The organism is Lysinimonas soli, from assembly GCF_042655435.1.
GTDB classification, from domain to species: Bacteria; Actinomycetota; Actinomycetes; order Actinomycetales; family Microbacteriaceae; genus Lysinimonas; species Lysinimonas soli.
This window is the reverse complement of record NZ_JBHSMG010000002.1, coordinates 111,637-166,501: the sequence shown is the minus strand read 5'-3', so window position 1 is coordinate 166,501 and position 54,865 is coordinate 111,637. Positions and strand designations below refer to the sequence as shown.

Genomic DNA, 54,865 nt, shown 5'->3' with positions numbered 1-54,865 from the left:
ACGAGAGGCGCATGGCGTTGCGTCCGTTCCCGTCGGCGAAGAAGGCCGTGCCAGGCGTGTAGGCCACGAGCTCCTTCACGGCACGCGGCAGCATCGCCTTGGAGTCCATGTTGTTCGGAAGGGTCAGCCAGATGTAGAAACCGCCATTGGGAACCGTCCAGCTCAGAGTCGGAAGCTGCTCGTTCAGGGCGCCGAGCATGGCATCCCGCCGCTCGCGGTAGACGTCCCGGAAGGTGTTGATCTGGCCCTTCCAGTCGGCGGTCGACAGATACTCCGAGATGACGGTCTGCGCGAACGAGCTCGGCGACAGCACGGCCGCTTCGTTCGCCAAGATGAGTTTTTCTCTAATGGCGTGCGGCGCGACGGCCCATCCGACGCGCAAGCCGGGCGCGAGTGTCTTCGAGAAGGTGCCGAGGTAGATCACGCCGTCCTCGTCGACCGACCGCATCGCCTGCGGCGGTGCCTGATCGAAGTAGAGCAGTCCGTACGGGTTGTCCTCGACCACGAGGATGTCGTTCTCGCGCGCGATCTCGAGCACCTCCATGCGGCGCTCCCAGCTGAGGGTGACGCCCATCGGATTCTGGAACGACGGGATCGTGTAGAGGAACTTGATCGTGCGCCCCTGCTCGCGCAACCGGGCGATGGTGTCGCGCAGCGACTGGGGGACGAGGCCCAGTTCGTCCATCTCGACGTGGGCGACGTCGGCCTGGAACGAGCGGAACACCACGAGCGCCGTGACGTAGCTCGGCCCCTCGGCGATCACGACGTCGCCGGGGTCGAGGAACAGCTTCGACACCAGCTCGAGCGCGTGCTGCGACCCGGTCGTGACGACGACGTCGTCGACGCCGGCGTGAATGCCCTCGAGAGCCATCACCTCGAGGATCTGCTCGCGCAGACGCGGGGAGCCTTGGCCCGATCCGTACTGCAGCGCGACGGCGCCGTGGTCGCGCACCGTGCGCTCGACCGCGGTCAGCACCAACTCCTGCGGAAGGGCGGAGACGAACGGCATGCCGCCGGCGAGCGAGACCACCTCGGGCCTGCTGGCGACGGCGAAGAGAGCTCGAACCTCGGACGCGCTGAGTCCCGCGGTGCGCTCGGCGTAATGCGAGTACCACGGGTCGAGATTGTTGCCCTGTGCCTTGTCCATGCCGGTCCGTTTCGTCGGAATGCAGTCAAGGGTATCCGCAGAAAACCGAAGGCCCCCTCCCCGGCGGGGGGAGAGGGCCAGCAATCTCGGATTGGATCAGGCCAGGAACTCGGCCAGGTCGGCCTCGAGGGCCGGCTTCGGCTTCGCGCCGATCACGGTCTTGACGACCTCGCCGCCGCGGTACACCTTCATCGCGGGGATCGAGGTGATGCCGTACTTCATCGCCGTCTCGGGGTTGTCGTCGACGTTGAGCTTCACGATCGAGAGCTTGTCGGAGTGCTCGGCCGCGATCTGGTCGAGGATGGGCCCCACCGCACGACAGGGACCGCACCATTCAGCCCAGAAGTCGACCATGATCGTCTTCTCGGAATTGAGCACCTCGCTCTGGAACGTGGCGTCGGTCACATCCTTCGCAGTGGACATCTAGTTCCTTCTTTCATCGAACCCGGGTGGTGGGGAATCTGTGAGGGGCAACCGCGGTCGCGGCTGGGTCATTCCCGGGATGCCGGGTGGCATCCTCAGGCGACGACGGCCGCGGCCGTCTCGGACTCCTGGGCGAGTGCCAGCAGTTCGTGCGGCAGCTCGGCGAGGTACCTCTCGGCGTCGAGAGCCGCCACGGTGCCGGAGCCGGCCGCCGTGATGGCCTGCTTGTACGTCGGGTCGACCACGTCACCCGCGGCGAACACCCCGCGGATGCTGGTACGCGAGCTGCGGCCGTCGACCGCGATGGTGCCCTCGGGCGCCAGGTCGAGCTGCCCGTGCACCAGATGAGTGCGCGGGTCGGAGCCGATCGCCACGAACATGCCGCTGACGTCGAGCGTCGTCTCGGCACCCGTCTCGGTGTCGAGCAGGCCGATTCCGGCCACCTTCTCGTCGCCGTAGACGTGCGCGACCTCTTTGTTCCAGAGGATCTCGATCTTCGGATCGGCGAACGCGCGATCCTGCATGACGGCCGAGGCGCGCAGGTGGTCTCGACGGTGCACGAGGTAGACGGTGTCGGCGAACCGGGTGAGGAAGGTCGCCTCTTCGAGCGCGGAGTCGCCGCCGCCGATCACGGCGACCTTCTTCTTCTTGAAGAAGGCCCCGTCGCAGGTGGCGCACCACGAGACGCCGTAGCCCGAGAGCCGAGTCTCGTCGTCGAGACCGAGCTTGCGATAGGCGGACCCGGTGGCGTAGATGATCGAGAGCGCCTCGTGCACCTCGCCATTGCCCAGATGCACTCGCTTGACGTCACCGTCGAGTTCGAGCTTCACGACGTCGTCGTAGACCAGCTCGGCACCGAAGCGCTCGGCCTGTCGCTGCATCTTGTCCATGAGATCGGGGCCCATGATCCCCTCGGGGAAGCCGGGGAAGTTGTCGACCTCCGTGGTCTTCATCAACTCGCCGCCGAACTCGACCGAACTCGCGATGACGAGGGGACGCAGGTTCGCGCGCGCGGCGTAGATGGCGGCCGTGTACCCCGCCGGGCCGGACCCTACGATGATCACTTGACGCATGTCGTCAGCACTCCTTCATATGGCTCGACAGGCAGTACAACACAGTGTAGGTGGCGCTCATTCCCGGTCAGGAGCGGCGCCGGAGCATCCGTAGGGCGGGCGTGACGAGCTCGCCCAGTTCGGGGATTCTGGTGAGTCCGAGCACCCCCAGGTACACCACCGCGGTCACGCCGCCGACGATGACGACCGACAGGAACTCCTGTGGTCTGCCCGCCAGCGCGAACCCGCTTGCGCCGAGTCCGATGGGCGCGAGCCCGCCCAGGGCGAACAGCACGGCGAGTCCGGCGGCCAGCGCCGGGACCGCGGCGAGCAGGTAGACGGCGATGCGGCGGAGCACGCGACGGCCGTCGAGTGCGCCGAGGCGACGCCGGAGCAGATACGCCGCAAGCAGGGCCTGCACGGTTCCGGCGATCGTGGTCACGATCGCGATTCCGGCCGCGACGGCGTCGGGCGGCAGCAAGAGAGTCAGCAGGGCACCGGCGACGAAGAGTCCCGACTGCACGAGTTGCACGAAGAACGGGGTGCGGGTGTCGCCGAGCGCGTAGAAAGTGCGCTGCACGAGGAAGAGCGCACTGAACGGCACGAGTCCCACGAGGAAGGCGAGCAGAACGACACCGATCGGGAGGACCTCGCGCCCATTTCGAGCGAAGAACGCCGCGAAGGGCAGCGCCGCGGCGACCAGGGCGACCGCGGATCCCGTCACCAGCAGCAGAATCGTGCGCAGCGAGGACGAGAGGTCGGACCGCACCGCGCCGAGGTCGCCGTCGCGGGCGTGGCCGCTCATCCGGGTGAAATACGGGGTCGCGATCGAGACGGCGATGATCGAGTGCGGCAACATGAAGACCAGCCAGGCGGTGCGCAGCACCGCAACCGAGGCGTCGGCGGCTCCCGCGTTCAGAGCCACGTTGCCCTGCACGACGCCGGCCATCTGCGTGATGAGGATCATGCCGAACGTCCATCCGGCGGCGCGCCCCGTGGCGCCCAGGCCGACGCCGCGCCAATGGAAATCAGGATGGAAGCCGAGCCCGGTGCGCCGCCAGAACACCAGCAGGATGAGGGCCTGCGCCGCCACCCCGAGGGTCGCCGACCCGGCGAGCAGCGAGATCCGGGCCGCGTCCCAGCTCGCGGGGTCGTCGGTGGCGGAGTTGACCCCGAACAGCACGGTGAAGACGACGAGTCCGGCGATCGCGACCACGTTGTTCAGCACCGGCGCCCAGGTGAAGGGGCCGAAGACGCCCCGGGCGTTCAGCACCTCGCCGAGCAGGCTGTACAGCGCGTAGAAGAAGACCTGCGGAAGACACCAATAGGCGAACGCCACCGCGAGCGCGATGCCCTGCGGGCTGAGGGCGCCGCCGCTCGAGAAGGTGTACAGCTGCACGAGCAGCGGCGCGCACAACGTCGCGAGCAGGGCGATCACGAGGAACGCGACGACCCCGAGGGTCACGAGCCGGTTGACGAAGCGCTGACCACCGTCGTCGTCATGGGCGGCGCGCACGATCTGGGGAACCAGCACGGCACTGAGCAATCCGCCCGCGATGATCGCGTAGATGTTGTTCGGCAGCTGGTTGGCGATCGCGAAGGCGTTGGCGCCCTGACCGGTCTGGCCGATCGTCCAGGCGAGCACGGCGGCGCTGATGAAGCCGAGCGCGCGCGAGACGAGGGTGCCCGAGGCGAGAGCGGCGCTGGCACGGCCCAGGCCACCGCGAAGCGCGCCGGAAGCTCGGCCCTTCGCCACGGGACGAGCGGCCGGCGGGCCGAGCGGGTCAGTCACGGTCGGCCTCGGCCTCGGCGGAGCGCTCGACCGGGGCGTCAGCGCGCCGCGCCGCGCGCCGCTTGACGACGTTGCGCGCGATCCCCCCTCCGAAGATCAGGACCAGCAGGACGATGATGACGGTCGTTCCGACGCTCTCCCACCCGGGCTGCAGGTCGACCCGGACGGAGTCGGGGGTGCCGATGGGAACGCCCGAGGCCGAGGTGATCGTGACGGAGGTCGTCACGGTGCCGTTGGTGAGAGCCTGCACGGGGATCGCCGCCTTGTTGGACGACCCCGGCTCGATCTTGAGGGCGACGTTCTGCTTCTGCACCTGCAAGACGGAGCTCGGCGAACTGACGTTCACCAGCACGGTGACCGGCACCGACAGCGCGTTGCTCACCGTCACGGGGATGTTGGTGCTGCCGGCCCCGACGAAGAGGTCGCTTCCGCCCACGATCTGCACCGACGAGCGCAGCTTCACGGATGCGGTGAGGTAGTCGTTCGCCTGGGTCGCCCAGTCGTCGGTTCCCCGCAGCCACGACACGGCCAGCAGCGACAACAGCTGCAGTCGGCGGGGCTCCGTGATCGCGGTGGGGGTGTCGGCGACGGTGGCGAAACTGTCCTCCTGGGCGGTGGCGGCGAGGATCGAGCGCAGCGAAGCCGTGCGAGCCGCATCGCCGGGCTCGTCGGTGAGCCGGGCATCCGGATGGGCGCCCGCCAACACCGCGCTCAGGCCGACGGTGCGCACCGAGGCCTGCCCGCCGAGATCGGCGAACAGGCCGCTCAGATTGAGGGAGCCGAGCGGCCAGTGGCGGTCGAGGGTCGCGACGATCGTGCGTCCGGGGGAGACCGCCTCCATGCCGCCCAGGGCCGAGTTCAGACGGCCGAGGGCATCCTGGAGTGTCGCCGGATCGCTCGAGGACACGGCTTCGCGCACGAGCGAGGTGACGCCCGCATCCGCGACGACGCCTTGCACGCTGCCGAGGTCGACGAGCCCGGAATCCGTGGCCGAGAGGTTGGTCGAAGTGAGCACCACCTGCTTGTAGCCCGCCGCACCGAGATCGGACAGGTCGCCGGAGACCAGGGTGTCGTCGGCGGGCCAGGCGATGTGCTGGAGCGTGTACGCCCAGTCGAGCACCTCGTCCGTGCTGGTCGGAAGCGCCGGCTTGGCCGACCCGTTGCCCGCCGTGGGCGACGGGCTGGGGCTCGGGGTTCCGGTCGCGGCCGCGGTCGGCGTGGGGCTCGCGGTCGCGGCCGGCCCGAAGTGGCTCGGGTCGATGACGGTGTCGAAGCCGATCGGATCCCGCAGATTCAGGGCGTCGACGCGGGCCAGGCTGGCGAGGTCGGCGTCGGAGTAGGCGAGGGCGAAGACCTCGTTGTTCAGACCCTGGAGCCGCGCGAGCCAGTCGAGCGCCGACGCGGGGGCGTCGGTGCCCAGCACCCGGATCGAGGCGATGATCATCGGATCGACGCCGATGACCGCGGGCGTGCCGATCACGGCGTCCAGCTGCCGGGTCAGCATCCCGAGCGGAGCGGTGTACGTCGCGAGGGTCGTGGCGTCGATGAGCCCCGTCGCTGTCGGGCGGACGGTGAGCGGAACGAGCAGCGTGAAGGACACGGGAGTCCCCGCCGCCGCGACCGCGGTGCGCGCGACGGGCGAAGTCGAGGCCCCGCTCGCGGCGAGGGCCGGACCGGCCACGATCCCCAGCGCGAGCAGGAGGGCCGCGCCCCCTCGAAGCGAGAGCCTCGGCAGGGTCACCGGCACGGCGGGATGCCCGTGTTCCGCTCGGCCGACATGCCCCCGAGTTTAGACCGCCGGATCTGTGGCTCCGGTGTGGTGTCGCCGCTCCGCGCGGACTGCCGGAGCGCCTGTGTCATCCTGGGTGCCATGGAGAGCGTGGCGGACGCCGTCGATCGGCTGAACCGGTTGGCCGCGATCCCCGAACTCGTCCAGCTCGCCGCGGCCTTCGCCGCGGCCGGCCACGAACTGGCCCTCGTCGGGGGTCCGGTGCGCGACGCGTTCCTCGGCCGGCCCGTCTCCGACCTCGACCTGACGACCGACGCCCGCCCCGAGCAGATCCTGGCCATCGTCGAGCCGTCGGCCGATGCGGTCTGGGAGATCGGTCGTGACTTCGGCACCATCGGCACCCGTTTCGGCGGCCACACCCTCGAGATCACGACCTACCGCAGCGACGCCTACGACGGTTCCTCGCGCAAGCCGGAGGTCATGTTCGGCGACAGCCTCGACGACGATCTGGTCCGTCGCGACTTCACGATCAACGCCATGGCGCTCCGGCTGCCCGACGGCGAGCACCCCGAGCCGCGACTGATCGATCCGACCGGCGGGGTGGACGACCTGCTCGCCCGTACCCTGCGCACGCCGAGCGCGCCGGAGGTGTCGTTCGGCGACGATCCGCTCCGGATGCTGCGCGCCGCCCGCTTCAGCGCCCAGCTCGGCTTCGCGCTCCGGTCCGACGCGCTCGCCGCGGCCCAGGGAATGGCGGATCGCCTTGCGATCGTCTCGGCCGAGCGGATCGGGGCCGAACTGGCCAAGCTCATGCTGGCCGCCGACCCGGTCGCCGGCATCCGACTGCTGGTCGACAGCGGGGTCGCCCAGGTCGTGCTGCCCGAGATCCCGGCCCTGCGCCTCGAGATCGACGAGCACGCGCGGCACAAGGACGTCTACGAGCACAGCCTGATCGCCCTCGACCGGGCCATCGAGCTCGAGAAGTCGCGCGGTCATGAGCCCGATCTCGTGCTCCGGCTCGCGGTACTGCTGCACGACATCGGCAAACCGGCGACCCGGGTCATCGAGCCGGGCGGGGCCGTCAGCTTCCACCACCACGACGTGCTGGGGGCCAAGCTCGCCGCCAAGCGGCTGCGCGCCCTGCGCTTCGACAACGACACCGTGAAGGCCGTCGCCGAACTGATCCGGCTGCACCTGCGGTTCTTCGGGTACGCGGACGGCGCCTGGACCGACTCCGCCGTCCGCCGCTATGTGCGCGATGCCGGCCCCCTGCTCGAGCAGCTGCACATCCTGTCGCGGGCCGACGTCACCACTCGCAACCGGCGCAAGGCCGACCAGCTGGCCTTCGCCTACGACGACCTCGAAGAACGGATCGCGACCCTCACCGAGGAGGAGGAGCTCGCGGCGATCCGCCCCGACCTCGACGGCGAGCAGATCATGCGGATCCTCGGGATCGGGCCGGGCCGCGACGTCGGCGAGGCGTATCGGTTCCTGCTCGAGGAGCGCCTCGAGCAGGGACCGCTCGGCGCCGAGGAGGCCGAGGCGAGACTGCGCAGCTGGTGGAGCACGCGCGGCTGACCTATACTCGACAGGTTGCCCTCCCGATTCGCATCGGGCAGGCCGTGTCAATACCCTCCTGCTGCAGATCGTCTGCAGCCGTTCTAGACCAGAGGAGGTGGGTTTGTGACGCACCAGTATGAATTGATGGTCATCCTCGATCCAGAGATCGATGAGCGTACCGTCGCCCCCAGCCTGGACAAGTTCCTCAACGTCATCCGCAACGATGGCGGCACGATCGACAACGTCGACATCTGGGGACGTCGTCGGCTGGCCTACGAGATCCAGAAGAAGACCGAGGGCATCTACGCCGTCGTCAACTTCACCGCGACCTCGGATGCCACCGTCGAGCTCGATCGCCAGCTGAAGCTCAGCGAGGCCGTGCTGCGCACCAAGGTGCTCCGCGCCGAAGAGGCTGCGGCTCGGGCGATCTCGGTTCGCGCCGACGACGAGAAGCGCGCCGCCCGCAAGGCCGCCGCCGCTGCCAAGGCCCCCGCGAAGACCCCGGTCGCCGCCAAGGTCGAGGCCGTTGCCGAAGCGCCCAAGGCTCCGAAGGCCGAGGCCCCCAAGGCGGAGGCCCCCAAGGCCGAGGCGGCTGTCGTCGCCGAGACCGCGGCTACCGAGGGCGAGTAGCCCATGGCCGGCGAGACGATCATCACGGTGGTGGGCAACCTCACCGCGGATCCCGAGCTGCGCTACACGCAGGGCGGACTGGCCGTCGCGAACTTCACGATCGCGTCGACCCCTCGCACCTTCGACCGTGCTGCGAACGACTGGAAGGACGGCGAGGCGCTCTTCCTCCGCGCCTCCTGCTGGCGCGAGTTCGCCGAGCACGTCGCCGGCTCGCTGACGAAGGGGAGCCGGGTCGTCGCGACCGGGCGCCTCAAGCAGCGCAGCTACGAGACGAAGGAAGGCGAGAAGCGCACCAGCATCGAGCTCGAGATCGACGAGATCGGTCCGAGCCTGCGCTACGCGACCGCTCAGGTCACCCGGGCAGCCGGCGGTTCCTCCTCCTCGGGCGGCGCACGCCCGCAGAGCGCCGTCGCCGACGAGCCGTGGGCGGCCAGCGCGCCGGCCGCGGGCGGCGACGACGTCTGGAACACCCCGGGCAACTACAACGACGAGACCCCGTTCTGATCGGATGCCTCCCGGCTTCGGCCCGGCATCCTCAGAGCGTCTGACTTTCAAAGGAACAGATCATGGCAGGTAAGAGCAGCAGCGGCGGCGGAGACCGTCGCAAGCGCACGAACGTGAAGGGCGGCAAGAACGCCGCCCCCGCGAAGTCGGTGCGCGTCGGCATCATCGATTACAAGGATGTCGCCACGCTTCGCAAGTTCATCTCGGAGCGGGGAAAGATCCGCGCCCGTCGCATCACCGGAGTCTCGGTGCAGGAGCAGCGGCTCATCGCCCGCGCCGTCAAGAACGCGCGCGAGATGGCCCTCCTCCCCTACGCGGGTTCGGGACGGTAGACGACATGTCCAAGCTCATCCTCACCTCCGAGGTCACCGGCCTCGGCTCCGCGGGTGACGTCGTCGACGTCAAGAACGGCTACGCCCGCAACTTCCTCATCCCGCAGGGCTTCGCCGTGCAGTGGAGCAAGGGCGGCGAGAAGCAGATCGAGCAGATCAAGTCCGCTCGTGCGGCTCGCGAGCTCGCCACGCTCGAAGAGGCCCAGGCGCTCAAGGCGAAGCTCGAGTCGTCGACCGTCAAGCTGACCGTCAAGGCCGGTCGCGAGGGTCGCCTGTTCGGTTCGGTCAAGCCCGGCGACATCGCGGATGCCGTCGAGAAGGCCGGGATCGGCACGATCGACAAGCACAACATCGAGCTGTCCGCGCCCATCAAGGGCACCGGTCGCCACGAGGCGACGGTGCGTCTGCGCACCGACGTCGTGGCCGCGATCACCCTCGAGGTCGTCGCCGCCAAGTAGGCGTCTCCTCCCCTGTAGCGGCGTCCCGAAACCGGGGCGCCGCTACTCGTGCGTGCCCAGGATGTCAAGGCCGCGACGGCGATTCGTCCACAGGTGAGTCGGGAATCCCTCAACGTTCAAGTGCCACTCTAAACATGTTTCTACACACAGAGTGTTTACAAGAAAATGCCTGGTCGGGGGCTGGATAATCTCTCAAACTGGCGAGTTTCGCACACAACTATCCACACCTTCTTCACACTGATCCCGGCGTTTCGCCCGCGTTGCCAACAGGTTTGTCCACAGGGTCGGCTGGCGCTCCGGCCGCGTCGTCCCTAACCTGGCGCAGCGTCCCCGGCATCTGCCGGAGTCCACGCAGCGACGAACCGGGGTGTCGTCGGTCGCTGCCATTCTCGACGCGTAGCCTGAGCCGCAGGAGGTCTCCCCGTGTCCATCGCCCATCTGGGTCTCGCCGGTGATCAGCGAGCCGCCGGCGATGGCTGGCAGGGCGAGCGCACCCCACCGCACGATCTGCTGGCGGAGCAGAGCGCGATCGGCGGCATGCTCCTGAGCAAGGACGCCGTGGCGGATGTCGTCGAGACGGTCCGCGGGGTCGACTTCTACATCCCGAAGCACGAGGTCGTCTTCGAGGCGGTGCTCAACCTCTACTCGCACGGGGAGCCGACCGACGTCATCGCGGTCACCGACGAGCTGACCAAGAGCGGTCAGCTCCAGCGCGCCGGGGGCGCGGAGTATCTGCACACGCTGACCGGGCTCGTACCCACCGCCGCCAACGCGGGCTACTACGCGTCGATCGTCGCCGAGAAGGCGGTGCTGCGGCGCCTGGTCGAGGCCGGCACCCGCATCGTGCAGATGGGGTACGCGAGCGAGGGCGAGGTCGTCGACCTCGTCAACAACGCGCAGGCCGAGATCTACGGGGTCACCGGCGGGGTCGAGGCCGAAGACTACGTCCCGCTCGTCGAGGCGATCGACACGGCCGTCGACGAGATCGAGAAGGCCCGGGGTCGCGAAGGCGAGATGGCCGGGGTTCCGACCGGCTTCGCCGAGCTCGACGAGCTCACCAACGGACTCCACGGCGGCCAGCTGATCATCGTCGCGGCGCGACCCGGCCTGGGCAAGTCGACCCTCGCCCTCGACTTCGCGCGGGCGGCCACGATCAAGCACGCCATGCCCACGATCTTCTTCTCGCTCGAAATGGGGCGAAGCGAGATCGCCATGCGTCTGCTCGCGGCGGAGGCATCCATCCCCATGCACACCCTCCGCAAGGGGGCCATGGACCAGCGCGACTGGGACAAGCTCGCACAGGTGCGGGGCCAGATCGCCGACGCGCCGCTCTACATCGACGACAGCCCCAACATGACGTTGGTCGAGATTCGCGCGAAGTGCCGCAGGCTCAGCCAGCGGGTCGGGCTCAAGATGGTCGTCATCGACTACCTGCAGCTGATGACCTCGGGCAAGAAGGTCGAATCCCGCCAGCAGGAGGTCAGCGAGTTCTCGCGTGCGCTCAAGCTGCTCGCGAAGGAGCTGCGCGTTCCGGTCATCGCCCTCTCGCAGCTCAACCGCGGGCCGGAGCAGCGCTCCGACAAGAAGCCCGCCCTGTCGGACCTGCGCGAATCGGGCTCGCTCGAGCAGGACGCCGACATCGTGATCCTGCTGCACCGCGAAGACGCCTACGAGCGCGAGAGCCCGCGCGCCGGCGAGGCCGACCTGATCGTGGCCAAGCACCGCAACGGCCGGCAGGACACCATCGGCGTCTCGTTCAGCGGCATGTACTCGCGGTTCAGCGACATGCCTCGCATCTAGCGCGCCGACGCGCACCGACACGAGGAGGCGCGTCCACGGGGCGGTCCGCCTCCGGCACGAGCCGTACCCAGCCGGCGCCCGTAGACTCGGCACGGTCATCCCTTCAGAAAGTGAGTTCGCCGTGTCAGCTGGTCGGGGCACGCCCGCGGCGCCCGCCGTCGTCGCCGGGGGCGGACTCGCGGCATGGGTGGTGCCGGCCCTGCGGGCCGCCGCGGCTCTCGTCGTGGGGCTCGCGATCACCTTCACCGCGGCGCATTCCGCGGCCTTCGGTCTGATCGCCTTCGGGCTCTACGCCGTGGTGGCCGGGGCTGTGCTGCTCGCGGGCTCGGTGGGCGGGCGCAGCGAGCGCCGCAGCCGTAGTCCCCTGCTCGCGCAGGGCATCGTCACGGTGCTCGCCGGGGTCGCCGCTCTCGCGGTGCCGACGGGGGGCGCCTACTTCTTCGTCTGGGTGGTGAGCGCGTGGGCGATCATCACCGGCGCCCTCGAACTGGTCGGCGGCATCCGGGCCAGGGGCCGGCTCGCGTCGGCCCGGGACGCGATGATCCTCGGCGTGCTGACGCTTGCGCTCGGCATCGCCTTCCTCGTCGTGCCCCCGGACTACCGCCAGAGCCTCGGGGGGATCGAGAAGGTCACCGGCACCCTGACCGCCTCGGTCGTGCTGGTCGGGATCTTCGGCGCCTGGGCGATCGTCACGGGCGTTCTGCTCGGGATCGGGGCGGTGTCGGCGCGGGGACCGCGCAACTCGAATCAGGAGGAGACCGCGTGAACGACAAGCAGGCCACGCCGAATCGACGCGACCGCACCCGCCCGGTGGAGCTGATCGTGCTCGCGGCCGTCTTCGGGGTCTTCTCGGGACTCGTGGTCGGCCTCGCCACCCGGGAGTGGATTCTCGCCGCGATCTTCTTCGGCGTCGTCTTCATCGTCAGCCTCGTGGTGCTCGCGATGCTCGTCCTCGCGGCATCGCCGGCTCCGCCGGAGGACGAACAGCACGATCCGGATGCCGGACCAGAGGCCCGGCGCGGGCATTAGCCGCGACATCCTGGTTCGCCAGGACGGCGATGGACCGTCGCGCTGCTCGCCCTAGGCGGGCACGGCGCTACTCCGGCAGCAGATCGACCAGTTCGGCCGCGAGACCGGTGTAGCCGCCCGGCGTGAGGGCGAGCAGCCGGGTCTTGGCCGCCTCGCCGATGTCGAGCCCGTGTACGAAGGCCCGCAGCTCCTCGGCGCCGACCCGGTGCCCCCGGGTCAGCTCCTTGAGCAACGCGTAGGGGTCGGCGATCGAACTGCGACCCGCGGTCACCTCGGCCCGGATCACGGTCTGGATCGCCTCGCCGAGCACCTCCCAGTTGGCGTCGAGATCGGCCGCGAGTGCGGCAGGGGCGATCGCGATCTCGTCGAGTCCGCGCGCCAGGTTGTCGAGGGCGAGCAGCGAGTGTCCGAGCGCGACGCCGATGTTGCGCTGCGTCGTCGAGTCGGTCAGGTCGCGCTGCAGCCGGCTGGTCACGAGGGTCGCGGCGAGCGAGTCGAGCAGGGCGGACGACAGTTCGAGGTTGGCCTCGGCGTTCTCGAACCGGATCGGGTTGATCTTGTGCGGCATCGTCGAGGAGCCGGTGGCGCCCTCCTGCGGGATCTGGCTGATGTAGCCCATCGAGATGTAGGTCCAGATGTCGGTGCAGAGGTTGTGCAGGATGCGATTGAGGTGGCTGATCGCCGAGAAGAGCTCCGCCTGCCAGTCGTGCGACTCGATCTGGGTCGTGAGCGGATTCCAGTCGAGGCCGAGCGAGGTGACGAACTCGCGCGAGATGGCGGGCCAGTCGGCGGCGGGATCGGCCGCGACGTGTGCGGCGAAGGTGCCGGTGGCACCGCTGAACTTGCCCAGCACGGCGACGCCCTCGATCCGGGCGACGACGCGCTCGAGCCGGGCGACGAAGACCGCGAACTCCTTGCCGACGGTCGTGGGCGTGGCGGGCTGCCCGTGCGTGTGGGCGAGCATCGGGGTGGTCCGCTGCTCGACCGCGAAGCGCCGCAGGGCGCCGAGCACGTCGCGCAGCCGAGGCAGCCACACCTCATGCACGGCGGCGCGCACCGTCACCGCGTAGGCCAGGTTGTTGATGTCTTCGCTCGTGCAGGCGAAATGGGTGAGCTCGGCGATCTCGTTCAGTCCGAGCGCGGCGAGCCGTCGGCGCACCAGGTACTCGACCGCCTTCACGTCGTGGCGGGTCGTCGCCTCGAGCGCCGCGAGCTCGTCGATCTCGGGCTGACCGAAGTCGGCCGCGAACTGGCGCAGCGCGCGGGCCTGCTCGGCCTCGAGCGGGGTCGCGCCGAAAAGCCGGTGTTCCGTGAGGGCGATGAGCCACTCGACCTCGATGTGCACGCGGGCACGATTGAGGCCGGCCTCGGAGAGGTGCTCGCCGAGACCCTGCACGGCGCCGCGATACCGCCCGTCGAGCGGACTGATCGGCTGCGGGGGAAGCGGACTCATGAGACTCCCTGTCGGATTCCGGGTTCGAGCTGGTGGAAGAGCGCGATGCTCGCGCGTTCGATCGTGGCGAGGACGCTGTCGAAGAGGGCCGCATCCGAATAGTACGGATCCGGTACGTCCATCGTGCCCGATCCGTCGGGTTCGAACGTCAACAGCAACTGCACCTTGGCGCGCTCCTGATCGCTCTGCGCCCACTCGCGCAGTGTGCGCTCCTGACCGCGGTCGAAGGCGATGATGAGGTCGAGCTCGCCGAACCACTCCGGGTCGAACTGGCGTGCACGGTGCCGCGTCGCGTCGTAGCCGCGCGCGCCGAGTGCGGCGACGGTGCGCGGATCGGCCGGCTCGCCGACGTGCCAGTCGCCGGTCGCAGCCGAACTGACGCCGACCCGCTGGGCGTAGCCCCCGCGCGCGATGAGCTGGCGGAAGATCGCCTCGGCCATCGGGGAACGGCAGATGTTGCCCGTGCACACGAAGCAGATGCGGAAGAGCGACGGTTCGGCAGCGGCCTGATCGAAGCTCATGCCCCATTGTCCCGCGCCGGCGACTCCTCCACAGTCGGCATTTGCGCTCGGACTTCGCGGATGCCGCGTCCGCCCGCCTGCGCGCCGACCCCGTGCGGCAGCCTGGCAACCCGATCGCGAAGGGAGGGTCGCCGTGCCCACGATGGATCCCGGGGCGCTTCGAGCCGCGCTCGAGCGGCAGCAGGGCGGGCTGGCGCCCGTGGCCCGGCTGCTCGCCGCCGCGGCCGCGCATCCCCCGCGGCTCGATCACGACGACTGGCGGGGTGAAGCCGCGCAGGCGTGCGAGCGGCTCGAGGCCCGATTGCGCTCCCTGCTGTCGGAGGCCGACGAGGCGCTCGACGCCGCGCAGCGCTGCACACGCGCGGCGCTCGCCGAGCTGGGTGTGGAGCGGTGATCGGGTTCGACGGCGGTGCTCATGTCGACGTGTCGCCACCGGGCGTCGACCCGGGCGGTCCGCTGCTCGTGACCCCCGCAGGCACCACGATGGTGGCCACCGACGGAATGCACGCCCACCTGGATCGGCTGACGGCGCTCCAGCACGAGTTGAGGGCGGCCGCCGCGGCACTGAGTCTCGTGCAGAGCGGTACGACCTGGTCGACCGTCCCGACGGCCCCGCCATCCGCTCGCCGCAGCGAGTCGGAACTGACGCGGTCGATCACGCAGGTGCGACAGGCGGGGGGCGTGAGCGAGCGGCTCGTCAACGCGTTGCGATGTGCCATCCAGGCCTACGACGACGCCGAGCGCCGCGCGAGGGATCGAGCCGATCTCGCGGCCGCGATGCTGGGCGCCGAGCTCGGTCCCCTCGTGCGCACGATGCTGCCGGGGATCGCCCTGCTCGCGTTCTCGGCGTACCTGGCCAGCAAGGCACCCGATCCGGGCGGCGGGCGGGCCGCGGCCATCCGCCGCTTCTTCCTCGACCACCCCGGCCTGATCACGGGCCCCGCCTTCGTCGAGAAGGTGCGGCTGTTCGTCTCGGGTCTCGACGAGGCGACGTCGAGCGCGCTCGGCATCCCGGCGCCCGTGGCGCTGTTGCTCGGCGTCGGCGGTGTCACCGGGGTGCGCACGAGCGCGCGCGGACTGCTCGCGGTCGGGCCGCTGCTCGGGACATTCCGAGAGACGCCGGTGACCGTGCAGCGCGTCTCGACGGCGCGGATCGACGCACCGGACGGGAGTGCACCGGTGGGGGCGGCCGGGCGGCTCGACCGCGTGCCCGAGGGCGACCAGGTGCGCATCGAGAAGTACGAGGCACCCGGCCAGCCGAACCGCTTCGTGGTCTACGTCGGCCCGACCGAGACCTTCTCGCCGGCCGCCGGCGACGAGCCGTGGGATCTCACCAGCAACGTGGGCGGAGTCGGCGGCCTCGAGGTCGGGTCGTTCCGGGCCACCGAGCTTGCCATGCACGACGCGGGCGTGACGGCCGACGACCAGGTGCAGTTCGTCGGGTTCTCCCAGGGCGGGCTGGTGGCCACGATGCTGGCGGGGTCCGGTGAGTGGAACGCCGCGGGCATCGAGACCTTCGGGGCGCCCGCCGGCAACATCGAACTGCCGGCGGGGCTCGACGGGATGGCCATCCGCAACAGCGACGACTTCGTTCCGATGCTCGCCGGGCCCCAGCTCGACCACCACGTGCTGCAGGTGGAGCGCCGGGCCTTCGACGAGGGTGCCGCCCTCCCGGCCTCTCAGGCCGCGCCCGCCCATCAGCGCGACGCGTACCGCGCGACCGCGCTGGCCGTCGATGCCGCGACGTCCTCGGCGGTGCGCGAGCAGAACGCGGCGCTCGACTCCTTCACCGCCGACTACCTGCGACAGCCGGGGGCTGCCGTGACCGTCACCACCTACCACGGCGAGCGCGTGGCCGACACGGTGGAGACGCAGCAGACACCCGCCCCCGCCTCGGCGGCCGGGGGTCGCGGGAGGTGAGCGGCGGCGCTAGGACTGCGGTCCGGTGAACGGGCGCAGCACGACCCCGATCAACCAGGCGATGACCCCGAGCAGGAGCGCGCCCAGGATGCCCCAGCCGAAGTTCTCGACCGACAGGCCGAAGCCGATGAGACCGCTGATCCAGGCGACCAGCAGCAGCAGCAGGCCGTTGACCACGAGCGAGATGAGGCCGAGCGTGAGGATGTAGAGCGGCAGGGCGACGATCCGGATGATGCTGCCGATGATCCCGTTGACGATGCCGAAGATCAGGGCGACCAGCAGGTAGGTCAGGATCGTCTCGAGCGTTCCGCGCGGGGCGAACGGCACCACCGTCACGTGCGTGGCGAGGATCAGGGTGGTGAGCCAGAGCGCCACGGCGTTGATGATCAGACGGAGCACGAGTCGTCCCATGGCTCCATTGTGGCAGGAGCCCGCGCCCGCTGAGGAGCCCCGTTTCGAGTCGGGCAGGAGCCGGGGGTCGTGCCGCGGGTCGTGTGGGGCGGCGGCGCACGCGACAGCGGGGGCGGCCGATCGCGCACCTAAGCTGGTCGGCATGGCTGTGATCCTCCGCCCCGAGATCGCCTCGCTCGCTCCCTACCGGCAGGGGCGCCCGGCGGCGGCAGACGCGTTCAAGCTGTCATCGAACGAGAGCCCGTTCCCGCCGCTTCCCGCCGTGCTCGAGGCCATCGCCGCCGCCCAGGTCAATCGCTACCCGGATGGCGCAGCGACGGCTCTGCGGGTCCGGCTCGCCGAGCGCATCGGCGTCACCATCGACGAGGTGCATGTCGGCGCGGGCTCGGTCTCGATCCTGCATCAGCTCGTGCAGGCTGCGGCCGGTGCGGGCGACGAAGTGCTCTACGCCTGGCGGTCGTTCGAGGCCTACCCCGGCATCGTCACGGTGTCGGGAGCCACGAGCGTGACCGTGCCGAACCTGCCGGACGGACGCCACGACCTCGACGCGATGGCGGCGGCGATCACCGAGCGCACCCGTGCCGTGGTCGTCTGCACACCCAACAACCCCACGAGCACGATCGTGACCGGCACCGAGTTCGAGGCCTTCATGACGAAGGTCCCCGAAACGGTGCTCGTGATCCTCGACGAGGCCTACCGCGAGTTCGTCACCGACCCGCACGCCGTCGAGGGCATCCCCCTGTTGGAGGCCTACCCCAACCTCGTCGTGCTGCGCACCTTCTCGAAGGCCTACGGACTCGCAGGGCTCCGCGTCGGCTACGCGGTCGGACCGTCGTACATCCTGGATGCCGCGCGCGCGAGCATGATCGCGCTGTCGGTCACCGAGCCCGCCCAGCGCGCGGCGATCGCCGCCCTGGATGCCGAAGCGCAACTGCTCGAGCAGGTCGAGACGCTGGTCGAGCGCCGAACCGCCGTGCGCGACGGCCTCGCCGCCCAGGGGTGGCGCATCCCGGAGCCGCAGGGCAACTTCGTCTGGCTCGTCACGGGCGAGGCGACGGCCGCCGCCGCCGAGGTATTCGAGGAGCACGGGATCGTCGCCCGGGTGTTCGCTCCGGAGGGCATCCGGATCTCGATCGGCGAAGAGGAATCTGTGGAGAAACTCCTACAGGCGGCCGCAGAGGTTGTGGCGACCCTCCGAGATTCGGTCGGAAGCGCCGGGCTAGGGTAGTCACCATGTCCTACACCGCGGAGACGGTTCAGCTGTTGTCCCCGGAGGGATCACTCGTCGAGAATGATCGGACGTCCCAGTACCTCCCGATCATCGAGAAGCTCAGCGACGAGCAGCTGAAGGACTTCCACCGGCAGATGGTCGTCATCCGGCGCTTCGACGTCGAAGCCGGCAACCTGCAGCGCCAGGGACAGCTCGCGCTCTGGATCCCGAGCATCGGCCAGGAGGGCGCTCAGGTCGGTTCGGGCTACGCGGCACGCCCGCAGGACCACATCTTCCCGGCGTACCGCGAGCACGTCGTGGGTCGCATCCGCGGCCTCGACCCGATGCGGCTGATCGAGATGCTGCGCGGGCTCAGCCACGGCGGCTGGGTGCCGAGCGAGACCGGCAACTTCCACCTCTACTCGATCGTGATCGGCACGCAGACGCTGCACGCCACCGGCTATGCGATGGGAATCGCGCTCGACGGGGCCAGCGGCACCGGCGACCCCGAGACGGATGCCGCGGTGCTCGTCTACTTCGGCGACGGGGCCACCAGCCAGGGCGACGTCAGCGAGGCCTTCGTCTTCGCGGCGAGCTACCAGACCCCGCAGGTGTTCTTCCTGCAGAACAACCACTGGGCGATCTCGGTGCCGGTCGAACGGCAGTCGCGCACACCGCTCTATCTGCGCTCGACGGGGTTCGGCATCCCCTCGGTGCAGGTCGACGGCAACGACGTGCTCGCCAGCTACGCGGTGACCAAGGACAGCCTGGATGCCGCCCGCGGCGGCGCCGGACCGCGCTTCATCGAAGCCCTCACCTACCGCATCGGCGCGCACACCTCGAGCGACGACCCGACCAAGTACCGCGACTCGGCCGAGGTCGAGCGGTGGAGCCAACGGGATCCGATCTCGCGGTTCGAGACCTTCCTGCGCGCGAAGGGCGCCGGCGACGACTTCTTCCACGAGGTGGCGACCGAGGCCGAAGACCTCGCGGCCGACGTGCGGGCCCGCACCCTCACGCTGCAGGACCCGCCGACCAGCAAGATCTTCGAGCACGTCTACACCGATCCGCACTCGCTCGTCGCCGAGCAGTCGGCCTGGCTGACCGCGTACGAGAGCTCGTTCGAGGAGGCCGCCGAATGAGCGAGCAACTGACCCTCGCCAAGGCGATCAACCTGGGACTGCAGAAGGCGCTCGCCGACGACCCGCGCGTGCTGCTGATGGGCGAGGACATCGGCCGGCTCGGCGGGGTGTTCCGCGTCACCGAGGGGCTGCAGGCCGAGTTCGGCGACAAGCGGGTGCTCGACACCCCCCTGGCCGAGTCGGGGATCGTCGGAACGGCCATCGGCCTGGCGATGCGCGGATACCGACCGGTGTGCGAGATCCAGTTCGACGGCTTCATCTACCCCGGCTTCGACCAGATCACCTCGCAGCTGGCCAAACTCACCAATCGTCACGAGGGCGCGCTGTCGTTCCCGGTGGTCATCCGGGTGCCGTACGGCGGGCACATCGGCGCGGTCGAGCACCACCAGGAGAGCCCCGAGGCCTACTTCGCGCACACCGCGGGCCTGCGCCTGGTCAGCCCGGCGACCCCGCAGGACGGCTACTGGATGATCCAGCAGGCCATCGCGAGCAACGACCCCGTCATGTTCTTCGAGCCCAAGAGCCGCTACTGGCAGAAGGGCGAGGTCGACCGCGAGACGGCGCCGGGTGCCCTCCAGGCGAGCCGCGTCGTGCGGATCGGCACCGAGGTCACCCTGGTCGGTCACGGCGCGATGGTGTCGGTCCTGTTGCAGGCTGCGGAGATCGCCGCAGCCGAGGGGACGAGCGTCGAGGTCATCGACCTGCGCTCGCTGTCGCCCATCGACTACGCGCCGATCCTCGAGTCGGTGCAGAAGACCGGACGGCTCGTCGTCGCGCAGGAGGCGCCGGGCAACACCAGCGTCGGCTCCGAGATCGCGGCGACGGTCGCCGAGCGCGCCTTCTACTCGCTCGAGTCGCCCGTGCTGCGGGTGAGCGGCTTCGACACCCCCTTCCCGCCCGCCAAGCTCGAGGGCGTCTACCTCCCGGATGCCGACCGCGTCCTCGAAGCCGTCGACCGCGCGCTCGCCTACTGAGCCGCGCCCTTCCCCGTCCGCCGAATCACCGAGGAGCCGAACGTGACGCAATCCGAGTTCCCGCTGCCGGATGTCGGCGAGGGTCTGACCGAGGCCGAGATCGTCTCGTGGAAGGTCAAGCCCGGTGACGCGGTCACCGTGAATCAGGTGCTCGTCGAGATCGAGACGGCGAAGTCGCTCGTCGAGCTCCCGTCGCCGTTCGCCGGCACGGTCACGGAGCTGCTCGCCGCCGAGGGCGACACCGTCGAGGTCGGCACCGTGATCATCCGCGTCGACTCGGAGGGCGGCGCCCTCGAGCTGCAGGCGACGGCCGCCGAGACGCCGGGTATCGTCGCGGATATTCCTGCGGCTGCTGCGGCGCCTGCTGCCGCGCCCGCCCCGGCGGACGAGTCGTCGGGGGCCGTGCTCGTCGGTTACGGGTCGAAGGGCGGACACGCCGCCACGCGCCGGCGTCGGCCCGTGGGAGTGGAGGGCGCCGGATCCGAGGGAGCGGCAGCCGGAACCGACGCCGCCCGGGCGGGCACAGCGGGCGTGGCACCGGCTCGTCGGCCGAGCTCGGTACCCGCGGCATCCGCGGCCCCGGTGATCGCGAAGCCGCCGATCCGCAAGCTCGCCAAAGACCTCGATGTCGACCTCATGACGGTGACTGCGACCGGTTTGGCCGGCGAGATCACCCGGGACGACGTCATCCGGCAGGCCTCGCAGGCGAGTGTCTTCCGCAACATCCAGACGCCCGAGTGGCCGGCGGATCGCGAGGAGCGCATCCCGGTCAAGGGCGTGCGCAAGGCGATCGCGACCGCCATGGTGCAGAGCGCCTTCACGGCGCCGCACGTGAGCGTGTTCAGCGACGTCAACGCGACCCGCACGATGGAGTTCGTCAAGCGGCTCAAGAACTCCCCCGACTTCGCCGGAGTGCGGATCAGCCCGCTGCTCGTGATGGCCAAGGCCGTCATCTGGGCGGTGCGGCGCAATCCCACCGTGAACTCGAGCTGGACCGATCAAGAGATCGTCGTGCACCACTACGTGAACCTCGGAATCGCCGCGGCCACCCCGCGCGGGCTCATCGTGCCGAACATCAAGGATGCCCAGAACCTGAGCCTGCTCGAACTCGCCCAGGCGCTCGAGCAGCTGACGCTCACGGCGCGCGACGGCAAGACGCAGCCCGCCGACATGTCCAAGGGCACGGTGACGATCACGAACCTGGGCTCGTACGGGATGGACACCGGCACGCCGATCCTCAATCCGGGCGAGGTCGGCATCGTCGCCCTCGGCGCGATCAAGCTCAAGCCGTGGGTCGTCGACGGCGAGGTGCGGCCGGCGTACGTGACCACGGTCGGCGCGAGCTTCGACCACCGGGTCGTCGACGGCGATGTGGCCAGCCGTTTCACGGCCGACATCGCGAGCGTGCTCGAGGAGCCGGCCCTGCTGCTGGACTGAGTGGTCCGGCCGTCTCGGCCGACTCCGCGCGTGGATCCGGCCCGTGCCCGAAGCCGGATCAGGAAGTCGCGCCCCGCACGCGCCGCGCCACGCGCACACTTTGACAATGATTATCAATAGCGGCTAACGTCGAGTCATGCCCATTTCTCGGATCCGTGTCGCCCCCCGTGTCGCCCCTCGCCGCGCCCCCGCCGCGCTCGCCGCCCTCGTCGTCGCCGTGACCGCGGCGCTCACGCTGACGGGCTGCACCGGCACCTCGCAGGACGCGCCGGCCGGCATCCAGGTCGTGGCCTCGACCAACGTCTACGGGAATCTGGCCTCGACGGTGGGTGGCAAGTACGCCAACGTCACCTCGATCATCGACGACCCCGCGAAAGATCCGCACGAGTACCAGGCCGACGCCCGCACGCAACTGGCCGTGTCGAAGGCGCAGGTGGTCATCGAGAACGGGGGTGGATACGACGACTTCGTCGGCACGATGCTGTCGGCCTCGGGCAACACGAAGGCGAGCCGCATCGACGCGGTCAAGCTCTCGGGCTACGACACCACGGTTGCGGACTTCAACGAGCACGTCTTCTACGACTTTCCGACGGTCGCCAAGGTCGTGGATGCGCTGGTCGCCGCGTTCGAGAAGGCCGACCCGGCGCATTCGGCGGTCTTCGCCGACAACGGGGCGAAGCTGCGCGTCGCCCTCGACGGACTGGAGAACAGCGCTTCGCGGCTCTCGACGGCCACGGCCGGGGTGGGGGTCGCGATCACCGAGCCGGTTCCGGACTACCTGCTCGCCGCGCTCAAGGTCAAGGTCGTGACGCCCAAGGCGTTCAGCCGGGCGATCGAGGACGGCACCGATGCACCGGTCGGCGTGCTGCAGCAGACGCTGGCGACGTTCTCCTCGGGAGAGGCGAAGCTGCTCGTCTACAACGTTCAGACGAGCGGTGCGCAGACGGATGCCGTGCTCGCCGCCGCGAAGAAGGCCGGCGTTCCCGCGGTACCGGTCTCTGAGACGCTCCCCTCCGGCTTCGACTACGTCGAGTGGCAGAAGGGCGTGCTCGCCACCATCGCCCAGGCTCTGGGAGACTGACGCCGATGCCGACCTCAGCTCCCGCCCCGATCCTCTCGCTCCGCGACGCGGAGCTCACCCTCGGTGGGCGGGTGCTGTGGAGCGGCCTCGACCTCGACGTCGCCCCGGGCGAGTTCGTCGCCGTGCTCGGAGCCAACGGCTCGGGCAAGACGAGCCTGCTCAAGGTCGTGCTGGGGCAGCATCCGCTGAGCGCCGGAACCGCGACCTTCCTCGGGGAGCCCGTGCACCACGGCGGGCGTCGGATCGGCTACGTGCCGCAGCAGCGCCTCGCCGACGAGGGGACGCCCCTGCGCGGTCGCGACCTGGTGGGCCTCGGCGTCGACGGACACCGCTGGGGCGTCGCCCTGCCCACCCGCGCGCGGCGCGAGAAGATCGACGCCCTGCTCGCGGCCGTCGGCGCGGAGCACTACGGGAACGCCCCGATCGCGAGCCTCTCCGGCGGCGAGCAGCAGCGCCTCCGGATCGGTCAGGCCCTGGCGGGCGATCCGGCCCTGCTGCTGTGCGACGAGCCGCTGCTCTCGCTCGACCTGCGCGCGCAGGGGGTGGTCAGCCGGCTCATCGACGACAACCGCCGCGCGCGCGGCTTCGGGGTGCTCTTCGTGACGCACGACATCAACCCGGTGCTCGAGGTGGTCGATCGGGTGCTGTACCTGGCCGGTCGCCGGTTCCGGATCGGCACGCCCGACGAGGTGCTGCGCTCCGAGGTGCTCAGCGACTTGTACCAGTCGCCGGTCGACGTGATCCGCGCTCGCGGTCGGGTGGTGATCGTCGGAACGCCCGACCAGTCCCACGTCCACGGGCACGACCACGATCACGGGGCGGATCTGCCGTGATCGCGGGCGTCATCGCCGCGTCCGGGATCGCCGGAGCGGCCGGAACAGCTGGCACGGACTGGTGGTCGCAGCTGTTCGACTTCACCGACTACGGGCAGTTGCTCGCACTGCTGCACAACTCGATCCTCGCCGGCGCCGTGCTCGGCGTCGTGGGCGGGCTGATCGGTGTCTTCGTCATGTCGCGCGATCTCGCCTTCGCCGTGCACGGCATCAGCGAGCTCTCCTTCGCGGGAGCGGCCGCGGGGTTGCTGTTCGGCGTCGGCGTCGTCGAGGGATCCATCGTCGGGTCGATCATCGCGGCCGCCGTGATCGGCGTGCTCGGCTCGCGCGCGCGCGATCGCAACTCGATCACCGCGGTGCTCATGCCCTTCGGGCTCGGTCTCGGCATCCTGTGCCTCGCGCTCTACCCCGGTCGCAGCTCGAACAAGTTCGGCCTGCTCACCGGGCAGATCGTCGCGGTCGACGACCCGCGGCTCAACTCCCTCGCCCTGATCGCCGTCGTCGTCGTCGTCGGACTGCTGATCGTCTGGCGTCCGCTGACCTTCGCGAGCGTGGACGCCGATGTCGCGGCCGCGCGCGGCGTGCCGGTGCGCGCGCTCTCGCTCGTGTTCATGCTGCTGCTCGGCCTGGCCGTCGCGGTGAGCGTGCAGGTGGTGGGCGCGCTGCTCGTGCTGTCGGTGCTGGTCACTCCGGCGGCCTCGGCGCTGCGGGTGTCGTCCTCCCCCGTGCTCGTGCCCGTGCTGAGCACCGCCTTCGCGCTCATGTCGCTCGTGGGCGGCATCCTGCTCGCGCTCGGATCGAGTGTGCCGATCAGCCCCTACGTGACGACCATCTCGTTCCTGATCTACCTGGTCTGCCGGATCGCGTCGGCGCGACGGGCGAAACGCGCGCGCGACCGGCGACGTATCGTGGGCGTGGCGTGAGGAGGTCGTCGTGAAGCGGAACACCTGGCAGCGCGAGGCCGTGCGCGAGGCCCTCGGGACCACCGAGGGGTTCGTGAGCGCCCAGGCTCTGCACGCCCACATGCGCGACGCCGGCTCGTCGGTCGGCTTGGCCACGGTCTACCGCGCCCTCGCCGACCTCGCGACGGAGGGCGACGCGGATGCCCTGCAGCAGGAGGGCGAGAGCCTCTATCGCGCCTGCACCCCCGGCTCGCACCACCACCACCTGATCTGCCGCAGCTGCGGTCGCACGGTCGAGATCTCGGCGGATGCCGTGGAGCAGTGGGCGAAGGACGTCGCCGCCGCGAACGGTTTCACCCGCCCCGAGCACGTCGTCGACGTCTTCGGCTACTGCGCCGATTGCTCGAACGAGCGATAGTCGCGTAGTCTTGTGAAGTTGCGCGCGGATCATTCGTGATCCTGCGCTTCTTGTGCGCCACCGTCGACCCCCGCCTCCGGGTGGGGTACCGCGGTTTCGGCGTGCCGACAAGTGACCTTGGGTGAGGCGTTCGCCTCACGGTAAATCAGAGAAGGAATGAAACCATGGCAGCAGTGTGCCAGGTGACCGGAGCCGTTCCCGGCTTCGGACACAACATCTCGCACTCGCACCGCCGGACGAAGCGCCGCTTCGACCCGAACGTGCAGAAGAAGACCTACTACGTCCCGTCGCTTCGTCGCAGCGTCACCCTGAACGTGTCCGCCAAGGGCATCAAGGTGATCGATGTGCGGGGTATCGAGTCGGTAGTCAAAGACATCCTGGCTCGTGGGGAGAAGATCTGATGGCCAAGAAGGCTCAGGACGTTCGTCCGATCATCAAGCTCCGCTCGACCGCCGGCACCGGGTACACCTACGTGACCCGCAAGAACCGTCGCAACGATCCCGACCGCATCGTGCTCAAGAAGTACGACCCGGTCGTCCGCAAGCACGTCGAATTCCGCGAGGAGCGCTAATGGCCAAGAAGAGCAAGATCGCGCGCAACAACCAGCGCGCCGTGATCGTCGAGCGGTACGCCGCGAAACGACTGGAGCTGAAGAAGGCGCTCGTCGACCCGGCGGGCACCGACGAGTCCCGCGAGGCCGCTCGCGTGGGCCTGCAGAAGCTACCGCGCAACGCCTCGCCGGTGCGCCTGCGCAACCGCGACGCCATCGACGGCCGCCCCCGTGGTGTGCTCACGAAGTTCGGTGTCTCGCGCATCCGCTTCCGTGACATGGCCCACCGAGGCGAGCTGCCCGGCATCACGAAGTCCAGCTGGTAGTCGTCGACTGACGGCTTCGCATGGCGAAGAGGGGCTCCGGAGCGATCCGAAGCCCCTCTTCTCGTCTGCGCGACAGAATCTGCGAGTTTTCCCCGGATCAGGCTCACCGCGCCGTCCTGCCCGGAAATGCCGGTATTTACTGCTAGTTTCAGGGGCGGTTCAGGGGCGCGACGCTTCGGGCCACACATGCCACACGAAAACGCACTAGGTCCGAGGAGGACACTCATGGCTGACAAGTCACTCAACAAGAACGATCTCGTGGCCGCGGTCGCCGCCGACTCGGGCCAGAGCCAGGCCGCCGTCTCCGGGGTCTTCGACGCTCTCTTCGCCGTTCTGGCCAAGTCGGTCGGCGAGGGCACCAAGGTCAGCATCCCGGGCTGGCTCAGCGTCGAGCGCACGCACCGTGCCGCTCGCGAGGGCCGCAACCCCGCCACGGGCGAGACGATCCACATCGCCGCCGGGTACGGCGTGAAGATCTCGGCCGGCAGCAAGCTCAAGGCCGCCGCCAAGTAGTCATCACGTAGTCGGCAGTTCTGACGCTCGGGCGTCAGACCTTCGGGTCTGACGCCCTTCGTCGTCTCGGGGCGGGCCTCCTCCCACCGTTCCCTGGGCCTGACTCGAATACGCTCGTACGGTGCAACGCGTCGCGAAGGTCGCTGCGCCGGCGGTCCTGCTGGTGCTCGCTTTCGCCGCGCTGCTCGCCGCCCTCGCCGTCGGCGGCGGAGCCAACGCCCCGATCGCGATCGACCCGGGTGCCGTGGTGCGCTACGGGGTTCCGATCGCGAAGCTCATCGTCGATCTGGGGATCGCGCTGGCGATCGGCGCGCTCGCGCTCGCGGTGTTCGCGCTGAGCCCCGCCGAGCGGGAGTTCGCCCGCGCCCTCGATGTCGCTGCGGCGGGCGCCGCGGTCTGGACGGTCGCGGCGGCGGCATCCTGTGTCTTCGTCTTCTCGAGTTCGAGCTATGCCGCGCCGAGCCTGTCGAACTCCTACGGGCAGGGCCTGGGGCAGTACCTCACGACGCAGCCCGAGGGACGCGCCTGGCTCTGGACCACCCTGCTCGGCGCCGCCATCACGGTGCTGTGCTTCGCGGTTCGCAATGTGACGGTGCTGGGGCTCGTGACGGTGCTCGCGGTGATCGGGTTGATTCCGCTCTCGCAGCAGGGCCACGCCGGCGACACCGCGAGCCACGATCAGGCGATCACGGCGATCTGGCTGCACGTGCTGTTCGCGGGCTTCTGGCTGGGCGGGCTGCTGACGCTCGTGCTGCTGCGGAACACCCTGAGCCCCGAGCGGATGGCCGCGGTGCTGCCGCGGTACTCGACGATCGCGCTGATCGCCTTCCTGGTCGTCGCGGCCTCGGGCACCGTGAACGCGGCGATCCGCCTCGGCGAGCTGCCCAATCTGCTCACGCCGTACGGCATCCTGGTGCTCGTCAAGGTGACGGCCCTGGGTGCGCTCGGCCTGTTCGGCGCGCTCTACCGGCGACTCATCATCGGCCGGTTGACGCGCGGCGCGACCCGTCGACTGTTCTGGGCGCTGGCGACGGCCGAGTTGGCCTTCATGGGGATCGCGGAGGGCGTGGCCTCGGCGCTCGCGGTCTCGCCGCCGCCCGTGGATGCCGTGTCGGCATCCACGCTGCAGAACACCACGCCGGCCGAATACCTCACCGGCAAGGCGCTGCCGCCGCCGTTGGACGCCGCCAAGTTCATCACCGCCTGGAACCTCGACCTGCTCTGGGCGCTCGTCGTGTTCTTCGCGGTGTTCTTCTACCTCGCGGGCGTCGTGCGACTGCGCCGCCGCGGCGACGTCTGGCCGTGGCACCGCACCGTGCTCTGGGTCTCGGGCATGGTCGTGCTGCTCTGGGTGACGAACGGGTCGATCAACGTCTACGAGCAGTTCCTGTTCAGCGAGCACATGCTCGGGCACATGCTGCTGACGATGGCGATCCCGGTGTTCCTGGTGCTCGGCGCGCCGGTCACGCTCGCGCTGCGCACGATCAGGAAGCGGGATGACGGCAGCCGCGGGGCTCGCGAGTGGATCCTGCTGCTCGTCCATTCGCGTGTCGCGCGCGTGCTGACGCACCCGCTGGTCGCCGCCGGATTGTTCGCCGCGTCGCTCTGGGTGTTCTACTACTCCTCGCTGTTCCGCTGGGCGACGACCGACCATGTCGGCCACGAGTGGATGACCATCCACTTCCTCATCGTGGGTTACCTCTTCGTGCAGACCCTGGTCGGCATCGACCCGGTCGGCAACCAGGCGCCGTACCCGCTGCGGCTCATCCTGCTGCTCGCCACGATGGCCCTGCACGCCTTCTTCGGCCTGGCGATGATCTCGAACACGGGGCTGTTCCTGTCGGACTGGTACGGGGCGATGGGGCGCAACTGGGGTGCCACGCCGCTGCAGGATCAGCAGGCGGCGGGCGGGATCGCCTGGAGCGTGGGCGAGATCCCGACCGTGAGTCTCGCGATCATCGTGGCCGTGCTGTGGAGCCGCAGCGACACGCGCGAGGCCAAGCGTCGCGATCGTGCCGCCGACCGCGACGGCGATGCCGAACTCGAGGCGTACAACGCGATGTTGGCCGGCCGCGATCCCCGGCGCTGAGCCCGCCGCGAGTCCCGCGGGCGGGCGGACACGGGGCCGAGTCCCACGCCACGACGCCAAATGAAGGAGATCTGCGGGTCAGGATGCCGGAACCCGGGCGGCGGAGGGCTTCCGGCGGGCGATCTCCTTCATTTGGCACCCGCGCGTCGAGCAGGCGGCCGGCGGCCGGCGGGGCGGGCGCGGGCGCGCGCGGCGCGTCAGCGCAGGTCGACGGTGATCGAGCCGTCGGCGCCGAAGGCGAGCCGCGCCCTCAGCTGGAACGGCACGTCCTGGTCGAAGGTCGTGACCTTCCCGTCGTAGAGCGAGGTCACCGACACCCTGAGGTGGGCGGTTCCCGCCACGCCGGGCACCACCCAGCTGCCGAATTCCGCGCCCGGCTCGATGCGGGTCGTCGGGTAGCTCACGATCGACCATGCCGGGGCCGACGAGACCCGGTTGTCGATCGCCTGGCCGAACGGGCATCCGGTCGGGAACAGCACCGTCTGCTTCGCGCACGCCGTGAGCTGTGCGCGCAAGCGAGCGTCGACCGCCGCGACGAACCGCGCGTTCGCCTGGATGTCGACCTGAACCGAGAGATTCTGGCCGACCGTGTCGGCGAGCACGAGCCGCGGGGTCGCGGTGAGGTAGCGACTGCCGTGCGCGAAGGTGTACGAGCCCGGCACGAGAACTGCGTAGTCCGAGGGCGCGTTCGACGTCGTCGCCGACACCTCGGCGGCGCCGTTGACCGTGAAGTGCGGGTCGTGCTCGACCGCGAGCGAGACCGTGGCCACCGGGCTCACCGCGAATCCCCACTCCGGAAAGAGGCCGAAGCGCGTGCCGATGCGCTTCACCTGGAAGGTGGTGGTGCCGGAACCGTGCGGCGAGGTCCAATCGAAGGTGATCCAGCGGTCGCCGGCGCGCGATTCGTCACCGGTCTGGTGGATGTCGCTCAGCCCCGCCAGGGCGCCGTCCCGCAGCAGCGCGGTGCTCGCGCCGGCCGCCCGGCCGCCCGCGTCGACCCCGGGCAGCGACAGGGCGTCGGACGCGTCGCCGCGGGCCAGGGCATCCAGGTAGACCTGCACGAACGCGCCGGGCCCGAACAGCGTCGCGTTCAGGGTCGCGACCGTGCCCACCGCGCCCAGCACCGCGATCCCGAATGCCACGACCCAGGGAAGGAGGGTGCGCCGCATGAGGTGAATCCTAGGGACAGTTGCCCGCGTCATCCCGACGGCGCGGTTAGGGTGAATCGTCGGCCGCGCGCGAGCGACGACATCCACCCCTGTCGCTCTGGAGGATCGTGTCGCTGCCCGTGCTGTCGCCCGAGCAGGCGGCCGTGTTCGGCGCGATCGAGAACAGCAGGGCGCACATCTTCGTCACGGGCCGCGCCGGCACCGGCAAGTCGACCCTGCTCGAGCACCTGTCGTGGAACACGTCCAAGAACGTGGTGATCGCCGCCCCCACCGGGGTCGCCGCCCTCAATGTGGGCGGCCAGACCATCCACTCGCTGTTCCGCCTGCCGATCGGCGTCATCGCCGACCACGCGATCGAACAGGGCCCCGAGGTGCGCAAGCTCTTGAACGCGATCGACACCCTGGTCATCGACGAGGTGTCGATGGTCAACGCCGATCTGCTGGATGCCATCGACCGCAGCCTGCGCCAGGCTCGCCAGCGACCGCACGAGGCGTTCGGCGGGGTGCAGCTGGTGCTGTTCGGTGACCCCTTCCAGCTCGCGCCGGTGCCGGGCGACCCCGAGGAGCGCGCGTACTTCGCCGATCGCTACCGCTCGATGTGGTTCTTCGACGCCCGGGTCTGGGACGAGGCCGAGCTGACGATCTACGAGCTGGCGACCATCCACCGGCAGCACGAGCTGGAGTTCAAGAAGCTGCTGACGGCGGTGCGGCACGGAGTGGTCACGGCCGAGATGGCGCAGCGCCTCAACGACGTCGGCGCACGGCCCGCCCCGAGCGAGGGCGCGATCACGCTCGCCACCACGAACGCGACGGTGACCCGCATCAACGCCGCGGCGCTCGCGAAGCTGCCCGGGCGCTCCCTCTCGGCGGTCGCCGAGGTCAGCGGCGAGTTCGGCGGGCGCGCGTACCCGGCCGACGAGAAGCTCGAACTGAAGGTCGGCGCGCAGGTGATGTTCCTGCGCAACGACAGCGGCGGCGACGGCCGCTGGGTGAACGGCACCATCGGCGAGGTCGTCAAGATCGCCGACACGGTGACGGTCGAGATCGACGGCGAACGCCACGAGGTGCGCCCCGCCACCTGGGAGCGGTACCGCTACAGCTACTCCGCGGCGACCAAGACGCTCAACAAGGATGTCGTCGCCGAGTTCACGCAGTTCCCGTTGCGGCTGGCGTGGGCGGTCACCATCCACAAGTCGCAGGGCAAGAGCTACGACCGCGCGATCGTCGACCTCGGGCAGCGCAGCTTCGCTCCCGGGCAGACCTACGTGGCGCTCAGCCGGATCACGGCGCTCGAGGGCCTCTACCTCACGCGGCCACTGCGGCCGAGCGACATCATCGTCGACGAGAACGTGACCCGATTCATGAGCAAGGCGGTCGCGCTGCCCGGGATCGCGGCGGCGCAGTCAGCGACGTCGTGACCCGACGGGGCCAATCGTCTCGAACTGGACACCTTTCCTCGTTTTCCTGTTGCCTTCCGCTGGGCCGCCCCGCTACGGTGGGGGTTCACGCCGACAACGAGAGGAGGCCGATTCCCATGATGAACACACTCATGACGCGCCGTACGCGCGCAGTGAAGGCCTGCCTCGTCGGCGCCGTCGTTCCCACCGCCGCATAGGCGTTCGCCGACCCGCGTCATCCGCTCGACGGTCATCCGTTCGACGCTGACGCCGCCGACGAGGCCATTCCTCGGCCGAGGCTCTCGGCGCTCCGCGCCCCGTCGTCCGCCCTCCCGTCCGACACACGGCACGTGCTTCTGCGCGGTGTCGTCGCGCCGCCTACCCGGCCGTGCGCGCCCCTCACGGACGCTCGCTCGCAACCCGCGCGCGAGCGTCGCCGCGCGGACCCACCGGTCCGTTCGAACAGAAGGACACACCATGAACACCACCACTCTCGAGGCTTCACGGAGCCCCGGGCCGGTCGCCCCTGCTCCGATCGCGAACCATCCCTCGCTGCGGGTCGCGCCGCGCAGCTCCGCTGCCGACCGCCTCGCGCTGCGACTGGGACTGGCTCTCGTGATCTGGGGCCGGCGTCACGTGGCTCGCGTCGACGCCCGCGACCGGGCGATCGCCCGGTTCGACGCCGAACGCGACCGCGCGGCGCGGGAGCGCGCGGCGGAGCGCCTGGCGCGCCTCGCCGTCCCGGTCCGATGAGTGCCGCAGCGGCCCCCAGGAACGACCCGCGATCTTCGGACCGCGGGTCGTTCCGTCTTTCGGCATCGGCATCCGAGGCGCACCTCCGCCGTCAGTCGGCGAGGTGCGACTCGAGGAAGGTGGTCGTGCGAGCGAAGGCGAGGGCGGCCGCACGCGTGTCGGTCGGGGCGGGGATGCTCGCGTTCGCGAAACCGTGCACGGTGCCGGCGTAGCCGTGCTGCGTGACCGGCGTGCCGTTCTCGCGCAGCCGCGAGACGAACGCCTCGGGAGTGCCGGTCTCGGGCCAGTCGTCCGACTCGGCGAACTGCAACAGCACGGGGCAGGGGATGATGCCGTGCTGCGACGACGGGAGGGTCGCGTAGTAGGCGACCGCGGCATCCACCTCTCCGCTCTGGGCGACCTGCAGCGCCAGGCCGCCCCCCAGCGAGAAGCCGACGATGCCGGCTCGCGGCGACCCCGCGGCGCGCGCCGCGTCGAGTTCGGCGACGACAGCGGCTCGAGCGAAGTCGCGGTCCAGCTGGTCCATCAGCGTCTCGGCCTGCGCGGCGTCGACGGTCGCGACCCCGTCGTAGAGGTCCGGGACGATGACGCGGAACCCTCCGCGCTGGGCGAGCGCCTCGGCGTACGGCGCCAGCCAGGGAAGGCGCCCGTACCAGTCGTGCAGCACGACGACGGCGGGGTCGCCCGCGTCGCCATAGACGAGCGGAGCACCGGGAGAGGGGATCGGAATGAGCTCGGCCATCCGGCACTCCGTTCGACATCGACGCGAGTCGCGGTACCCGCCTGCCCAGCGTAGCCACGGCGGCACCCGGCGGGTTAGAGGAGCGACCCCAGCCAGAGGCCGAGCAGACCGAGGAGCACGGTGAGCACGAGCATCCCGAGCCCGTTGACGAGCGCGGGCAGGTACTCGCGGTTCTGGATCAGGCGCATGGTCTCGACGCTGGCGGTGCTGAAGGTCGTGTAGCCGCCCATGACCCCGGTGCCGAGGATGAGCTCCCACTCGGGTGCGAGCACCGCGCCCAGGGTGAGCCCGGTCAGGAAGCCCAGCACGAGGGAACCGGTGACGTTGATCAGGGCGGTGCCGAACGGGAACACCGTGCGCACGCGGGCGCGGACGAGCCCGTCGACCACGAACCGCAGGGCCGCGCCGATGCCCCCCGCCGCGCACACCGCGATGAACAGCAGGGCGGTCATCGGCGCGCCGCCCTGAGGGCGAGGCGTCGTCGGTGCCCCGCCGCGGCGACGGCGATGCCCGCGAAGGCGGCGGCGGCCCCGGCGATCACGCTGAGAAGGGCGTACAGGATGCCGATCGCCGCCTGGCCGCCCGTGATCGCCTGGGCGGTGCCGACGGCGAGCGTGCTGTAGGTGGTGTAGCCGCCCAGGAATCCCGTGCCCACGAACAGCCGCAGCCGTCGGCGATGACCCTCGTCGGGCCCGAGGCGCAACAGCACCTCGAGGGCGATCCCGAGGGCGAAGGCTCCGGTGAGGTTGATGACGAAGATCGCCATCGGGAAGGCACCGATCGCGGGAATGGCGAGCGAGAGCAGCTCGCGCGCGCCCGTGCCGAGGGCACCGCCGAGCGCGACGATCCCGACGTAGGCGGGGCGCAGGTGCACGGGCTGCGGCGCGGCGGCGGGGGTGACGTCGTCGACCTCGACATCGCTGTCGACAGGCAGCGACGCGCGGAGTTCGGCGCTGCTGAGCTCCTCCTCGTCGGGCATGGGCCTCCTGCCTCGGCTCGTCGGATCGGAGTTCGGGAGGACCTCTCAGCCGGTGCCGACGGTTCGGGAGCGACCTCCGGCGAGGTCCATCACCCCACTCACGATATCGGCTGGGTGCCCCGCTTCGCCGCACGCCGACGGGTCGCCGCGACGGCGATGCCGAACACGAGAAGCAGTGCGCCGAGCGCCGCGATCGCCATCGCGATCCAGAACAGGGTGAAGTCCGGCGGAACGGAGTGAGCCGACGTGGGGTCGAAGGCCAGCCCGATCGGATTCGTCGGGTCGCTGATGAGCCGGGTCGCCTCGGAAGCCAGCCGCGAGGCGCGATCGGCGAATGATCGCGCGACCAATCCGCCGACGAACCCGACGACCGTCATCACGGTGCCCGCGCCGACGAGCAGCGCGACGGTGGTTCCGGTGCGACGTCCGCCGGTGCCGGTGCCGGTGGAGCCGTTGCCGCGCAGCCGTGTCCATGCCAGGATCCCCCCGACCAGCAGGACGATCACCCCGAGCGCCGCGACGATGATTCCGATCCAGATGCCCGCGCCATCGGGTGCGCTCGCGCGTGCCTTCGGGAACAGGTAGCCGGTCTGCGACAGCACCGGGAGCAACTGCGGCGCGGAACCGACCGAGGGAGATGTGAGGACGGCCGCCCTCGCGATCAGCCCCGCGACGACTCCCCCGACAGCCATCAGCGCTCCGGTTGAGAACAGGAGTGCGACGACGAATCGGGTCCGGCGAGCCGCGACGGCGTCCAGCTGTTGAGCATCGGTCATGTGGAGAACGTACCGCCGCCGGCTGCCCGGGGGAAGCGCGTGGTCAGTCGGTGATCGGATGTCATGAAATGCGTAGCATCGACATTTACTCAGTGAGGTGATCAACATCGACGAGTTGAGTGCGGTCGCGGACATCGACTTCTTGCTGGCATGCCGGGACGGAGACGTGGACGCGTTTGCGGAGCTTTACGCCCGTCACGCTCCCACCGTCCTGCGTTTCGCCTGGTCGAGGCTCGGAGATCGGTCGTTGGCGGAGGAGGTGCTTCAAGAGACCTTCACGACGGCCTGGGCGAAGCGACGGCGTGCGTCGATCGTGGACTTGTCGCTCCTGCCATGGCTGCTGGCCATCTGTTACAACCACATCCGGAATCAGGTGCGAAGAAGGGAGCGCACTCGCACGGTGCCTCTGGATGAGGTGACTGTCGGCGCCGCACCCTCGTCGTCGGACCTGGCCTGGATCGAGGAGACCCTCGGCGAACTGAGTGAGACCGACCGACGCATCGTGGAGCTGTGTCTGATCGACGGATTCAGCTACCGCGAGGTCGCCGATCGGGTCGACTCGACCCCCGCGGCAGTGGGCAAACGACTGCAACGTGCGCGCCTTCGACTTCGTGCGTCCTTGAACGCCGGCGATTCGGAATGAGGAACCAATGACACGAACTGCTCCCCCCGACGACTCCGAAGTTCAGGCCAGCGTCGAACGTGTGGCAGGCAGGCTGTTTCCCAGCCTTCGGCGACCACAGCAGCATCCGTGGCGGCGGAGGCACCTGGCGCTCATCGGCGGCATCATCATCTTCGCGAGCGGCCTGGGCGTCGGGGCGGCCGCACACGCGGCCAGCTCCCCCGGGACAAGCAATCCGCCCTTCGGCATCGACTGCTATACCGATGCGAAGGCGGCAGACCCAGCCATGCAGGTTCTGATGGACGACGCGACACTTCTGTCGGACCCCGTCAAGTCCTGCCGCGCCCAACAGCGCGTCACCATCGCCAGCAACGTGTCGGAGAAGGCCATCTCGCGCTACCTCACGAGCGGGGAAGCCGAGTGCATCGTCGTCTCTTCACCCGGGATGAGCGACCTCTTCGCATGGAAGGCGACTCAAGACCCTACGACCCATGAGACGGTCCCGTTCTGGGAGCACGAGCCGACCTCCCGCGAAGCAGTTGCTTACCTGGGCGACAGCACCGAACCGGCGGGCTTCCCCCCGAGCTGTCTCCATGTGACCATTCCGATCACGCAGGTGTCGACCGAGGCACTCGGCGCCTGCAAGGTGGATGACCGCCATGCGGCCGTCTACCCGCTCGGTTCGCGGACCTCGGTTCGGGTGTGCAAGGACCACGGCTACTCGGTGTGGCGGCGTTGAGCGGTGTCGCTGCAGGGATCCGGGGAGGAACATCGTGCCGCGGAAGTCGGCCTAGTTCTCGCGATCCTGGGTGCGATCGCGGTCGTCGTCCTGCCCGTGGATTCCTCTTGGCGGGCCGTGTCGAAAGGTCGAGGCGATCTGGCCGACCGCACTCCGCTCGCGCGCCTGATTCTGGGACTGCTCGTTGTCACTCGAAGAGAGCGGATGACGGGAATCGAACCCGCGCTATCAGCTTGGGAAGCTGAAGTTCTGCCATTGAACTACATCCGCGAACGGCGCCTGGAACCAGGACCTCATACATACTAACCACCCCTAGTAGCCTGACTCCCATGCTCCTCAGCGACCGCGACATCCGGGCCGAACTCGACGCCGGACGGATCGGGCTCGACCCGCTCGACCGCGAGATGATCCAGCCGTCCAGCATCGACGTGCGGCTCGACCGCTTCTTCCGGCTGTTCGACAACCACAAGTACCCGTTCATCGATCCGGCCGAAGATCAGCCCGACCTCACCCACCTGATCGAGACCAAGGACGACGAGCCGTTCATCCTGCACCCCGGCGAGTTCGTGCTCGGCTCGACCTTCGAGCTCGTCACGCTGCCCGATGACGTCGCCGCGCGCCTCGAGGGCAAGAGCTCGCTCGGCCGCCTCGGGCTGCTGACGCATTCGACGGCCGGCTTCGTCGACCCCGGCTTCTCGGGGCACGTGACGCTCGAGCTGAGCAACGTCGCGACCCTGCCGATCAAACTGTGGCCTGGGATGAAGATCGGGCAGCTCTGCTTCATCCGCACGAGCTCCCCGGTCGAGAACCCGTACGGTTCGGGCCCCTACGGCAACCGGTACCAGGGTCAGCGCGGCCCGACCGCGTCGCGCTCGTTCCAGAACTTCCACCGCACCGATGTCACGGTGACGGATGCCGGCGCCCCCGGCGCCTGAGCCTCACGCCCCGAAGTCGGTCCACTCGGCGAGCTGCAGCACCAGCCACGGGCTGAACGCGAACGGCGCGGCCTCGACGGCCTCGCGCAGCTCCTGGGGGTGGATCCAGGCCGTCTCGACGACCTCGTCGACCGCAGGGTCCGGGTCGGCGTCGACCGTGGTGCGGTACACCGGGCAGATCTCGTTCTCGACGATTCCGGATGCGTCGACGGCCCGGTAGCGGAACTGCGGCAGCACCGGCTCGAGCACGCCCAGTTCGAGGCCCAGTTCGCGGCGCGCGCGGCGGCGGATCGCGGCATCCAGCTGCTCATCCGGGCCGGGATGACCGCAGAAGGAGTTGGTCCAGACGCCCGGCCAGGTCAACTTGTCGAGAGCCCGGCGGGTGACGAGCACGCGCCCGTCGGTCGAGAACACGTGGCACGAGAAGGCGCGGTGCAGCGGGGTGTGGCCGGTGTGCACCCGGAACTTGTGGGCGGTCCCGATCTCGGCGCCTGCCTCGTCGACCAGCACGACCAGTTCTTCGTCATCGGGGTCGTCGCTGAGGGACGTGATGATGGTCGGTCGAAGCGGCGGCATGGCTGTTCAGCCTAGCCAACAAAGGCCCGGCGGCCCCGGGACCTAAGACCCCGGGACGCGCCCGCAGGCGTGCGCGCTATTTCGAGCTCGGGGCGGGGGCCGTGGCCGCCGCCGGTACGGTCCGTTCGGGCGCCGCGACCGGGATCAGGAGGATCAGCCCGACCAGGATCACCAGGACGATCCCCAGGATCCCGAAGTACTGGTGGCCGAAGATCGTGATGAAGAGGGCGAAGAGGCTCGGCGCGATGAAGGTGGCGGCCCGGCCGGTCGTCGCGTACAGGCCGAACACCTCGCCCTCGCGGCCCGCCGGCACGAGCCGCGACAGGAAGGTGCGGCTGGCCGACTGGGCCGGCCCGACGAACAGGCACAGGGCGAGCCCCGCGGTCCAGAACACCGCCTGTCCGCCGGCGTGCAGGACGAAGACCGCGAGCCCGCTGATGACGAGCCCGATGAGTGCGGTGACGATGACCGGCTTCGGCCCGATCCGGTCGTCGAGGGTGCCGACCAGGACGGTCGAGGCACCCGCGACCACGTTGGCGGCGATCGCGAAGATGATGACCTCGCCCTTGGAGAAGCCGAAGGTGCCCGCGGCGAGGACTCCGCCGAAGGTGAAGACGCCGGTGAGGCCGTCCCGGAAGATCGCGCTGGCCAGCAGGAACCACACCGTGCGCCGGCTCGTCGTCCACAGCGCCGCGACGTCGCGGCCGAGGCGGGCGTACGAGGCGAAGAACCCCACCCGCTCGCGTCGGAGGGCGTCGGGGGCGCGGTACTCGGGCACTGCGAACAGCACCGGCAGCGCCGAGAGGGCGAACCAGACCGCGGCGATGAGCATCGACACGCGCACCGAGAGGCCCTCGGCGCTCGTGACGCCGAACAGGCCGACATCGGGGTGGATGAAGCCGAAGTAGAGGATCAGCAGCAGGACGATTCCGCCGAAGTAGCCCATCGCCCAGCCGAAGCCGCTCACCCGACCGACGGTCTTGGCCGTCGACACCTGCACGAGCATGGCGTTGTAGTTGACGGCCGCGAGCTCGTAGAACACCGTGCCGATCGCCAGCAGGGCGAGCCCCAGCCAGAGCAGCACGGGGCTCGGGGAGACGAAGTAGAGCAGCGCGATGCAGACCACGACGATGGCCGTGTTCACCGCGAGCCAGAACTTGCGACGACCGGAGCCGTCGGAACGCTGACCCGTCACGGGAGCGAGCAGGGCGACCAGCACCCCCGAGACGCCGAGCGCCCATCCCAGCGACGCCGACACCGAGTCGGTGGTGCCGAACCCCTTCGTGCCGGTCAGATAGACCGTGAACACGAAGGTCGTCACGACCGCGTTGAACGCCGAGGATCCCCAGTCCCAGAAGGCCCAGGCCACGACCTGACGGGGCGGGACGGAGCGGTCCCGTTGCAGGTCCAGGCCTCGCACGAGCGGGGCGCTTCCGATCGGAGCGGGTCCGTACTGATCGGTCATGGCGGGACCCTACTTCCGTCGGGTGAACGCGCGGTGCCGCGCGCTGGGTCACATCCTGCCGCGCCGGGTGGCTCGAAGCCAGCACCGGCTCGCGGCGCGACAGGACCTTGAGTCACTCCGACTCAAGGTGGAGTTGACAGAGTTATCCACAGGATGCGAAACTTGATCCTGTCCGACTCAAGTCGGGCATCCGGACTTAGCGGCAATTGAATACCCAAGGAGCAGACAGACTCATGGCTCGAGCAGTTGGAATCGACCTCGGAACCACCAACTCGGTGGTTGCCGTGCTCGAAGGTGGCGAGCCCACCGTCATCGCGAACGCCGAAGGCTTCCGCACGACCCCCTCGGTCGTGGCCTTCACCAAGGATGGCGAGGTGCTCGTCGGCGAGACCGCCAAGCGCCAGGCCGTCACCAACGTCGACCGCACGATCTCGTCGGTCAAGCGCCACATGGGCACCGACTGGAAGGTCGAGATCGACGGCAAGAAGTACACGCCGCAGGAGATCTCGGCGCGCATCCTCGGCAAGCTCAAGCGCGATGCCGAGCAGTACCTGGGCGAGAGCGTGACGGATGCCGTCATCACCGTCCCCGCGTACTTCAACGACGCCGAGCGCCAGGCCACCAAGGAGGCCGGCGAGATCGCGGGCCTCAACGTGCTGCGCATCATCAACGAGCCCACCGCGGCCGCCCTCGCCTACGGCCTCGACAAGGGCAAGGAGGACGAGCTCATCCTGGTCTTCGACCTCGGCGGCGGCACCTTCGACGTGTCCCTGCTCGAGGTGGGCAAGGACGACGACTTCTCCACCATCCAGGTGCGTTCCACCGCGGGTGACAACCGGCTCGGCGGCGACGACTGGGACCAGCGGGTCGTCCAGCACCTCATCAAGAAGTTCAAGGACACCACGGGCGTCGACGTCTCGAAGGACAAGATCGCGCTGCAACGCCTCAAGGAGGCCTCGGAGCAGGCGAAGAAGGAGCTCAGCTCGGGCATGAGCGCGAGCATCCAGCTTCCCTACCTCTCGCTGACCGAGAACGGGCCGGCCAACCTCGACGAGACCCTCACCCGGGCGCAGTTCGAGCAGATGACGAGCGACCTGCTCGACCGCACCAGGAAGCCCTTCGAAGACGTCATCAAGGAGGCGGGCATCAAGGTCGCCGACATCGCGCACGTCGTGCTCGTCGGCGGATCGACCCGCATGCCGGCCGTGACCGAACTGGTCAAGAAGCTCACCGGCGGCAAGGAGCCCAACAAGGGCGTCAACCCGGATGAGGTGGTCGCCGTCGGCGCCGCCCTCCAGGCCGGCGTGCTGCGCGGCGAGCGCAAGGACGTGCTGCTCATCGACGTCACCCCCCTGAGCCTCGGAATCGAGACCAAGGGCGGCATCATGACCAAGCTCATCGAGCGCAACACGGCCATCCCGACCAAGCGCAGCGAGACCTTCACGACCGCCGACGACAACCAGCCGTCGGTCGCCATCCAGGTGTTCCAGGGCGAGCGCGAGTTCACCCGCGACAACAAGCCGCTCGGCACCTTCGAGCTCACCGGGATCGCTCCGGCTCCCCGCGGGGTTCCGCAGGTCGAGGTCACCTTCGACATCGACGCCAACGGCATCGTGCACGTCGGCGCGAAGGACAAGGGCACCGGCAAGGAGCAGTCGATGACCATCACGGGCGGCTCGTCGCTGCCCAAGGAGGACATCGACCGGATGGTGCGCGAGGCCGAGGAGCACGCTGCCGAGGACAAGGCGCGCCGTGAGGCCGCCGAGGTGCGCAACAGCGCGGAGCAGCTGGCCTACTCGATCGACAAGCTCATCAAGGACAACGAGGACAAGCTCCCGGATGACGTGAAGACCGAGGTCCAGGCCGACGTCGACGCGCTCAAGTCGGCCCTCCAGTCCGAGGACGAGGCCGCGGTCAAGACCGCGTTCGACAAGCTCAGCGCCAGCCAGACCAAGCTCGGCGAGGCGATCTACGCGGCCGGCTCGGCCGAGCAGGCCGCCGAGGGCGCCGAGCAGCCGTCGGCCGAGGGCTCGAGTGACGAGGACATCGTCGACGCCGAGATCGTGGACGAGGACGAGCCCAAGGAACCGAAGAAGTAGATCATGGCCTCTCACGAGCACGACAAGAAGGGCCCCGAGGAGCCCGAGGAGCCGGTCGTCCGCGACAAGCGGAAGATCGATCCGAAGACGGGCGAGCCGCGAGCCGAGGCGGAAGCCGAGGCGCTCGTGCCCGACGATGAGCTCATCCAGGCCGAGGGCCCGGATGTGGAGCTCAGCGACGAGGACGTGGCGCTGCTGGCCGAGGCGGAGCGCGACCTGGTCGGGGAGTACCGTGAGCGCGCCGCTCGCGCGGAGGCGGAGTTGAAGAACTTCCGCACCCGCGTCGAGCGCGACCGCGCGGCGAACCGCGAGGCCGTCATCGCCGAGGTGATCCGCACGCTTCTTCCCGCGATCGACGACCTCGATCGCGCCGAGGGGCACGGCGACCTGGTCGAGGGCAGCCCGCTCGCGATCGTCTCGCAGAAGCTCCGCGCGGGCTTCGAGCGCTACGGTCTGCGCCGCGTCGGCGAGACGGGCGAGACCTTCGACCCGAAGGTGCACGAGGCGATCGTCCAGCTGCCGACGGCGGGCGTGACGGTGAACACCGTCGCGGATGTGATCGAGCCGGGTTACGCGCTCGGCGAGCGTCTCATCCGCGCGGCCAAGGTCGCCGTTTCCGTTCCCGAATGACGATGCGACGCGACAGCGAGGCGGGCGTGACGACGCTCATGCCCGTCTCGCGCCCAGCGCCGCAGTAGCGGCGGCGCGGCAGAAAGGCAGAGGTATGGCCAGCCAGGACTGGTTCGACAAGGACTTCTACGCCGTGCTCGGCGTGAAGAAGGACGTGTCGGACGCCGACCTCAAGAAGACCTATCGCAAGCTCGCGCGGCAGTTCCACCCGGACTCGAACGCGGGCGACGCGAAGGCCGAGGCGCGCTTCAAGGAGATCAGCGAGGCCTACTCGGTGCTCTCCGACAAGGAGCTGCGCTCGGAGTACGACCAGGTGCGTGCGATGGGCAGCGGCGCGCGCTTCACCTCGGGTGCCGGCGGCCCGGGCGGCGGCTTCGAGGACGTCTTCGGCGGGCTCTTCAACCAGGGTCGCGGCGCTCGGCAGGGCTACGGCACCGCCGGCTTCGAAGACCTGCTCGGCGGCATGTTCGGCGGCCGGGGCGGCGGTTTCGGCACCGCGAGCGGCGGCTACCAGGGCTTCGGCGGGCCGAGCAAGGGCGGCGACCTGACGGCGAACACGACGCTCGACTTCCTCACGGCGATCCGTGGTGAGACCGTATCGCTGCAGATGCAGAACGGTCACGAGACCAAGGTGAAGATCCCGGCGGGCGTGGCCGACGGCCAGAAGATCCGGCTGAAGGGCAAGGGGCAACCCAGCCCGGATGGCGGCCCGGCTGGCGATCTGGTGCTGACGGTCACGGTGCGCAAGCATCCGATCTTCGAGCGCGACGGACTCAACCTGAGGGTCGAGGTCCCCGTGACCTTCGCCGAGGCCGCCCTGGGCGCGACGATCGAGGTGCCGACGCTCGACGGCGGTCCCGTCAAGCTGCGAGTCGCCGCCGGCACGCCGAGCGGACGCGTGCTGCGCGTCAAGGGGCGCGGCGTCACGACCCCGAAGGGAACGGGCGATCTGCTCGCGAGCGTCGTGGTCGCGGTGCCGAGTCACCTGACTCCGGCGGCGAAGGAGGCGCTCGAGGCGTTCACCGCGGCGATGCCCGAGGAGAACCCTCGTGAGGAGCTGCTGGCCCGCGGGGGGCGCGGCTGATGGACGTCGACGAGAACAGCCCGCTGTTCGCGATCGCGATCGCCGCCGAGCTGAGCGGAATGCACCCGCAGACCCTGCGGCAGTACGACCGGCTGGGGTTCGTGAGCCCTCGGCGCACGGCCGGGCAGTCGCGGCGCTACACGATGCGCGACGTCGTGCAGCTGCGGGAGATCGCGCGACTGAGCGCGGAGGGGCTCAATCTCGAGGGCATCCGGCGCATCCTCGAGCTCGAGGACCAGGTGTCGGAGCTCGCGGCCCGGGTGCGTGAGCTCGAGGCGGCGCTCGCCGACGAGCTGCTCAACCGGCCAGGGCGCCGCGTGTTCGCGGCCGGGGCCGAGGGGGACGTCGTCTCGTTGCGCGCCGGGGAGCGCGCCAAGAAAGCCAACCAAGTCGTGGTCTGGCGGCCGTTCGGGCCGCGAGGCTGACATCCTGAAACCACATCTCTGACGGAGAAGCCATGGCCAACATGCAGGGCGCCCCGACCTCGGGACAGCAAGAGGAGCAGAAGACGGCCCTCGAGCAGTACGGCATCAACCTCACCGAGATCGCCAAGAGCGGCAAGCTCGATCCCGTGATCGGGCGCGACGCCGAGATCCGGCGGATCAGCCAGGTGCTGACCCGCCGCACCAAGAACAACCCCGTGCTCATCGGGGAGCCCGGCGTCGGCAAGACTGCCGTCGTCGAGGGCCTCGCCCAGCGCATCGTCGCGGGCGACGTCGCCGACTCGCTGCGCGACAAGCAGCTGATCTCGCTCGACCTCGCGGCGCTCGTCGCGGGAGCCAAGTACCGCGGCGAGTTCGAGGAACGGCTCAAGGCCGTGCTCAAGGAGATCACCGAGTCCGAGGGCAAGGTCATCACCTTCATCGACGAGCTGCACACGCTGATGGGCGCGGGCGGCGGCGAGGGCTCGGTCGCGGCGGCCAACATGCTCAAGCCGATGCTCGCGCGCGGCGAACTGCGGCTGATCGGTGCGACGACGCTCAACGAGTACCGCGAGTACATCGAGAAGGATGCCGCCCTCGAGCGCCGCTTCCAGCAGGTGTACGTGGGCGAGCCGAGCGTCGAGGACACGGTGGCGATCCTGCGCGGGCTCAAGGAGCGCTACGAGGCCCACCACAAGGTGACGATCGCCGACAGCGCCCTCGTGGCGGCGGCATCCCTCAGCAATCGCTACATCACGGCCCGGCAGCTGCCCGACAAGGCGATCGACCTGATCGACGAGGCGGCATCGCGGCTGAAGATGGAGATCGACAGTTCGCCGGTCGAGATCGACGAGCTCAAGCGTGCCGTCGACCGCCTGCGGATCGAGGAGCTGGCGCTCAAGAAGGAGAAGGACCAGGCGTCGAAGGACCGCCTCGAGAAGCTGCGCACCGACATGCACGCGCGGGAGGCGCAGCTCGACGAGCTGCAGACCCGGTGGCTGGCCGAGAAGGCGTCGCTGCATTCGGTCGGCGATCTCAAGAGCCGCCTCAACGACGCGAGGATCGACCTCGACCGGGCCATGCGCGAGCAGCGCTACCAGGACGCGTCCAAGCTCAACTACGAGGTCATCCCCGGCATCGAGAAGGCGCTGGCCGAGGCCGAGGCGGTCGAGCAGTCCGGGCCGCGGATGGTCAACGACCAGGTGACCGATGAGGACATCGCCGCGGTCGTGGCCGCCTGGACCGGCATCCCGGTCGCCAAGCTGCGCCAGGGCGAGACCGAGAAGCTGCTGCACCTGGAGGCCGAGCTCGGCAAGCGGATCGTCGGGCAGAAGGATGCGGTGCGCGCCGTCAGCGAGGCGGTGCGGCGTACCCGGGCCGGCATCTCCGACCCCGACCGCCCGACCGGCTCGTTCCTGTTCCTCGGACCGACCGGCGTCGGCAAGACCGAACTCGCCAAGGCCCTGGCGAGCTATCTGTTCGACGACGAGAAGGCCCTCGTGCGCATCGACATGAGCGAGTACGGCGAGAAGTTCTCGGTCTCGCGACTGCTCGGCGCCCCTCCCGGGTACGTGGGCTACGAGCAGGGCGGGCAGCTCACCGAGGCCGTGCGCCGCAGGCCGTACTCGGTGATCCTGCTGGATGAGATCGAGAAGGCCCACCCCGAGGTCTTCGACGTGCTGCTGCAGGTGCTCGACGACGGGCGCCTCACGGACGGACAGGGGCGCACCGTCGACTTCCGTAACACGATCCTGATCCTGACGTCGAACCTCGGCAGCCAGTACCTGGTCGACCCCGCGTTGACCTGGGAGCAGAAGGTGCAGGCCGTGAACGACCTGGTGCGGCAGGCCTTCAAGCCGGAGTTCGTGAACCGGCTCGACGACATCGTCGTGTTCTCGCAGCTGAGCGAGGCCGACCTCGGCCAGATCGTGTCGCTCTACATCGACCGGCTCGAGAAGCGGCTCGGCGAGCGTCGGCTGCAGCTCGCGGTGACGCCGAACGCCCGCTCCTGGCTCGCGGAGCGCGGCTACGACCCGATCTACGGGGCGCGCCCGCTGCGCCGGCTCATGCAGCACGAGATCGACGACAGGCTCGCGCGGGCCCTGCTGGCCGGAGACGTGCGCGACGGCGACACCGTGATGGTGGATCTGGCGGGCGACGAGCTGACCGTCTCGCGGATGACGGCGCCCCAGGTCTAGCCCGCGGGCCGGGGCTGGGCGGGGCGGCGGGGGCTACGCCGACGCGTCGCCGGCGAGCAGCGACTCCTTGACCTTCTTGCGCAGGACCTTGCCGATGAGCGACTTGGGCAGCTCGTCGACCATGACCACGCGCTTGGGCACCTTGTAGGGCGTGAGGGTCTCGCGGGCGAAGGCGCGCAGGGCTTCGCCGTCGACGGTCGATCCCGGAACGGCGAGCACGGCCGCGACGACGTGCTCGCCGTCGCGCTCATCCGGAAGTCCGACCACGGCGACGTCGTCGACCCCGGGGAAGCCGCGCAGCACCGCCTCGACCTCGCTCGGCGAGACGTTGAAGCCACCGGTGATGATGAGCTCCTTCATCCGGTCGACGATCGTGACGAAGCCGTCCGCGTCGATCGTGGCGATGTCGCCGGTGCGGAACCAGCCGTCCGCGAAGGCCTCGGCCGTGGCATCCGGCTTCTTCCAGTAGCCGCTGAACACCTGGGGGCCCTTGACCAGCAGTTCGCCGCGTTCGCCGGGCGCGACATCCTTCGACGGATCGTCGGGGTCGGCGAGGCGCACGTCGGTTCCGGGCAGGGGCAGGCCGACGGTTCCGGGCCGGCGGTTCGGTGCCACGGGGTTCGCCATGAGCACGGGCGAGGTCTCGCTGAGCCCGTAGCCCTCGACGAGGTAGCCGTGCGTCAGGGCCTCCCACGGTTCGACGACCGACGACGAGAGGGGCATCGCGCCGCTGATGGCGATCCGGATGCCGTCGAGCGAGACGCCGGCATCCTCGGCCGCCTTGGTGAGCCGTTCGTAGATCGGCGGCACGGCCGGCAGGAAGGTCGGCGGGCGCTTCTTGATGACCGGCAGCACGAGTTCGGGAGAGAAGCGCGGGAAGAGCACGAGCCGCGCCCCCATGCTTATCGCAAAGGTGAGGCAGAGCGTGAGTCCGTAGGCGTGGAAGAGCGGGAGCACGGCGTGCACGCTGGCGGTTCCGCGCTCGATCTCGGGCACCCAGGCGCGGGCCTGTGCGGCGTTGACCCCGAGATTGAGGTGGGTCAGGGTGGCGCCCTTGGGGTAGCCGGTCGTGCCGCTGGTGTACTGGATGAGGGCGACATCCGAGACGGACGGGCCGCCCACCGAAGGCTTGATCCTGGTGTCGGCCAGCAGCTGCTCCCACGGGATCGTGGCGTGGACATCCGCGGTCAGCTCGGCGCGACTCGCGCGGGCTCGGGCCAGCGGCAGGCGCAGCGCCGCGCGCAGCCGGAACGGCATCGCCCGGGTCATGTCGACCGAGATGACGTGCTCGAGCGCCAGGTCGTCGGGGAAGCCCTGCAGCGTGGCGACGACCTTGTCCCAGGCGATCACGACCCGCGCTCCGTGGTCTTCGAACTGGTGGCGCAGCTCGCGCGGGGTGTAGAGCGGGTTGTGCTCGATGACGATCGCGCCGAGCCGCAGGACCGCGTAGAACGCGACGACGTGCTGGGGGCAGTTGGGCAGCACGAGCGCGATCGGATCCCCCTTGCGCACGCCCAGCCGGCGCAGGCCCTCCGCGGCGCGATCGATCTGTTCGCCGAGCTCGGCGTAGCTCGTCTCGCGTCCGAAGAACTCGAGGGCGACGTGGTCGCCGAACTCGGTGACCGACGACTGGATGAGGTCGGCGAGCGACCCGGTCGGCACCTCGATGTCGTCGGGCACGCCTTCGGCGTAGGACTTGACCCAGGGGCGGGGTGCTGCGGCTTCGGTCACAGGGTCAGCCTAGGCGCGCGCCAGCTCCTCGCGGATGACGGCGACGAAGCGATCGACGTCGGCCTCGGTGGTGTCGAAGGCGCACATCCAGCGCACCTGGCCGGCCGCGCGGTCCCAATCGTAGAAGCGCACGCGCTCGCGGATGCGGTCGGCGGCCCCGTTGTCGAGCACCGCGAACACGGCGTTGGCCTGCGTCGCCTGGCTGAACGCGAGGCCCGAGATCGAGCCGTCGGAGATCCCCGCCTCGAGCGACGACCTCAACCGAATCGCCATGGCATTGGCCTGCGCGGCCGACCGCAGGCCGAGGCCCTCGTCGAAGAGGGCGAGCAGCTGGGCGCTCATGAAGCGCATCTTGCTCGCCAGCTGCATGCTCGTCTTGCGCAGGAAGATCAGGCCGTCGACGCGGTCCGGGTCGAGAACGACGATGGCCTCGGCGCCGAGCAGGCCGTTCTTGGTGCCGCCGAAGCTCAGGATGTCGACCCCGGCATCCGTCGTGAACTCGCGGAACGGCACGCCCAGCGCGGCGGCCGCGTTCCAGATGCGGGCGCCATCCATGTGCAGGGCCATGCCGTGCTCGTGCGCCCAGTCGGCGATCGCGCGCACCTCGGCCGGTGTGTAGAGGGTGCCGAGCTCGGTGGTCTGGGTGATGCTCACCGCGAGCGGCTGGGCGCGGTGCTCGTCGCCCCAGCCCCAGGCCTCGGTGGCGATGAGCTCGGGGGTGAGCTTTCCGTCGGGGGTGCGCACCGTGTAGAGCTTGAGCCCGGTCATCTTCTCGGGAGCGCCGCCCTCGTCGGTGTGGATGTGCGCGGTGCTGGTCGCGACGACGGCGCCCCAGCGCGGCAGCAGCGAGGTGAGCGCGACGACGTTCGCGCCCGTGCCGTTGAAGACGGGGAAGACCTCGGCGCGCTCGCCGAACTGCTCGCGCATGAGTTCGCGCACACGTTCGGTGTAGACGTCCTCGCCGTAGGAGATCTGGTGGCCTCCGTTCGCGGTCGCGATCGCGGCGAGAACCTCGGGGTGCACGCCGGCGTAGTTGTCGGAGGCGAAACCGCGGGAGGACTGATCGTGGAGTGAGGTCACTGGTTCATTCTCGCGCGGATGCGGTCGGGTGCGGGCGCGGGCGCGGGTGTGGGTGCGGGTGCGCTCCTGCTGTCGGCGGCCGCAACGGGTGCGGGCTCGCCGCGCCCGAGCGCCCACCGATGCCTTCGCGCAACCCGGTACGGCGTGACAGCTAGATGCGGAGACGTGCGCCGGCGAGTTCGTTCGCGGAGCGATCCCAGAGGCCGATCAGGGCCGCCGCGAGCGTGGCCACCGAGGTGCCGCCGGCCGGGGCAGCGGGGGCGCCCTCCTCGATCGAGCGCACCACGAAGGTGACGGCGGCGGCGTCGGTCCCGGCCCAGCGGGTGGTCAGATGAGCCATCCAGTCCTCGGCGGCGAGCTTGGCGGCCGCATAGGCGGAGGTCGGGGGTGCATCGCGGTGGACGACCGTCGAACTCACGATCGCCAGCCGCCCGGCCGGGGCTGCCAGCAACGAGGGCTCGAAGGCGTCGCTGACGTTCATCAGAGTCGTGACGAGCCGCGCCGTGAGCCACTCGGCATCGGCGGGATCCGAGCCCGCGCGCCAGCCGCCCACCAGGTGCAGCAGGCCGTCGACGCGGCCGTGGGCGGCGAGCACCTCGGCCGCGAGACGATCGCACGCCGCGCGGTCGGTGAGGTCGGCGACCCGGCGATCGGCGGCATCCACGGTGGCGAGCCGCGCCGCGTCGGTCCCGACGGCCACGACCGTGTCGCCGCGCGCGCTCAGGGCTGCGGCCGCGGCCCGCCCCGTCGCTCCCGTCGCTCCGGTGATGACGACGACCCGGGTCATCCGCGCGCCCCGGTGATCCCCTTGGTCGACTCGATCACGGCACCCATCTTCTTGCCGAGAGCCTCGTAGAACATCGAGAGAGGGAACTCGTCGTCGAGCACGGCGTCGGTCATGCCCTTCGGAGGGCCGGCGAGGATCTCGTCCGAGAGCCCGCGCGCCCACACGGACGCCGGATGCGGCGCGAGCGTCGCCCGGATCAGCTCGTAGGCCGCGAGCCAATGCGCCGTCTTCGGGCGATCGATGCTGCGCCAGTAGAGCTCGTTGATCTCGTCGGAGAGGGCGACCACGACATCCGGAACTTCGGCCCAGTCGATCGCGAGCGAGGTGTCGGTCCAGTGCAGCACGTGGTGCTGATGCAGCCAGGCGAACAGCAGCTGGCCGCCCAGACCGTCGTAGTTGCGCACCCGGCTGCCCGTGAGCGGGAAGCGGAACAGGCGGTCGAACAGGATCGCGTACTGCACGAGCCGCGCGTGCTCGCGCGCCGTCGGGTCGCTCGCCTCGTCGCGCGTGAGACGGACGCTCTCGCGGAACGCCGTCAGGTCGCAGCGCAGCTCCTCGAGCGAGTACAGGAAGTACGGCATGCGCTGTTTGATCATGAACGGATCGAACGGCAGATCGCCACGCATGTGGGTGCGGTCGTGGATCAGATCCCACATCACGAAGGTCTGCTCGGCCAGAGCCTGGTCGTCGAGCAGTCGTGCCGCGTCATCCGGAAGCTCGAGCTTCGTGACTTCGGCCGCCGCGCGCACCACCCTGCGGAACCGCGCCGCCTCGCGGTCGGCGAAGATCGCCCCCCACGTGAAGGTCGGGAGCTGTGCCTGCTGGGGCGCCGCCGCTGCGGCGCCCGCCGGCCGATCGCCGTCCACGCCGCCGATCGGCCGCGCGCTCATCGCCACCGTCTCGGGGAACAGCACCGCCGAGTTGGTGTCGTAGCCGGGGGTGAAGTCGACGAAGCGGATCGGCACGAACAGCTTGTTCGTGTACGGATCGGCCTCGAGCTCGGCCACGAAGTCGGGCCAGAGCACCTCGATCAGCACGGCCTCGACCAGCCGGTCCGTGCTGCCGTTCTGCGTGTACATCGGGAACACCACGAGGTGGCGCAGGCCGTTCACCCGGTGCTGCTCGGGCCGGAAGGCGACGAGCGAGTCGTAGAAGTCGGGGATGCCGAAGCCCTCGGCCGCCCAGCGCTCGAAGTCGATCCGCAGGGCCGAGAGGTAGACGGCATCGTGCGGAAAGGCGGGGGCGAGGGCCCGGACCCCGGCGAGCAGACGAGCCACGAGGTCGACCGCGCGGGGGTGGTCGGCGGCATCCGGGATCGCGCCGTCGTGGTCCTGCAACTCGCGCAGCTGGATCGCGGCGGCCTTGACCTCGAGCCAGGCGGCCGACGACTCGGCGGTGGAGGCGTCCTCGACCACCTCGGGTTCTCCGACGATGGTGGGGGTCGTGCGAGCGGGCGTGAGCGATGACATGGCGCCTCCTTTCCTTCATCAAGGCTACGGAGCGGGCCGGAGGGAAGCATGCCGAATGGCGCACGAAAGCTGCGTGGCTGTCGCGACGACGCACGGTTCTAGACTCCTGGCATGGGCGAGACGGCCGATGACGTGCGTGCTGCCCTGGCCGAGCTCGCCGACCCGTCACGCGCGGCCGACCTCGGCCGCTACTTCAAGACGGGCCCAGGCGAGTACGGCGAGGGCGACGTGTTCCTCGGGATCCGGATGCCGACGATCCGCCGCGCGGTCGCGCCGTTCCGGGGCATCGCCCTCGACGAGATCGACGCGCTGCTCGACGATCCCGAGCACGAGCACCGGATGGCGGCCTTGCTTCTGCTGGTCGCCGCCGCCCGCCGCGAGCCCGAGACCGTTGTGGCCCGGTACCTGGCGGCGGTCGCACGCGGCAGGGTCAACAACTGGGACCTCGTGGATGTCAGCTCCGCCCCGATCCTCGGCGCCTGGTGGCGCGGACGGGACCGGGCTCCGCTACGCGCCCTCGCGGCATCCGCGTCGCTCTGGGAACGCCGGGTCGCGGTGCTCGCCACGCTCGACTTCCTCCAGCACGGCGACGCCTCGACGACGTTCGAGCTGGCGGAGCGGCTTCTGGCCGACCGCGAAGACCTGATCCAGAAGGCGGTCGGCTGGATGCTGCGCGAGGCCGGCGACCGCGTCGACCGCGCCGCGCTCCTGGCCTTCCTCGATGCGCACGCCGCCGCGATGCCGCGCACGATGCTGAGCTACGCGACGGAACACCTCACGCCCGAGCAGCGGACGCACTACCGCGCGCTGCGCTGACCGGGGCACCGGGCCCACCGGGTCAGGGCACCCCGACCGCGCTGGCTAGCCTTGACCCATGGTGGGCGTGCTGATCGGGTTCGCGATCATCGTCGCCGTCATCGCGGTCGGCTATCTGATCGGACGGATCGATCTGCTCGGGCCGAGCGCCGACCGGGTGCTCAGCCGGCTGGCCTTCTTCGTGCTCTCGCCCGCGCTGCTGTTCACCGTGCTGGCGGGAGCGGATGTGCGGCACCTGTTCTCGGCCCTGCTGCCGATCTCGGCACTCGCCGCCGTGATCGACATCGTGGCGTTCTTGGTGATCGCGCTGCTGGTCTGGCGCCGCAGCATCCCCGAGGCGACGATCGGCGCACTCGCCTCCGGCTACGTGAACGCCAACAACATCGGGCTGCCGGTCTCGGTCTACGTGCTCGGCGACGCCTCGAGTTCGGCGCCCGTCATCCTGCTGCAGCTCATCGTGCTCGCCCCGATCGCGCTGACCGTGCTCGACGTGACGACGAGCGGCACCCTCTCGGTGCGGCGGATCCTGCTGCAACCGGTGCGCAATCCGCTGATCATCGGATCGCTGCTCGGCGTGATCGTCGCGGTCACCGGGCTGAGACTCCCCGCGCCGGTGCTCGCCCCCCTGCAGCTCGTGGGGGCGGCCGCGGTGCCCGTGATCCTGCTGAACTTCGGGATGTCGCTGCACGGCAGCCGCGTGCTCGCCGCGGGCACCCGGCGCCGTGACGTGCTGCTCGCGAGCACCCTCAAGCTGGCCGCGATGCCCGTGATCGCCTGGCTGCTCGGCCACTTCGTCTGGCAGTTGCGCGGACACCAGCTGTTCGTCGTCGTCGTCCTCGCCGCGCTGCCGACGGCGCAGAACGTCTTCAACTACGCGCAGCGTTACGGCACGGCGGTCACGCTCGCGCGCGACACGGTGCTGATCACCACCGCGGCCTCGATCGTCGTGCTGGTGGTCGTCGCGGCGCTGCTCGCACCGGGATGAGCGACGCGGAGCCGAGCCGCCTCGGGGCTCAGAAGATCATCGGCCGATCGTCGTCGTCGATCTCGAGGTCGAGATCGACCGCGACGGGCACATGGTCGCTCGGGGCGTCGCCCTTGCGCTCGTTGCGGTGGATCTGCGCGCCGACCACCCGGTCGGCGAAGGCGTGCGAGCCCAGGATGAAGTCGATGCGCATGCCCTCGTTGCGGGGAAATCGCAGCTGCTTGTAGTCCCAGAAGGTGAAGCCCTCGGGAACCAGGGGACGCACGACATCGCTCAGCCCGATCGCCTCGAACTCGGCGAACGCGGCACGCTCGGGCGGCGAGATGTGGGTCGACACCCCCGGGACGAAGGTGGGGTCGCCGACATCGGAGTCCAGTGGCGCGATGTTGAAGTCACCGAGCAGGGCCAGGGGGACATCCGGATGCGCGCCGAGCCACTCGCGCGTCGATCCGGCCAGCGCCGCCAGCCAGTCGAGCTTGTAGTCGTAGTGGGGATCGCCGAGCGCGCGCCCGTTGGGAACGTAGAGGCTCCAGATGCGCACCCCGTTGACGGTCGCGCCGATCGCCCGGGCCTCACGCGGCAGATCGGGACCCTCCTCGCCCTTGAGAAAGCCGGGCATGCCGTCGAAGCCGATCTCGACATCCTCGATGGGGGCTCGACTCGCGATCGCGACGCCGTTCCACTGGTTGAGGCCGTGCAGCCGGACCTCGTAGCCGGCCTCCTCGAAGGCCTCGATCGGGAACTGCGCCTCGGTGCATTTGATCTCCTGCATCGCGAGCACGTCGACCTCTTCGCGGCCCAGCCAGTCCACGATCCGGCCCACCCTGCTGCGGACGGAGTTCACGTTCCAGGTCGCGATGCGCATGCTCCCCAAACTACCGGGGCCCTCCGGCACGAGCCGCGTCGGACGGGTCTGCCCCCGAAGGGGAGTCTGTGTCGGGGGCAGTGCGCTGCCTAGTCTCGAATCAGTGACCCCCGACACTGGAACACCCGACCGCGCCCCCCGGCCCTCACGTCGAACCATCGTGTTCGGCGTCATCGTCGTGCTCGTGGCCGGGGCTCTGGTCGCGCTCATCGGGTTCGTCGCGGCCCCGGTGCCCGTCGCCGCGACGACCGAGCGTCTCGCGGCCGTCGATCCGCGGGGCGGCCAGTTGACGACCTATCCGCTCAGCGACGAGAAGCCGATGCGCGCGATCGGCAAGGGGGTTGCCGGGGCGGTTGCACCCTAGGGTGTTCACTGTGACCGACGCGCGCAGCCAGCTCATCGACTACATCCGCGATGAGGCCGTATTCCACGGGGAGTTCACCCTCACGAGCGGCAAGAAGGCCAGCTACTACATCGACCTGCGCAAGGTCAGCCTCGACCACCGGGTCGCGCCGCTGATCGGCCAGGTCATGACCGACATCATCGATCGCATCCCGGACGTCGACGCCGTCGGCGGTCTGACCATGGGCGCCGATCCGATCGCCGCGGCCGTGCTGCACCAGGGTGCCGCGCGCGGGCGTCGTTACGACGCGTTCGTCGTGCGCAAGGAGCCCAAGGACCACGGCCGGGGCAAGCAGGTCGAGGGGCCGGACCTCCGCGGCAAGCGCGTGGTCGTGCTCGAAGACACCTCGACGACCGGCGGCTCTCCGCTGAAGGCGGCCGAGGCGCTCGAGAAGGTCGGCGCGATCGTGGTCGGTGTCGCCGTCGTCGTCGACCGCGACACGGGAGCCCAGCAGGTCATCGAGGCCGCGGGCTACCCGTACTTCGCCGCGATCGGTCTGGCCGATCTGGGCCTGGCAGGGCAGTGACCGAGCGGGATCCGGAGCACGACCCGGATGCCGGAGCCGGCCCGTCACCGGCCGAGGCGCCCCCGGCTCCCGGACAGCCCTTCTCGTGGGGCCTGACGCCGGGCGAGCCGACCCAGGCGATCACCCCGGAGCCCGAGGCCACCCAGCCGATGGAGCAGGTCGAGGCGCTGCCCGCCGCGGCTCCGCCCGCAGCAGCGACCCCGACTGAGCCGACCCACGCCCAGCCGACCCCGGCCGAGGCGCCCCCGCTCGAACCGACCCCGGCCGAAACGACGTCGGCGATCGACGCGCTGTTCGCCGAGACGGCGTTCAAGGAGTACGACGACGCGCTCGTCCCGATCGCGAGTCCCGCCGCACGGCCGGTGGCAGCCGGCCCCGCCCCGGCCGCCACCGGAGACCACCACGGACTCACGCGGGCCCACAAGGTGCTGATCTCGATCGCGGTCGGCCTGGTCGCGATCGTCGCCCTCATCGCGCTGTTCATCCTGGGCACCCGGCTTCCCGCCCTGCTCGGATCGGCGCCCGCCGCCATCCCGACCGCCAGCGCCTCGCCGACCCCGACCCCCACGACGACGTCGACCGTCAAGCCGGTCGGACCGGTCGCCGTCGGCGTGCACCGCTGGGACCAGCTGCTCGGCGGCGAGTGCCTCGACCCGTTCAGCTCGGCCTGGGCCGAGACGTTCACGGTCGTCGACTGCGGCGCGCCGCATCCGGCTCAGATGGTGTTCCGCGGCACCTTCGACCCCGCGACGTACCCCACCTTCCCGGGGGCGGATGCGCTGCAGAAGCAGATCTCCCTGCTGTGCAGCGCGCCCGGGGTACTCGACCTCGCCGCGGCCGGCCAGTACACCGACGCACAGATGCAGGGCAGCTACCCGGTCACGGCGCAGGAGTGGAATGCCGGCCAGCACGACTACTTCTGCTTCGTGAACCGCTCATCGGGCCAGCCCATGACCGGCAGCATCGCGGTGGCGAAGACGCCGTAGGGCGCGAAACGAATCGCGGCGGCCGCGGGGCGCCGCCGAGTGGGCTAGAGCTCCGTCTCGCCCTGATCAGGGTCGACCAACTCGTACACGCCCTGCAGGATCTCGTCGGGTCGGAACGGGTAGCGCTCGATCTCGGCCTGGTCGCTGATGCCGGTGAGCACCAGAACGGTGTGCAGCCCCGCCTCGATGCCGGCGACGATGTCGGTGTCCATCCGGTCGCCGATCATCGCCGTGTTCTCGCTGTGGGCGCCGATCTTGTTCATCGCCGAGCGGAACATCATGGGGTTCGGCTTGCCGACGACGTACGGGTCCTTGCCCGTGGCCTTCGTGATGAGAGCCGAGATCGCACCGGTCGCGGGCAGCACGCCATCGGAGCTCGGGCCGGTGGCATCCGG

Annotated in this window: 58 protein-coding genes, 1 tRNA gene and 1 pseudogene (2 of these 60 running past the window's edge); 38 read left to right on the top strand and 22 right to left on the bottom strand. The window is 69.9% G+C overall.

Features of this window, described 5'->3' with window-relative positions:
* The 5 genes from ACFPJ4_RS08365 to ACFPJ4_RS08345 form a co-directional block, all read right to left on the bottom strand.
* Positions 1-1,147, bottom strand: partial view of an aminotransferase-like domain-containing protein gene (locus tag ACFPJ4_RS08365; protein ID WP_386739950.1) — the 5' portion only. It extends 158 nt beyond the left edge of the window; the window shows 1,147 of its 1,305 coding nt (coding positions 1-1,147); its start codon is at positions 1,145-1,147; the stop codon falls past the left edge of the window.
* 96 nt (positions 1,148-1,243) lie between these two features.
* Positions 1,244-1,570: a thioredoxin gene (trxA, locus tag ACFPJ4_RS08360; protein WP_386739949.1), complete on the bottom strand. Its 327-nt coding sequence runs from the start codon at positions 1,568-1,570 to the stop codon at positions 1,244-1,246.
* Between the two features lie 95 nt (positions 1,571-1,665).
* Positions 1,666-2,643 (bottom strand): thioredoxin-disulfide reductase, encoded by a 978-nt coding sequence (trxB, locus tag ACFPJ4_RS08355; protein WP_386739948.1) that lies wholly within the window; start codon positions 2,641-2,643, stop codon positions 1,666-1,668.
* 67 nt (positions 2,644-2,710) lie between these two features.
* Complete coding sequence (gene murJ, locus ACFPJ4_RS08350; protein WP_386739947.1) at positions 2,711-4,414, bottom strand: murein biosynthesis integral membrane protein MurJ; 1,704 nt, start codon at positions 4,412-4,414, stop codon at positions 2,711-2,713.
* Positions 4,407-6,161 (bottom strand): DUF6049 family protein, encoded by a 1,755-nt coding sequence (locus ACFPJ4_RS08345; protein ID WP_386739946.1) that lies wholly within the window; start codon positions 6,159-6,161, stop codon positions 4,407-4,409. Before ACFPJ4_RS08345 ends, murJ begins: the two co-directional genes overlap by 8 nt.
* A gap of 123 nt (positions 6,162-6,284) precedes the next feature.
* On the opposite strand from ACFPJ4_RS08345, the gene ACFPJ4_RS08340 reads away from it, so the two are divergent.
* From ACFPJ4_RS08340 to ACFPJ4_RS08305, 8 genes and pseudogenes are all read left to right on the top strand, one after another.
* On the top strand, positions 6,285-7,721 hold the full coding sequence (locus tag ACFPJ4_RS08340; protein WP_386739945.1) for a CCA tRNA nucleotidyltransferase: 1,437 nt from the start codon (positions 6,285-6,287) through the stop codon (positions 7,719-7,721).
* A 126-nt stretch (positions 7,722-7,847) separates the two neighbouring features.
* Positions 7,848-8,192, top strand: a pseudogene (rpsF, locus tag ACFPJ4_RS08335) (30S ribosomal protein S6); the annotation flags it as partial.
* Positions 8,193-8,336: 144 nt separating this feature from the next.
* Positions 8,337-8,837: a single-stranded DNA-binding protein gene (locus tag ACFPJ4_RS08330; RefSeq protein WP_386739944.1), complete on the top strand. Its 501-nt coding sequence runs from the start codon at positions 8,337-8,339 to the stop codon at positions 8,835-8,837.
* A 62-nt stretch (positions 8,838-8,899) separates the two neighbouring features.
* Positions 8,900-9,169, top strand: a complete 270-nt coding sequence (rpsR, locus tag ACFPJ4_RS08325; RefSeq protein ID WP_386739943.1) for a 30S ribosomal protein S18 — start codon at positions 8,900-8,902, stop codon at positions 9,167-9,169.
* 5 nt (positions 9,170-9,174) lie between these two features.
* Positions 9,175-9,627 carry a 50S ribosomal protein L9 gene (gene rplI, locus ACFPJ4_RS08320; protein ID WP_386739942.1) on the top strand — a complete coding sequence of 151 codons (453 nt, stop codon included), beginning with the start codon at positions 9,175-9,177 and terminating at the stop codon, positions 9,625-9,627.
* A gap of 423 nt (positions 9,628-10,050) precedes the next feature.
* Entirely contained in the window at positions 10,051-11,427 is a 1,377-nt protein-coding gene (gene dnaB, locus ACFPJ4_RS08315; RefSeq protein ID WP_386739941.1) for a replicative DNA helicase, read from the top strand.
* A gap of 121 nt (positions 11,428-11,548) precedes the next feature.
* A complete protein-coding gene (locus tag ACFPJ4_RS08310) occupies positions 11,549-12,193 on the top strand; it encodes an HdeD family acid-resistance protein (RefSeq protein ID WP_386739940.1) in 645 nt (214 codons plus the stop codon).
* The gene (locus tag ACFPJ4_RS08305; RefSeq protein ID WP_386739939.1) at positions 12,190-12,456 is read left to right on the top strand and encodes a hypothetical protein; all 267 of its coding nucleotides are present in this window, start codon (positions 12,190-12,192) and stop codon (positions 12,454-12,456) included. The genes ACFPJ4_RS08310 and ACFPJ4_RS08305 overlap by 4 nt, the downstream gene beginning before the upstream one ends.
* 67 nt (positions 12,457-12,523) lie before the next feature.
* Here the strand turns inward: ACFPJ4_RS08305 and purB are convergent, their stop codons facing one another.
* Positions 12,524-13,909: an adenylosuccinate lyase gene (purB, locus tag ACFPJ4_RS08300; protein WP_386739938.1), complete on the bottom strand. Its 1,386-nt coding sequence runs from the start codon at positions 13,907-13,909 to the stop codon at positions 12,524-12,526.
* Complete coding sequence (locus ACFPJ4_RS08295) at positions 13,906-14,430, bottom strand: low molecular weight protein-tyrosine-phosphatase (RefSeq protein WP_386739937.1); 525 nt, start codon at positions 14,428-14,430, stop codon at positions 13,906-13,908. Before ACFPJ4_RS08295 ends, purB begins: the two co-directional genes overlap by 4 nt.
* A 133-nt stretch (positions 14,431-14,563) precedes the next feature.
* Here ACFPJ4_RS08295 and ACFPJ4_RS08290 point away from each other — a divergent pair, with 133 nt between their 5' ends.
* Both ACFPJ4_RS08290 and ACFPJ4_RS08285 read left to right on the top strand, forming a co-directional pair.
* Positions 14,564-14,824: a hypothetical protein gene (locus ACFPJ4_RS08290; protein ID WP_386739936.1), complete on the top strand. Its 261-nt coding sequence runs from the start codon at positions 14,564-14,566 to the stop codon at positions 14,822-14,824.
* Positions 14,821-16,350: a hypothetical protein gene (locus ACFPJ4_RS08285; RefSeq protein WP_386739935.1), complete on the top strand. Its 1,530-nt coding sequence runs from the start codon at positions 14,821-14,823 to the stop codon at positions 16,348-16,350. The genes ACFPJ4_RS08290 and ACFPJ4_RS08285 overlap by 4 nt, the downstream gene beginning before the upstream one ends.
* 9 nt (positions 16,351-16,359) lie before the next feature.
* Here ACFPJ4_RS08285 and ACFPJ4_RS08280 read toward each other — a convergent pair whose 3' ends face one another.
* The gene (locus ACFPJ4_RS08280; RefSeq protein WP_386739934.1) at positions 16,360-16,761 is read right to left on the bottom strand and encodes a phage holin family protein; all 402 of its coding nucleotides are present in this window, start codon (positions 16,759-16,761) and stop codon (positions 16,360-16,362) included.
* A gap of 142 nt (positions 16,762-16,903) precedes the next feature.
* On the opposite strand from ACFPJ4_RS08280, the gene ACFPJ4_RS08275 reads away from it, so the two are divergent.
* From ACFPJ4_RS08275 to ACFPJ4_RS08215, 13 genes are all read left to right on the top strand, one after another.
* On the top strand, positions 16,904-17,989 hold the full coding sequence (locus tag ACFPJ4_RS08275; protein WP_386739933.1) for a histidinol-phosphate transaminase: 1,086 nt from the start codon (positions 16,904-16,906) through the stop codon (positions 17,987-17,989).
* Between the two features lie 5 nt (positions 17,990-17,994).
* Positions 17,995-19,113, top strand: a complete 1,119-nt coding sequence (locus tag ACFPJ4_RS08270; RefSeq protein WP_386739932.1) for a thiamine pyrophosphate-dependent dehydrogenase E1 component subunit alpha — start codon at positions 17,995-17,997, stop codon at positions 19,111-19,113.
* Positions 19,110-20,087 (top strand): alpha-ketoacid dehydrogenase subunit beta, encoded by a 978-nt coding sequence (locus ACFPJ4_RS08265; RefSeq protein ID WP_386739931.1) that lies wholly within the window; start codon positions 19,110-19,112, stop codon positions 20,085-20,087. Before ACFPJ4_RS08270 ends, ACFPJ4_RS08265 begins: the two co-directional genes overlap by 4 nt.
* A 42-nt stretch (positions 20,088-20,129) precedes the next feature.
* Positions 20,130-21,524 carry a dihydrolipoamide acetyltransferase family protein gene (locus ACFPJ4_RS08260; RefSeq protein WP_386739930.1) on the top strand — a complete coding sequence of 465 codons (1,395 nt, stop codon included), beginning with the start codon at positions 20,130-20,132 and terminating at the stop codon, positions 21,522-21,524.
* A 136-nt stretch (positions 21,525-21,660) separates the two neighbouring features.
* Entirely contained in the window at positions 21,661-22,605 is a 945-nt protein-coding gene (locus tag ACFPJ4_RS08255) for a metal ABC transporter solute-binding protein, Zn/Mn family (protein WP_386739929.1), read from the top strand.
* A gap of 5 nt (positions 22,606-22,610) precedes the next feature.
* Complete coding sequence (locus ACFPJ4_RS08250; protein ID WP_386739928.1) at positions 22,611-23,438, top strand: metal ABC transporter ATP-binding protein; 828 nt, start codon at positions 22,611-22,613, stop codon at positions 23,436-23,438.
* A 26-nt stretch (positions 23,439-23,464) separates the two neighbouring features.
* On the top strand, positions 23,465-24,361 hold the full coding sequence (locus tag ACFPJ4_RS08245) for a metal ABC transporter permease (protein ID WP_386740615.1): 897 nt from the start codon (positions 23,465-23,467) through the stop codon (positions 24,359-24,361).
* A 10-nt stretch (positions 24,362-24,371) separates the two neighbouring features.
* Positions 24,372-24,758, top strand: a complete 387-nt coding sequence (locus ACFPJ4_RS08240) for a Fur family transcriptional regulator (RefSeq protein ID WP_386739927.1) — start codon at positions 24,372-24,374, stop codon at positions 24,756-24,758.
* A gap of 164 nt (positions 24,759-24,922) precedes the next feature.
* Positions 24,923-25,159, top strand: coding sequence for a 50S ribosomal protein L28 (rpmB, locus tag ACFPJ4_RS08235; protein WP_386739926.1), 237 nt, complete (start codon positions 24,923-24,925; stop codon positions 25,157-25,159).
* Positions 25,159-25,329: a 50S ribosomal protein L33 gene (gene rpmG / locus ACFPJ4_RS08230; RefSeq protein WP_386739925.1), complete on the top strand. Its 171-nt coding sequence runs from the start codon at positions 25,159-25,161 to the stop codon at positions 25,327-25,329. The genes rpmB and rpmG overlap by 1 nt, the downstream gene beginning before the upstream one ends.
* Complete coding sequence (gene rpsN, locus ACFPJ4_RS08225) at positions 25,329-25,634, top strand: 30S ribosomal protein S14 (protein WP_386739924.1); 306 nt, start codon at positions 25,329-25,331, stop codon at positions 25,632-25,634. Before rpmG ends, rpsN begins: the two co-directional genes overlap by 1 nt.
* 225 nt (positions 25,635-25,859) lie before the next feature.
* A complete protein-coding gene (locus ACFPJ4_RS08220) occupies positions 25,860-26,147 on the top strand; it encodes an HU family DNA-binding protein (protein WP_386739923.1) in 288 nt (95 codons plus the stop codon).
* 121 nt (positions 26,148-26,268) lie between these two features.
* Positions 26,269-28,236 (top strand): bifunctional copper resistance protein CopD/cytochrome c oxidase assembly protein, encoded by a 1,968-nt coding sequence (locus tag ACFPJ4_RS08215; RefSeq protein ID WP_386739922.1) that lies wholly within the window; start codon positions 26,269-26,271, stop codon positions 28,234-28,236.
* Between the two features lie 197 nt (positions 28,237-28,433).
* Here ACFPJ4_RS08215 and ACFPJ4_RS08210 read toward each other — a convergent pair whose 3' ends face one another.
* Positions 28,434-29,405, bottom strand: coding sequence for a hypothetical protein (locus ACFPJ4_RS08210; protein ID WP_386739921.1), 972 nt, complete (start codon positions 29,403-29,405; stop codon positions 28,434-28,436).
* Positions 29,406-29,512: 107 nt separating this feature from the next.
* On the opposite strand from ACFPJ4_RS08210, the gene ACFPJ4_RS08205 reads away from it, so the two are divergent.
* Both ACFPJ4_RS08205 and ACFPJ4_RS08200 read left to right on the top strand, forming a co-directional pair.
* Positions 29,513-30,823 (top strand): ATP-dependent DNA helicase, encoded by a 1,311-nt coding sequence (locus ACFPJ4_RS08205; protein ID WP_386739920.1) that lies wholly within the window; start codon positions 29,513-29,515, stop codon positions 30,821-30,823.
* 456 nt (positions 30,824-31,279) lie between these two features.
* On the top strand, positions 31,280-31,555 hold the full coding sequence (locus ACFPJ4_RS08200; protein WP_386739919.1) for a hypothetical protein: 276 nt from the start codon (positions 31,280-31,282) through the stop codon (positions 31,553-31,555).
* A 91-nt stretch (positions 31,556-31,646) separates the two neighbouring features.
* On the opposite strand, the gene ACFPJ4_RS08195 is transcribed toward ACFPJ4_RS08200, so the two are convergent.
* The 4 genes from ACFPJ4_RS08195 to ACFPJ4_RS08180 form a co-directional block, all read right to left on the bottom strand.
* Positions 31,647-32,297: a dienelactone hydrolase family protein gene (locus tag ACFPJ4_RS08195; RefSeq protein WP_386739918.1), complete on the bottom strand. Its 651-nt coding sequence runs from the start codon at positions 32,295-32,297 to the stop codon at positions 31,647-31,649.
* A gap of 74 nt (positions 32,298-32,371) precedes the next feature.
* On the bottom strand, positions 32,372-32,749 hold the full coding sequence (gene crcB, locus ACFPJ4_RS08190) for a fluoride efflux transporter CrcB (RefSeq protein ID WP_386739917.1): 378 nt from the start codon (positions 32,747-32,749) through the stop codon (positions 32,372-32,374).
* Positions 32,746-33,276: a fluoride efflux transporter FluC gene (locus tag ACFPJ4_RS08185; protein ID WP_386739916.1), complete on the bottom strand. Its 531-nt coding sequence runs from the start codon at positions 33,274-33,276 to the stop codon at positions 32,746-32,748. Before ACFPJ4_RS08185 ends, crcB begins: the two co-directional genes overlap by 4 nt.
* A 98-nt stretch (positions 33,277-33,374) precedes the next feature.
* Positions 33,375-34,052, bottom strand: a complete 678-nt coding sequence (locus ACFPJ4_RS08180; RefSeq protein ID WP_386739915.1) for a hypothetical protein — start codon at positions 34,050-34,052, stop codon at positions 33,375-33,377.
* Positions 34,053-34,149: 97 nt separating this feature from the next.
* Between ACFPJ4_RS08180 and ACFPJ4_RS08175 the strand changes: the two genes are divergently transcribed.
* Positions 34,150-34,695 (top strand): RNA polymerase sigma factor, encoded by a 546-nt coding sequence (locus ACFPJ4_RS08175; RefSeq protein ID WP_386739914.1) that lies wholly within the window; start codon positions 34,150-34,152, stop codon positions 34,693-34,695.
* Between the two features lie 7 nt (positions 34,696-34,702).
* Positions 34,703-35,413 carry a hypothetical protein gene (locus ACFPJ4_RS08170; protein WP_386739913.1) on the top strand — a complete coding sequence of 237 codons (711 nt, stop codon included), beginning with the start codon at positions 34,703-34,705 and terminating at the stop codon, positions 35,411-35,413.
* Positions 35,414-35,612: 199 nt separating this feature from the next.
* Here the strand turns inward: ACFPJ4_RS08170 and ACFPJ4_RS08165 are convergent.
* A tRNA-Gly gene (locus ACFPJ4_RS08165) sits at positions 35,613-35,683 on the bottom strand.
* Positions 35,684-35,742: 59 nt separating this feature from the next.
* Between ACFPJ4_RS08165 and dcd the strand changes: the two genes are divergently transcribed.
* On the top strand, positions 35,743-36,348 hold the full coding sequence (gene dcd, locus ACFPJ4_RS08160; RefSeq protein WP_386739912.1) for a dCTP deaminase: 606 nt from the start codon (positions 35,743-35,745) through the stop codon (positions 36,346-36,348).
* A 3-nt stretch (positions 36,349-36,351) separates the two neighbouring features.
* On the opposite strand, the gene idi is transcribed toward dcd, so the two are convergent.
* Complete coding sequence (idi, locus tag ACFPJ4_RS08155; RefSeq protein WP_386739911.1) at positions 36,352-36,924, bottom strand: isopentenyl-diphosphate Delta-isomerase; 573 nt, start codon at positions 36,922-36,924, stop codon at positions 36,352-36,354.
* Between the two features lie 76 nt (positions 36,925-37,000).
* Positions 37,001-38,389 (bottom strand): MFS transporter, encoded by a 1,389-nt coding sequence (locus ACFPJ4_RS08150; protein ID WP_386739910.1) that lies wholly within the window; start codon positions 38,387-38,389, stop codon positions 37,001-37,003.
* Between the two features lie 233 nt (positions 38,390-38,622).
* Between ACFPJ4_RS08150 and dnaK the strand changes: the two genes are divergently transcribed.
* The 5 genes from dnaK to ACFPJ4_RS08125 all read left to right on the top strand — a co-directional run bounded on the left by dnaK (position 38,623) and on the right by ACFPJ4_RS08125 (position 44,822).
* Positions 38,623-40,488: a molecular chaperone DnaK gene (gene dnaK, locus ACFPJ4_RS08145; protein WP_386739909.1), complete on the top strand. Its 1,866-nt coding sequence runs from the start codon at positions 38,623-38,625 to the stop codon at positions 40,486-40,488.
* Positions 40,489-40,491: 3 nt separating this feature from the next.
* Positions 40,492-41,118 carry a nucleotide exchange factor GrpE gene (locus ACFPJ4_RS08140; protein WP_386739908.1) on the top strand — a complete coding sequence of 209 codons (627 nt, stop codon included), beginning with the start codon at positions 40,492-40,494 and terminating at the stop codon, positions 41,116-41,118.
* A 94-nt stretch (positions 41,119-41,212) separates the two neighbouring features.
* Entirely contained in the window at positions 41,213-42,202 is a 990-nt protein-coding gene (locus tag ACFPJ4_RS08135; RefSeq protein ID WP_386739907.1) for a DnaJ C-terminal domain-containing protein, read from the top strand.
* A complete protein-coding gene (locus ACFPJ4_RS08130; protein ID WP_386739906.1) occupies positions 42,202-42,627 on the top strand; it encodes a heat shock protein transcriptional repressor HspR in 426 nt (141 codons plus the stop codon). Before ACFPJ4_RS08135 ends, ACFPJ4_RS08130 begins: the two co-directional genes overlap by 1 nt.
* Before the next feature lie 32 nt (positions 42,628-42,659).
* Positions 42,660-44,822 (top strand): ATP-dependent Clp protease ATP-binding subunit, encoded by a 2,163-nt coding sequence (locus tag ACFPJ4_RS08125; protein WP_386739905.1) that lies wholly within the window; start codon positions 42,660-42,662, stop codon positions 44,820-44,822.
* Positions 44,823-44,855: 33 nt separating this feature from the next.
* Here ACFPJ4_RS08125 and ACFPJ4_RS08120 read toward each other — a convergent pair whose 3' ends face one another.
* From ACFPJ4_RS08120 to ACFPJ4_RS08105, 4 genes are all read right to left on the bottom strand, one after another.
* Positions 44,856-46,553, bottom strand: a complete 1,698-nt coding sequence (locus ACFPJ4_RS08120) for a long-chain-fatty-acid--CoA ligase (protein WP_386739904.1) — start codon at positions 46,551-46,553, stop codon at positions 44,856-44,858.
* Positions 46,554-46,562: 9 nt separating this feature from the next.
* On the bottom strand, positions 46,563-47,633 hold the full coding sequence (locus ACFPJ4_RS08115) for a threonine aldolase family protein (protein WP_386739903.1): 1,071 nt from the start codon (positions 47,631-47,633) through the stop codon (positions 46,563-46,565).
* Between the two features lie 151 nt (positions 47,634-47,784).
* Complete coding sequence (locus tag ACFPJ4_RS08110; RefSeq protein WP_386739902.1) at positions 47,785-48,420, bottom strand: SDR family NAD(P)-dependent oxidoreductase; 636 nt, start codon at positions 48,418-48,420, stop codon at positions 47,785-47,787.
* Complete coding sequence (locus ACFPJ4_RS08105) at positions 48,417-49,889, bottom strand: DUF6421 family protein (protein WP_386739901.1); 1,473 nt, start codon at positions 49,887-49,889, stop codon at positions 48,417-48,419. The genes ACFPJ4_RS08110 and ACFPJ4_RS08105 overlap by 4 nt, the downstream gene beginning before the upstream one ends.
* Positions 49,890-50,000: 111 nt before the next feature.
* Here ACFPJ4_RS08105 and ACFPJ4_RS08100 point away from each other — a divergent pair, with 111 nt between their 5' ends.
* Both ACFPJ4_RS08100 and ACFPJ4_RS08095 read left to right on the top strand, forming a co-directional pair.
* Positions 50,001-50,705, top strand: coding sequence for a DNA alkylation repair protein (locus tag ACFPJ4_RS08100; protein ID WP_386739900.1), 705 nt, complete (start codon positions 50,001-50,003; stop codon positions 50,703-50,705).
* A 58-nt stretch (positions 50,706-50,763) separates the two neighbouring features.
* Entirely contained in the window at positions 50,764-51,690 is a 927-nt protein-coding gene (locus tag ACFPJ4_RS08095; RefSeq protein ID WP_386739899.1) for an AEC family transporter, read from the top strand.
* Positions 51,691-51,718: 28 nt separating this feature from the next.
* Here the strand turns inward: ACFPJ4_RS08095 and ACFPJ4_RS08090 are convergent, their stop codons facing one another.
* Positions 51,719-52,555: an exodeoxyribonuclease III gene (locus tag ACFPJ4_RS08090; protein WP_386739898.1), complete on the bottom strand. Its 837-nt coding sequence runs from the start codon at positions 52,553-52,555 to the stop codon at positions 51,719-51,721.
* Between the two features lie 103 nt (positions 52,556-52,658).
* Between ACFPJ4_RS08090 and ACFPJ4_RS08085 the strand changes: the two genes are divergently transcribed.
* The 3 genes from ACFPJ4_RS08085 to ACFPJ4_RS08075 are packed head-to-tail and all read left to right on the top strand — an operon-like array spanning position 52,659 to position 54,470.
* Positions 52,659-52,919 (top strand): hypothetical protein, encoded by a 261-nt coding sequence (locus ACFPJ4_RS08085; protein ID WP_386739897.1) that lies wholly within the window; start codon positions 52,659-52,661, stop codon positions 52,917-52,919.
* A 10-nt stretch (positions 52,920-52,929) separates the two neighbouring features.
* The gene (pyrE, locus tag ACFPJ4_RS08080; RefSeq protein WP_386739896.1) at positions 52,930-53,484 is read left to right on the top strand and encodes an orotate phosphoribosyltransferase; all 555 of its coding nucleotides are present in this window, start codon (positions 52,930-52,932) and stop codon (positions 53,482-53,484) included.
* On the top strand, positions 53,481-54,470 hold the full coding sequence (locus tag ACFPJ4_RS08075) for a hypothetical protein (RefSeq protein WP_386739895.1): 990 nt from the start codon (positions 53,481-53,483) through the stop codon (positions 54,468-54,470). The genes pyrE and ACFPJ4_RS08075 overlap by 4 nt, the downstream gene beginning before the upstream one ends.
* Positions 54,471-54,514: 44 nt before the next feature.
* Here the strand turns inward: ACFPJ4_RS08075 and ACFPJ4_RS08070 are convergent, their stop codons facing one another.
* Positions 54,515-54,865 carry the end of an HAD-IIA family hydrolase gene (locus ACFPJ4_RS08070; RefSeq protein WP_386739894.1) on the bottom strand. The gene runs 447 nt beyond the window's last position, so the window shows 351 of its 798 coding nt (coding positions 448-798); its start codon lies beyond the right edge, outside the window; the stop codon is at positions 54,515-54,517.

Coding starts and splice junctions, on each gene's coding strand:
- dnaK (WP_386739909.1), top strand. CDS start 38,623: ATGGCTCGAGCAGTTGGAATCGACCTCGGAACCACCAACTCGGTGGTT.
- ACFPJ4_RS08250 (WP_386739928.1), top strand. CDS start 22,611: ATGCCGACCTCAGCTCCCGCCCCGATCCTCTCGCTCCGCGACGCGGAG.
- trxB (WP_386739948.1), bottom strand. CDS start 2,643: ATGCGTCAAGTGATCATCGTAGGGTCCGGCCCGGCGGGGTACACGGCC.
- ACFPJ4_RS08200 (WP_386739919.1), top strand. CDS start 31,280: ATGAACACCACCACTCTCGAGGCTTCACGGAGCCCCGGGCCGGTCGCC.
- ACFPJ4_RS08140 (WP_386739908.1), top strand. CDS start 40,492: ATGGCCTCTCACGAGCACGACAAGAAGGGCCCCGAGGAGCCCGAGGAG.
- ACFPJ4_RS08170 (WP_386739913.1), top strand. CDS start 34,703: ATGACACGAACTGCTCCCCCCGACGACTCCGAAGTTCAGGCCAGCGTC.
- ACFPJ4_RS08095 (WP_386739899.1), top strand. CDS start 50,764: ATGGTGGGCGTGCTGATCGGGTTCGCGATCATCGTCGCCGTCATCGCG.
- crcB (WP_386739917.1), bottom strand. CDS start 32,749: ATGACCGCCCTGCTGTTCATCGCGGTGTGCGCGGCGGGGGGCATCGGC.
- ACFPJ4_RS08110 (WP_386739902.1), bottom strand. CDS start 48,420: ATGACCCGGGTCGTCGTCATCACCGGAGCGACGGGAGCGACGGGGCGG.
- purB (WP_386739938.1), bottom strand. CDS start 13,909: ATGAGTCCGCTTCCCCCGCAGCCGATCAGTCCGCTCGACGGGCGGTAT.
- ACFPJ4_RS08100 (WP_386739900.1), top strand. CDS start 50,001: ATGGGCGAGACGGCCGATGACGTGCGTGCTGCCCTGGCCGAGCTCGCC.
- ACFPJ4_RS08195 (WP_386739918.1), bottom strand. CDS start 32,297: ATGGCCGAGCTCATTCCGATCCCCTCTCCCGGTGCTCCGCTCGTCTAT.
- ACFPJ4_RS08180 (WP_386739915.1), bottom strand. CDS start 34,052: ATGACCGATGCTCAACAGCTGGACGCCGTCGCGGCTCGCCGGACCCGA.
- ACFPJ4_RS08125 (WP_386739905.1), top strand. CDS start 42,660: ATGGCCAACATGCAGGGCGCCCCGACCTCGGGACAGCAAGAGGAGCAG.
- ACFPJ4_RS08105 (WP_386739901.1), bottom strand. CDS start 49,889: ATGTCATCGCTCACGCCCGCTCGCACGACCCCCACCATCGTCGGAGAA.
- ACFPJ4_RS08090 (WP_386739898.1), bottom strand. CDS start 52,555: ATGCGCATCGCGACCTGGAACGTGAACTCCGTCCGCAGCAGGGTGGGC.
- ACFPJ4_RS08330 (WP_386739944.1), top strand. CDS start 8,337: ATGGCCGGCGAGACGATCATCACGGTGGTGGGCAACCTCACCGCGGAT.
- ACFPJ4_RS08135 (WP_386739907.1), top strand. CDS start 41,213: ATGGCCAGCCAGGACTGGTTCGACAAGGACTTCTACGCCGTGCTCGGC.
- rplI (WP_386739942.1), top strand. CDS start 9,175: ATGTCCAAGCTCATCCTCACCTCCGAGGTCACCGGCCTCGGCTCCGCG.
- ACFPJ4_RS08295 (WP_386739937.1), bottom strand. CDS start 14,430: ATGAGCTTCGATCAGGCCGCTGCCGAACCGTCGCTCTTCCGCATCTGC.
- ACFPJ4_RS08265 (WP_386739931.1), top strand. CDS start 19,110: ATGAGCGAGCAACTGACCCTCGCCAAGGCGATCAACCTGGGACTGCAG.
- ACFPJ4_RS08210 (WP_386739921.1), bottom strand. CDS start 29,405: ATGCGGCGCACCCTCCTTCCCTGGGTCGTGGCATTCGGGATCGCGGTG.
- rpsR (WP_386739943.1), top strand. CDS start 8,900: ATGGCAGGTAAGAGCAGCAGCGGCGGCGGAGACCGTCGCAAGCGCACG.
- ACFPJ4_RS08185 (WP_386739916.1), bottom strand. CDS start 33,276: ATGCCCGACGAGGAGGAGCTCAGCAGCGCCGAACTCCGCGCGTCGCTG.
- ACFPJ4_RS08275 (WP_386739933.1), top strand. CDS start 16,904: ATGGCTGTGATCCTCCGCCCCGAGATCGCCTCGCTCGCTCCCTACCGG.
- ACFPJ4_RS08255 (WP_386739929.1), top strand. CDS start 21,661: ATGCCCATTTCTCGGATCCGTGTCGCCCCCCGTGTCGCCCCTCGCCGC.
- trxA (WP_386739949.1), bottom strand. CDS start 1,570: ATGTCCACTGCGAAGGATGTGACCGACGCCACGTTCCAGAGCGAGGTG.
- rpmB (WP_386739926.1), top strand. CDS start 24,923: ATGGCAGCAGTGTGCCAGGTGACCGGAGCCGTTCCCGGCTTCGGACAC.
- ACFPJ4_RS08340 (WP_386739945.1), top strand. CDS start 6,285: ATGGAGAGCGTGGCGGACGCCGTCGATCGGCTGAACCGGTTGGCCGCG.
- rpmG (WP_386739925.1), top strand. CDS start 25,159: ATGGCCAAGAAGGCTCAGGACGTTCGTCCGATCATCAAGCTCCGCTCG.
- ACFPJ4_RS08130 (WP_386739906.1), top strand. CDS start 42,202: ATGGACGTCGACGAGAACAGCCCGCTGTTCGCGATCGCGATCGCCGCC.
- idi (WP_386739911.1), bottom strand. CDS start 36,924: ATGCCGCCGCTTCGACCGACCATCATCACGTCCCTCAGCGACGACCCC.
- ACFPJ4_RS08150 (WP_386739910.1), bottom strand. CDS start 38,389: ATGACCGATCAGTACGGACCCGCTCCGATCGGAAGCGCCCCGCTCGTG.
- rpsN (WP_386739924.1), top strand. CDS start 25,329: ATGGCCAAGAAGAGCAAGATCGCGCGCAACAACCAGCGCGCCGTGATC.
- ACFPJ4_RS08280 (WP_386739934.1), bottom strand. CDS start 16,761: ATGGGACGACTCGTGCTCCGTCTGATCATCAACGCCGTGGCGCTCTGG.
- ACFPJ4_RS08270 (WP_386739932.1), top strand. CDS start 17,995: ATGTCCTACACCGCGGAGACGGTTCAGCTGTTGTCCCCGGAGGGATCA.
- ACFPJ4_RS08220 (WP_386739923.1), top strand. CDS start 25,860: ATGGCTGACAAGTCACTCAACAAGAACGATCTCGTGGCCGCGGTCGCC.
- dcd (WP_386739912.1), top strand. CDS start 35,743: ATGCTCCTCAGCGACCGCGACATCCGGGCCGAACTCGACGCCGGACGG.